This window comes from Pseudomonas sp. USHLN015 (assembly GCF_037153275.1).
Taxonomy (GTDB): domain Bacteria; phylum Pseudomonadota; class Gammaproteobacteria; order Pseudomonadales; family Pseudomonadaceae; genus Metapseudomonas; species Metapseudomonas tohonis.
This window is the reverse complement of sequence record NZ_JBBCKP010000001.1, coordinates 223533-278967: the sequence shown is the minus strand read 5'-3', so window position 1 is coordinate 278967 and position 55435 is coordinate 223533. Positions and strand designations below refer to the sequence as shown.

51 protein-coding genes and 1 other RNA gene (2 of these 52 only partly in view) are annotated in these 55435 nt (G+C 68.1%); 28 read left to right on the top strand and 24 right to left on the bottom strand.

What is annotated here, in order from left to right; genetic code table 11:
* The 4 genes from WFQ67_RS01270 to WFQ67_RS01255 form a co-directional block, all read right to left on the bottom strand.
* On the bottom strand, window positions 1–483 hold the 5' portion of the coding sequence (locus WFQ67_RS01270) for a 5-formyltetrahydrofolate cyclo-ligase (RefSeq protein ID WP_337055997.1). Its footprint begins 123 nt before the window's first position; the window shows 483 of its 606 coding nt (coding positions 1–483); it begins with the start codon at window positions 481–483; its stop codon lies beyond the left edge, outside the window.
* 8 nt (window positions 484–491) lie between these two features.
* Window positions 492–670: non-coding RNA, 6S RNA (ssrS, locus tag WFQ67_RS01265), on the bottom strand.
* Window positions 671–704: 34 nt separating this feature from the next.
* Entirely contained in the window at window positions 705–1019 is a 315-nt protein-coding gene (locus WFQ67_RS01260) for a cell division protein ZapA (RefSeq protein ID WP_111261123.1), read from the bottom strand.
* Entirely contained in the window at window positions 1016–1225 is a 210-nt protein-coding gene (locus WFQ67_RS01255; protein ID WP_111261122.1) for a TIGR02449 family protein, read from the bottom strand. The genes WFQ67_RS01260 and WFQ67_RS01255 overlap by 4 nt, the downstream gene beginning before the upstream one ends.
* Before the next feature lie 157 nt (window positions 1226–1382).
* On the opposite strand from WFQ67_RS01255, the gene WFQ67_RS01250 reads away from it, so the two are divergent.
* From WFQ67_RS01250 to gcvP, 10 genes are all read left to right on the top strand, one after another.
* Window positions 1383–1946 (top strand): YecA/YgfB family protein, encoded by a 564-nt coding sequence (locus WFQ67_RS01250; protein ID WP_111261121.1) that lies wholly within the window; start codon window positions 1383–1385, stop codon window positions 1944–1946.
* Window positions 1947–1989: 43 nt separating this feature from the next.
* On the top strand, window positions 1990–3324 hold the full coding sequence (gene pepP, locus WFQ67_RS01245; protein ID WP_173176648.1) for a Xaa-Pro aminopeptidase: 1335 nt from the start codon (window positions 1990–1992) through the stop codon (window positions 3322–3324).
* Window positions 3324–4508: a 2-octaprenyl-6-methoxyphenyl hydroxylase gene (ubiH, locus tag WFQ67_RS01240; protein WP_213627725.1), complete on the top strand. Its 1185-nt coding sequence runs from the start codon at window positions 3324–3326 to the stop codon at window positions 4506–4508. Before pepP ends, ubiH begins: the two co-directional genes overlap by 1 nt.
* Window positions 4509–4516: 8 nt before the next feature.
* Window positions 4517–4999: a DUF4442 domain-containing protein gene (locus WFQ67_RS01235; RefSeq protein ID WP_213627727.1), complete on the top strand. Its 483-nt coding sequence runs from the start codon at window positions 4517–4519 to the stop codon at window positions 4997–4999.
* A 9-nt stretch (window positions 5000–5008) separates the two neighbouring features.
* Entirely contained in the window at window positions 5009–6226 is a 1218-nt protein-coding gene (locus tag WFQ67_RS01230) for a 2-octaprenyl-3-methyl-6-methoxy-1,4-benzoquinol hydroxylase (RefSeq protein WP_337055996.1), read from the top strand.
* A gap of 117 nt (window positions 6227–6343) precedes the next feature.
* Window positions 6344–7345: an extracellular solute-binding protein gene (locus WFQ67_RS01225; RefSeq protein ID WP_213627731.1), complete on the top strand. Its 1002-nt coding sequence runs from the start codon at window positions 6344–6346 to the stop codon at window positions 7343–7345.
* A gap of 67 nt (window positions 7346–7412) precedes the next feature.
* Entirely contained in the window at window positions 7413–9032 is a 1620-nt protein-coding gene (locus WFQ67_RS01220; protein ID WP_337055995.1) for an ABC transporter permease, read from the top strand.
* Between the two features lie 189 nt (window positions 9033–9221).
* Window positions 9222–10304, top strand: a complete 1083-nt coding sequence (gcvT, locus tag WFQ67_RS01215; RefSeq protein WP_337055994.1) for a glycine cleavage system aminomethyltransferase GcvT — start codon at window positions 9222–9224, stop codon at window positions 10302–10304.
* Between the two features lie 46 nt (window positions 10305–10350).
* Entirely contained in the window at window positions 10351–10740 is a 390-nt protein-coding gene (gcvH, locus tag WFQ67_RS01210; protein ID WP_111261113.1) for a glycine cleavage system protein GcvH, read from the top strand.
* A gap of 130 nt (window positions 10741–10870) precedes the next feature.
* Window positions 10871–13747 carry an aminomethyl-transferring glycine dehydrogenase gene (gcvP, locus tag WFQ67_RS01205; protein ID WP_337055993.1) on the top strand — a complete coding sequence of 959 codons (2877 nt, stop codon included), beginning with the start codon at window positions 10871–10873 and terminating at the stop codon, window positions 13745–13747.
* 159 nt (window positions 13748–13906) lie between these two features.
* Here gcvP and WFQ67_RS01200 read toward each other — a convergent pair whose 3' ends face one another.
* From WFQ67_RS01200 to WFQ67_RS01185, 4 genes are all read right to left on the bottom strand, one after another.
* The gene (locus tag WFQ67_RS01200) at window positions 13907–14131 is read right to left on the bottom strand and encodes a hypothetical protein (protein ID WP_213627736.1); all 225 of its coding nucleotides are present in this window, start codon (window positions 14129–14131) and stop codon (window positions 13907–13909) included.
* Window positions 14132–14359: 228 nt separating this feature from the next.
* Window positions 14360–14662 carry a DUF2388 domain-containing protein gene (locus tag WFQ67_RS01195; protein ID WP_173176634.1) on the bottom strand — a complete coding sequence of 101 codons (303 nt, stop codon included), beginning with the start codon at window positions 14660–14662 and terminating at the stop codon, window positions 14360–14362.
* A gap of 130 nt (window positions 14663–14792) precedes the next feature.
* Window positions 14793–17117 (bottom strand): multiheme c-type cytochrome, encoded by a 2325-nt coding sequence (locus tag WFQ67_RS01190; protein WP_337055992.1) that lies wholly within the window; start codon window positions 17115–17117, stop codon window positions 14793–14795.
* 105 nt (window positions 17118–17222) lie between these two features.
* Window positions 17223–17495, bottom strand: a complete 273-nt coding sequence (locus WFQ67_RS01185; RefSeq protein ID WP_173176630.1) for a hypothetical protein — start codon at window positions 17493–17495, stop codon at window positions 17223–17225.
* 338 nt (window positions 17496–17833) lie between these two features.
* Between WFQ67_RS01185 and WFQ67_RS01180 the strand changes: the two genes are divergently transcribed.
* Window positions 17834–18541, top strand: coding sequence for an XRE family transcriptional regulator (locus WFQ67_RS01180; RefSeq protein ID WP_337055991.1), 708 nt, complete (start codon window positions 17834–17836; stop codon window positions 18539–18541).
* A gap of 141 nt (window positions 18542–18682) precedes the next feature.
* Here WFQ67_RS01180 and WFQ67_RS01175 read toward each other — a convergent pair whose 3' ends face one another.
* Window positions 18683–19612, bottom strand: a complete 930-nt coding sequence (locus tag WFQ67_RS01175; RefSeq protein WP_337056136.1) for a LysR substrate-binding domain-containing protein — start codon at window positions 19610–19612, stop codon at window positions 18683–18685.
* A 179-nt stretch (window positions 19613–19791) separates the two neighbouring features.
* Here WFQ67_RS01175 and WFQ67_RS01170 point away from each other — a divergent pair, with 179 nt between their 5' ends.
* From WFQ67_RS01170 to WFQ67_RS01135, 8 genes are all read left to right on the top strand, one after another.
* On the top strand, window positions 19792–21411 hold the full coding sequence (locus WFQ67_RS01170; protein WP_337055990.1) for a 5-guanidino-2-oxopentanoate decarboxylase: 1620 nt from the start codon (window positions 19792–19794) through the stop codon (window positions 21409–21411).
* Window positions 21408–22208, top strand: a complete 801-nt coding sequence (locus WFQ67_RS01165) for an ABC transporter ATP-binding protein (RefSeq protein ID WP_213627748.1) — start codon at window positions 21408–21410, stop codon at window positions 22206–22208. Before WFQ67_RS01170 ends, WFQ67_RS01165 begins: the two co-directional genes overlap by 4 nt.
* Window positions 22209–22256: 48 nt before the next feature.
* Window positions 22257–23033 (top strand): transporter substrate-binding domain-containing protein, encoded by a 777-nt coding sequence (locus tag WFQ67_RS01160; RefSeq protein WP_337055989.1) that lies wholly within the window; start codon window positions 22257–22259, stop codon window positions 23031–23033.
* 34 nt (window positions 23034–23067) lie between these two features.
* Window positions 23068–23781 carry an ABC transporter permease gene (locus WFQ67_RS01155; RefSeq protein ID WP_213627752.1) on the top strand — a complete coding sequence of 238 codons (714 nt, stop codon included), beginning with the start codon at window positions 23068–23070 and terminating at the stop codon, window positions 23779–23781.
* An 8-nt stretch (window positions 23782–23789) separates the two neighbouring features.
* The gene (locus WFQ67_RS01150) at window positions 23790–24479 is read left to right on the top strand and encodes an ABC transporter permease (RefSeq protein WP_213627754.1); all 690 of its coding nucleotides are present in this window, start codon (window positions 23790–23792) and stop codon (window positions 24477–24479) included.
* 31 nt (window positions 24480–24510) lie between these two features.
* Window positions 24511–25692: a pyridoxal phosphate-dependent aminotransferase gene (locus tag WFQ67_RS01145; RefSeq protein WP_337055988.1), complete on the top strand. Its 1182-nt coding sequence runs from the start codon at window positions 24511–24513 to the stop codon at window positions 25690–25692.
* Between the two features lie 84 nt (window positions 25693–25776).
* The gene (locus WFQ67_RS01140) at window positions 25777–27522 is read left to right on the top strand and encodes an amidohydrolase (RefSeq protein ID WP_337055987.1); all 1746 of its coding nucleotides are present in this window, start codon (window positions 25777–25779) and stop codon (window positions 27520–27522) included.
* Between the two features lie 3 nt (window positions 27523–27525).
* Complete coding sequence (locus WFQ67_RS01135; protein WP_337055986.1) at window positions 27526–28446, top strand: CobW family GTP-binding protein; 921 nt, start codon at window positions 27526–27528, stop codon at window positions 28444–28446.
* A 4-nt stretch (window positions 28447–28450) separates the two neighbouring features.
* Here the strand turns inward: WFQ67_RS01135 and WFQ67_RS01130 are convergent, their stop codons facing one another.
* Window positions 28451–29509: a polyamine ABC transporter substrate-binding protein gene (locus WFQ67_RS01130; protein ID WP_337055985.1), complete on the bottom strand. Its 1059-nt coding sequence runs from the start codon at window positions 29507–29509 to the stop codon at window positions 28451–28453.
* A gap of 198 nt (window positions 29510–29707) precedes the next feature.
* Window positions 29708–31084 (bottom strand): glutamine synthetase family protein, encoded by a 1377-nt coding sequence (locus WFQ67_RS01125; protein WP_111263696.1) that lies wholly within the window; start codon window positions 31082–31084, stop codon window positions 29708–29710.
* A 276-nt stretch (window positions 31085–31360) separates the two neighbouring features.
* Here WFQ67_RS01125 and WFQ67_RS01120 point away from each other — a divergent pair, with 276 nt between their 5' ends.
* From WFQ67_RS01120 to WFQ67_RS01080, 9 genes are all read left to right on the top strand, one after another.
* Entirely contained in the window at window positions 31361–32113 is a 753-nt protein-coding gene (locus WFQ67_RS01120) for a gamma-glutamyl-gamma-aminobutyrate hydrolase family protein (protein WP_337055984.1), read from the top strand.
* Window positions 32114–32155: 42 nt separating this feature from the next.
* Window positions 32156–33514, top strand: a complete 1359-nt coding sequence (locus tag WFQ67_RS01115) for a glutamine synthetase family protein (protein ID WP_111263694.1) — start codon at window positions 32156–32158, stop codon at window positions 33512–33514.
* Between the two features lie 64 nt (window positions 33515–33578).
* Window positions 33579–34949 (top strand): aspartate aminotransferase family protein, encoded by a 1371-nt coding sequence (locus tag WFQ67_RS01110; RefSeq protein WP_337055983.1) that lies wholly within the window; start codon window positions 33579–33581, stop codon window positions 34947–34949.
* Window positions 34950–35097: 148 nt separating this feature from the next.
* Window positions 35098–36198: a polyamine ABC transporter substrate-binding protein gene (locus tag WFQ67_RS01105; RefSeq protein ID WP_213627766.1), complete on the top strand. Its 1101-nt coding sequence runs from the start codon at window positions 35098–35100 to the stop codon at window positions 36196–36198.
* A gap of 60 nt (window positions 36199–36258) precedes the next feature.
* The gene (locus WFQ67_RS01100) at window positions 36259–37353 is read left to right on the top strand and encodes a polyamine ABC transporter substrate-binding protein (protein WP_213627768.1); all 1095 of its coding nucleotides are present in this window, start codon (window positions 36259–36261) and stop codon (window positions 37351–37353) included.
* 74 nt (window positions 37354–37427) lie between these two features.
* Window positions 37428–38519 carry a polyamine ABC transporter substrate-binding protein gene (locus WFQ67_RS01095; RefSeq protein WP_213627770.1) on the top strand — a complete coding sequence of 364 codons (1092 nt, stop codon included), beginning with the start codon at window positions 37428–37430 and terminating at the stop codon, window positions 38517–38519.
* Between the two features lie 145 nt (window positions 38520–38664).
* On the top strand, window positions 38665–39807 hold the full coding sequence (potA, locus tag WFQ67_RS01090) for a polyamine ABC transporter ATP-binding protein (protein ID WP_213627772.1): 1143 nt from the start codon (window positions 38665–38667) through the stop codon (window positions 39805–39807).
* Between the two features lie 23 nt (window positions 39808–39830).
* Entirely contained in the window at window positions 39831–40712 is an 882-nt protein-coding gene (locus WFQ67_RS01085) for an ABC transporter permease subunit (protein ID WP_173176769.1), read from the top strand.
* Entirely contained in the window at window positions 40709–41593 is an 885-nt protein-coding gene (locus tag WFQ67_RS01080; protein ID WP_213627774.1) for an ABC transporter permease subunit, read from the top strand. Before WFQ67_RS01085 ends, WFQ67_RS01080 begins: the two co-directional genes overlap by 4 nt.
* A gap of 111 nt (window positions 41594–41704) precedes the next feature.
* Here WFQ67_RS01080 and WFQ67_RS01075 read toward each other — a convergent pair whose 3' ends face one another.
* The 13 genes from WFQ67_RS01075 to WFQ67_RS01015 form a co-directional block, all read right to left on the bottom strand.
* Window positions 41705–43357 carry a GMC family oxidoreductase gene (locus WFQ67_RS01075; RefSeq protein ID WP_337055982.1) on the bottom strand — a complete coding sequence of 551 codons (1653 nt, stop codon included), beginning with the start codon at window positions 43355–43357 and terminating at the stop codon, window positions 41705–41707.
* Between the two features lie 48 nt (window positions 43358–43405).
* Window positions 43406–44242: an ABC transporter ATP-binding protein gene (locus WFQ67_RS01070; protein WP_173176585.1), complete on the bottom strand. Its 837-nt coding sequence runs from the start codon at window positions 44240–44242 to the stop codon at window positions 43406–43408.
* Window positions 44230–45033, bottom strand: a complete 804-nt coding sequence (locus WFQ67_RS01065) for an ABC transporter permease (RefSeq protein WP_173176583.1) — start codon at window positions 45031–45033, stop codon at window positions 44230–44232. The genes WFQ67_RS01070 and WFQ67_RS01065 overlap by 13 nt, the downstream gene beginning before the upstream one ends.
* Before the next feature lie 10 nt (window positions 45034–45043).
* Window positions 45044–46027: an ABC transporter substrate-binding protein gene (locus WFQ67_RS01060; protein ID WP_213627782.1), complete on the bottom strand. Its 984-nt coding sequence runs from the start codon at window positions 46025–46027 to the stop codon at window positions 45044–45046.
* A 355-nt stretch (window positions 46028–46382) separates the two neighbouring features.
* Window positions 46383–47765 carry an aspartate aminotransferase family protein gene (locus tag WFQ67_RS01055; RefSeq protein ID WP_213627784.1) on the bottom strand — a complete coding sequence of 461 codons (1383 nt, stop codon included), beginning with the start codon at window positions 47763–47765 and terminating at the stop codon, window positions 46383–46385.
* 16 nt (window positions 47766–47781) lie between these two features.
* Entirely contained in the window at window positions 47782–49215 is a 1434-nt protein-coding gene (locus tag WFQ67_RS01050) for an APC family permease (protein ID WP_337055981.1), read from the bottom strand.
* A gap of 122 nt (window positions 49216–49337) precedes the next feature.
* Window positions 49338–50390 (bottom strand): ABC transporter substrate-binding protein, encoded by a 1053-nt coding sequence (locus tag WFQ67_RS01045; RefSeq protein ID WP_337055980.1) that lies wholly within the window; start codon window positions 50388–50390, stop codon window positions 49338–49340.
* A 146-nt stretch (window positions 50391–50536) separates the two neighbouring features.
* Window positions 50537–52027 (bottom strand): aldehyde dehydrogenase, encoded by a 1491-nt coding sequence (locus WFQ67_RS01040; RefSeq protein ID WP_337055979.1) that lies wholly within the window; start codon window positions 52025–52027, stop codon window positions 50537–50539.
* A 425-nt stretch (window positions 52028–52452) separates the two neighbouring features.
* Window positions 52453–52899 (bottom strand): GNAT family N-acetyltransferase, encoded by a 447-nt coding sequence (locus WFQ67_RS01035; protein WP_213627791.1) that lies wholly within the window; start codon window positions 52897–52899, stop codon window positions 52453–52455.
* An 84-nt stretch (window positions 52900–52983) separates the two neighbouring features.
* Window positions 52984–54147: an acetylornithine deacetylase gene (argE, locus tag WFQ67_RS01030; protein WP_337055978.1), complete on the bottom strand. Its 1164-nt coding sequence runs from the start codon at window positions 54145–54147 to the stop codon at window positions 52984–52986.
* The gene (locus WFQ67_RS01025) at window positions 54140–54817 is read right to left on the bottom strand and encodes a DUF1028 domain-containing protein (protein WP_213627793.1); all 678 of its coding nucleotides are present in this window, start codon (window positions 54815–54817) and stop codon (window positions 54140–54142) included. The genes argE and WFQ67_RS01025 overlap by 8 nt, the downstream gene beginning before the upstream one ends.
* 10 nt (window positions 54818–54827) lie before the next feature.
* A complete protein-coding gene (locus tag WFQ67_RS01020; protein WP_173176567.1) occupies window positions 54828–55256 on the bottom strand; it encodes a RidA family protein in 429 nt (142 codons plus the stop codon).
* On the bottom strand, window positions 55256–55435 hold the 3' end of the coding sequence (locus tag WFQ67_RS01015) for a flavin-containing monooxygenase (protein ID WP_337055977.1). 1167 nt of this gene lie beyond the right edge of the window; the window shows 180 of its 1347 coding nt (coding positions 1168–1347); the start codon falls outside the window, past its right edge — the gene reads right to left on this strand; its stop codon occupies window positions 55256–55258. Before WFQ67_RS01015 ends, WFQ67_RS01020 begins: the two co-directional genes overlap by 1 nt.

Genomic DNA, 55435 nt, shown 5'->3' with positions numbered 1-55435 from the left:
CCAATTTTTGCGCCGTGCGCGATAGGCCAGGCTGCGGTCGTAGAAACCGCCGCCCATCCCCAGGCGCCCGCCGTCCTCGTCGAATCCCACCAGCGGCAGCAGGACCAGGTCCAGCGTCCACACCGGGCGCTGCTGCGACCCATTGGCGCGGGGTTCGAGTATGCGGAAACGGTTGCGCACCAGTTTCTCGCCCGGACGCAGGCGCTGGAACACCATGCGCGTCGGTGGCCAGGCCTTGAGCACGGGCAGGTAGGTGGCCTTGCCGCGCTTCTGTGCCTCGCGCAGCAAGGGGCGCGGGTCGATCTCGCCGTCTTCCGGCAGGTACAGCGCCACATGGCGGGCACGGCGGAACAGCGGATGGTGGGCGAGCTGGCGGTAGAGGTCGCGGGCGGCGCGTTTCTGTTCGAGAGGGGAAAGCGTGCGGCGTGTCTGCCTGAGCAGGCGCCGCAGGGCCGGGCGGGAGAGAGTGCCGGCGCTGATCATGAAGGGTACGACTCCCCGGTTATGCCGCTGTCGGTTTAGCCCTTGAACCCGAAAGTTCAAGGTGGAGGTTGCAGGAGGCGTTAAGGCTTTCCGTCAGGCGGACATGCACACCGGCCCCACTTACAACCCCCGTGGTTGTGCGTATCGGCTCAGGGACATCACCGACTGGCAAACACACCAGGGAGCTGCCGGCGAGTATACCCCAAGAGAAGGCTCTGGCGTCAGGCTTCGTGACCATCCGGATCAGCGGCCAGGGCATGGTCGACACGCTCGAGCAGGTCGCGCACGCGCTCGCGGGTCGAGGTGGCTTCCTGGTCCAGGCGCTCCTGCTTGTGCAGCAGTTCGTGGGTGATGTTGAGGGCGGCCATCACGGCGACGCGGTCGGCGCCTATGACTTTGCCGCTGGTGCGGATCTCGCGCATCTTGCCGTCGAGGTAGCGGGCGGCGCTTTCCAGGTTGGCGCGCTCGTCCGAGGGGCAGGCGATGCAGTATTCCTTGTCGAGGATGTGGACGGTGACGGTGTTCGGCTGGGTCATGAATCCTGCTCCAGGGCTTTCAGGCGCGAAATCATCGCTTCGACCTTCAGCCGGGCCATTTCGTTCTTTTCGATCAGATGAGCGCGTTCTTCTTTCCAGGCCTTTTCAGCCGCCTGCAGTTGCCGGTTTTGCGACTTGAGCTGCTCAACGCGCTGGATCAGGAGCTCCAGCTTGGCGGTGAGGGCTTGCAGTTCCGCGTCTTCCATGGGCTCTCTACTTGGGCGATGAATGGTTGGACTATATAGGATCGGCCCGATCCAGGGTCAAACCCGTCGGCGGCGGTCGATGGTCTTGGCGCGCGTGCCGATGCTAGGATACGAGGCCGTCATTCTAGTGATTGCGCCCTCTGGCGCCTAGCCACCCATGCCCAGTTCCAATTCCCCGTATTCCGCCTTCGCCACCCTGCTCGCCACCAGCGGTCAGCCCGTCTCTCCCGCCGAGCTTCACGGCCTCCTGCTGGGGCGCAGCTGCGCCGGCGCGGGCTTCGACGCCGAGCCCTGGCTGGAGGATGCCGCCGAGCTGCTCGGCAGCGCCCCGCAGGACAACCTGCGCCAGGCCCTGATCGGCCTGCAGGAGATGGTCAAGGACGAACTCACCGGCAGCGAGATGGCCGTCGTGCTGCTGCTGCCCGACGACGAAACGCCGCTGGCCGACCGCGCCGCCGCCCTCGGCCAGTGGTGCCAGGGCTTCCTCGGCGGCTTCGGCCTGACCGCACGCGAAGGCGCGCTGTCCGGCGAGGCGGTCGAAGTGCTCCAGGATCTTGCCTCCATCGCCCAGGTGCAGAGCGCCCTGGAAGACTCCGAGGACGGCGAGACCGACTATATGGAAGTGATGGAGTACCTGCGCGTGGCGCCCCTGCTGCTGTTCAGCGAGTGCGCCAGGAAGCCCGCGCCGGTGGCTCCGGCGCCGAAAACCTCTCTGCATTGAACCCGCGTCACGGGCGCATGGGCGCCCCTTGTAAGGAGCGCGCATGACCCGTATCCCGAAGTCCGAATTCGCCCGTCGTCGCAAGGCCCTCATGGCGCAGATGGTGCCCAACAGCATCGCCATCCTGCCTGCGGCGCCGGTGCACATCCGCAATCGCGACGTCGAGCACGTGTACCGCCAGGACAGCGACTTCCAGTACCTCAGCGGCTTCCCCGAGCCCGAAGCGGTGCTGGTGCTGATCCCCGGGCGCGAGCACGGCGAATACGTGCTCTTCTGCCGCGAGCGTGACCCCGAGCGCGAGCTGTGGGACGGCCTGCGTGCCGGCCAGGATGGCGCCATCAGCGAATACGGCGCCGACGACGCGTTCCCCATCGGCGACATCGACGACATCCTCCCCGGCCTCATCGAGGGGCGCGAGCGCGTCTACTACTCCATCGGCACCAATCCCGAGTTCGACCAGCACCTGATGGAGTGGGTCAACGTGATCCGTTCCAAGGCCCGCCAGGGCGCCCAGCCGCCGAACGAGTTCGTCGCCCTCGACCACCTGCTGCACGACATGCGCCTGTACAAGTCGGCGGCCGAGATCAAGGTCATGCGCGAGGCCGGCGAGGTCTCCGCCCGCGCCCACGTGCGCGCCATGCAGGCCGCCCGCGCCGGCCTCTACGAATACAGCCTGGAAGCCGAGCTGGAATACGAGTTCCGCAAGGGCGGCGCGAAGATGCCGGCCTACGGCTCCATCGTCGCTGCCGGCAAGAACGCCTGCATCCTCCACTACCGCGAGAACGACGCGCTGCTCAAGGACGGTGACCTGGTGCTGATCGACGCCGCCTGCGAGCTCGACTGCTACGCCAGCGACATCACCCGCACCTTCCCCGTCAGCGGCCGCTTCAGCCCCGAGCAGAAGGCCATCTACGAGCTGGTGCTGGCCTCCCAGGAAGCCGCCTTTCTCGAGATCGCCCCCGGCAAGCACTGGAACGAAGCCCATGAGGCCACCGTGCGCGTGATCACCGCGGGCCTGGTCGAGCTCGGCCTGCTGCAGGGCGATGTCGACGAGCTGATCGCCAGCGAAGCCTACAAGCCCTTCTACATGCACCGCGCCGGCCACTGGCTGGGCATGGACGTGCACGACGTCGGCGAATACAAGGTCGGTGGCGAATGGCGCGTGCTGGAACCCGGCATGGCCATGACCGTCGAGCCGGGCATCTACATCGCCGTCGACAACCAGGACGTGCCGAAGAAGTGGCGCGGCATCGGCGTGCGCATCGAGGACGACGTGGTGGTGACCAAGAAGGGCTGCGAGATCCTCACCGGTGGCGTACCCAAGACGGTCGCCGAAATCGAGGCCCTGATGGCCGCCGCACGAACCGAGGCCGCGTGATGCAACGTACCCAACTGGCGATCATCGGCGGCGGCCTCGTGGGCGCCAGCCTGGCCCTGGCCCTGCAGGAAGGCGCCAAGGCGCGCGGCTGGAAGATCACCCTGATCGAACCCTTCGCCCCCGGTGACAGTTACCAGCCCAGCTACGACGCGCGCTCCTCGGCGCTGTCGTTCGGCACCCGGCAGATCTACGAGCGCCTCGGCCTGTGGCAGGCCATCGCCCGCCGCGCCGAGCCCATCCTGCAGATCCACGTGTCCGACCGTGGCCGCTTCGGCGCCGCGCGCCTGGCCGCCATCGAGGAGGGCGTCCCGGCGCTTGGCTACGTGGTGGAGAACGCCTGGCTCGGCCAGTGCCTCTGGCAGGCGCTGGACGCCGAGGTGGTGAGCTGGCGCTGCCCCGCCGAAGTGGTGCGCATGGAGCCCCTGGCGGACGGCTATCGCCTCAGCCTCAACGATGAAACCCAGCTCGACTGCGACCTGGCGGTACTGGCCGACGGCGGCCGCTCCGGGCTGCGCGAGCAACTGGGCATCGGCGTCAAGCGCAACCCCTATGGGCAGACCGCGCTGATCGCCAACGTCAGCCCGATGGAAGCCCATCGCGGGCAGGCCTTCGAGCGCTTCACCGACGAAGGCCCGATGGCCCTGCTGCCGCTCGCGGAAAACCGCTGCGCGCTGGTCTGGACCCGTCCGGGCAAGGACGCCGAGCGTCTTTCCCGTCTCGACGACCGCGCCTTCCTCGCCGAACTGCAGGCAGCCTTCGGTTATCGCCTGGGCGCCTTCGGCCAGGTGGGCGCGCGGCACCTCTACCCGCTGACCCTGGTGGAAGCCGAGGAGCAGGTGCGCGCCAACCTCGTGGTGCTCGGCAACGCCGCCCACAGCCTGCACCCCATCGCCGGCCAGGGCTACAACCTGTCCCTGCGCGACACCGTGGCCCTGGCCGAGACGCTGCTGGCCAGCACGGCGCCCCTGGGCGATTTCGCCACCCTGCAGGGCTACCTCGACAGCCAGCGCCTGGACCAGGACCTCACCGTCGGCTTCTCCGACCAGGTGACGCGCCTGTTTTCCAACAAGGAGCCGCTGCTGGCCACCGGGCGCAACCTGGGCCTGCTGGGGCTCGACCTGCTGCCCCCGGCCAAGCGCTGGTTCGCCCGCCAGGCCATGGGCCTGGGCACCCGCCCCCTCTGAGCCGCGCGATGCAGGACCGTCGAATGGCGCGCAAGGCGCGCTTCCTGCGCTGGGCGCTGAACATCTACCCGCCCTACCTCGGTGCGGGTGTGCGCGTGCGGCAGATCAGCGCAGACTTCCGTCTGGTACGAGTCAAACTGGCGCTGGGCTGGTACAACCGCAACTACGTCGGCACCCAGTTCGGCGGTTCGCTCTACAGCATGACCGATCCCTTCTTCATGCTGATGCTGATGAACCTGCTCGGACGCGACTACATCGTCTGGGACAAGGCCGCCAGCATCGACTTCGTCTCCCCCGGCAAGGGCCCGGTCTACGCCGAGTTCCGCATCGACGACGCGCTGCTGGCGCGCATCCGCCAGCACACCGCCGATGGTGAAAAATACCTGCCCGAGCTGCACGTCGACGTGCGCGACGGTGAAGGCACCCTGGTCGCCAGGGTGCACAAGACCCTCTATGTGCGGCTCAAGCCGCGCGCGCGGCAAGCCGCCTAAGGAATGCACATGCAAGCGGATCTGATCATCGTCGGTGCCGGCATGGTGGGCAGTGCCCTCGGCCTGGCGCTCAAGGACAGCGGCCTGGAGATCATCCTGATCGACGGCAGCCCCCTGAGCATCAAGCCCTTCGACGCCGAGGCCGCCTTCGAGCCACGGGTCAGCGCCCTGTCCGCCGCCAGCCAGCGCATCCTCCAGCGCCTCGGTGCCTGGGACGGCGTCGCCGCGCGCCGCGCCAGCCCCTATGGCGAGATGCAGGTCTGGGACGGCTCCGGCACCGGCAACATCCAGTTCTCCGCCGCCAGCGTGCATGCCGAGGTGCTTGGCCACATCGTCGAGAACCGGGTGATCCAGGAAGCCTTGCTGGAGCCGCTGCACGACAGCGGCGTCGGCCTGCTGCCCAACGCCCGCCTGGAGCGCCTGCGGCGTTCCGGCGACGACTGGCTGCTGACCCTGGTGGATGGCCGCGAGCTGCGCGCCCCGCTGGTGATCGCCGCCGACGGTGCCAATTCCGCCGTGCGCCGCCTGGCCGGCTGCGCCACCCGCGAGTGGGATTACCTGCACCACGCCATCGTCACCAGCGTGCGCTGCGAACAGCCGCACCGCCGCACCGCCTGGCAGCGCTTCACCGACGACGGGCCGCTGGCCTTCCTGCCGCTGGATCGCCAGGGCGACGAACACTGGTGCTCCATCGTCTGGTCCACCACGCCCGAGCAGGCCACGCGCCTGATGGCCCTGGACGACGAGGCTTTCCGCGTCGAGCTGGGCAAGGCCTTCGAGCATCGCCTGGGCCGCATCGAGGCCGCCGATCCGCGCCTGTGCATCCCGCTGCGCCAGCGCCACGCCAAGCGCTACGTGGAGCCGGGCCTGGCCCTGGTCGGCGATGCCGCCCACACCATCCACCCGCTGGCCGGGCAGGGCGTCAACCTCGGCTTCCTCGACGCCGCGGTGCTGGCCGAGGTGCTGCTGCACGCCCATGGCCGTGGCGAGCGCCTGGCCGATGAGCGCGTGCTCAGCCGCTTCGAGCGCCGGCGCATGCCGCAGAACCTGGGGATGATGGCGGCGATGGAAGGCTTCCAGCGCCTGTTCCAGGCCGACCCGCTGCCGCTGCGCTGGCTGCGCAACGCGGGGCTCGACCTGGTCGACGGCTTGCCCGAGGCCAAGGCCCTGTTCGTGCGCCAGGCCCTGGGCCTTTCCGGCGACCTGCCGGAGCTCGCCCGCGTCTGACCTCCCCGGGTCGCGCGCGCGGCCCGGGCGAAACACCTCGTCATACAAAGCGCCGTCGGATGCCAACTGAGGTTGATTATCATCTGACTCCTTTTGTCCATCGCGAGGCATTCGCAAATGAAGGCGCGCAATTCCCTGCTCACGCTCCTGGCCGTCGGCCTGGGCGCTACCTCCGTCCAGGCAGCCGATGAAGTGGTGGTCTATTCGTCGCGAATCGACGAGTTGATCAAGCCGGTGTTCGATGCCTATACCGCGAAGACCGGCGTCCCCATCAGGTTCATTACCGACAAGGAAGCCCCGCTGATGCAGCGCATCAAGGCCGAGGGCGAGAACGGCGTGGCCGACCTGCTGCTCACCGTCGACGGCGGCAATCTCTGGCAGGCCGAGCAGATGGGCATCCTGCAGCCCTTCAGCTCCCCCACCATCAAGGCCAACATCCCCGCGCAGTACCGCTCCGGCACCGACAGCTGGACCGGCCTCTCGCTGCGCGCGCGCACCATCGTCTACTCCACCGAGCGGGTGAAGCAGGAGGAGCTCTCCACCTACGAGGCCCTGGCCGATTCCAAATGGGAAGGCCGCCTGTGCCTGCGCTCTTCGAAGAAGGTCTACAACCAGTCGCTGACCGCCACCCTGATCGAGGCGCGCGGCGCCACCGAGGCCGAGAAGGTGCTCAAGGGCTGGGTCGCCAACCTGGCCACCGACCCCTTCGCCGACGACAACGCGGTGATCCAGGCGGTGGACGCCGGCCAGTGTGACGTGGGCATCGTCAACACCTATTACTACGGGCGCCTGCATCAGCAGAATCCGCAGCTGCGCGCCAAGCTGTTCTGGCCCAACCAGGCCGACCGTGGCGTGCACGTCAATCTCTCCGGCATCGGCCTGACCCGCCACGCGCCTCATCCCGAGGCGGCCAAGGCACTGGTGGAGTGGATGACCACCCCCGAGGCGCAGAGCCTGTTCGCCGGGGTCAACCAGGAATTCCCGGCCAACCCGTCGGTGCAGCCGTCGGCCGAAGTGGCCGCCTGGGGCGCCTTCAAGGCCGACGACGTACCGGTGGAAATCACCGGCAAGCGCCAGGCCGAAGCCATCCGCATGATGGACCGGGTGTCCTGGAACTGACCCACGCCGGGGCGCTCCCCGGTGGGCGCCCCTCGCCACCCTACTCCCGCCCGGTCGAGAACCCCGCTTGAAGCGTCCCGCCCTGCGCCGCTGGTATCCCATCACCTTCGCCATCGCCGCCCTGGTGCTGCTGCCGCTCTGCGTGCTGCTGCTGTCCTGGCACGAGGTGGACCGGGAGATCTGGGCGCACCTGTGGGACACCCAGTTGCCACGCCTCCTGGGCAACAGCCTGGTGCTGGTGCTCGGCGTCGGCTGCGGGGTGACGCTGCTGGGCGTCAGCCTGGCCTGGCTCACCAGCCTGTGCGAGTTCCCCGGCCGGCGCTGGCTGGACTGGGCGCTGATGCTGCCCTTCGCCATCCCCGCCTACGTGCTGGCCTTCGTCTTCATCGGCCTGTTCGACTTCGCCGGCCCGGTGCAGAGCCTGCTGCGCGAAGGGTTCGGCAGCGGCGTGCGCCTGCCCCGGGTGCGTTCCACCGGCGGGGTGATCACCGTGCTGGTGCTGGTCTTCTACCCCTACGTCTACCTGCTGGCGCGCAGCGCCTTCCTGGCTCAGGGGCGGGGGCTGATGGAGGCCGCGCGCACCCTGGGGCTGACGCCCTGGCAGGCGTTCTGGCGCGTCGCCCTGCCCATGGCGCGACCGGCCATCGGCGCCGGGCTGGCCTTGGCGATCATGGAGACCCTGGCCGACTTCGGTGCGGTCTCGGTGTTCAACTTCGACACCTTCACCACCGCCATCTACAAGACCTGGTACGGCTTCTTCAGCCTCGGCAGCGCGGCCCAGCTGGCCAGCCTGCTGTTGCTCGGCGTGTGCTTGGTGCTCTATGGCGAGCGCCGCGCGCGTGGCGTCACCCGCCCGGCCAGCGAACGGCCCCGTGGCGCCGCCCTCTATCACCTGCGTGGCGCCCGGGCCTGGGCGGCCAGCGCCTGGTGCGGCCTGGTGTTCGCCTGCGCCTTCGTGATCCCCCTGCTGCAACTGCTCGTCTGGTGCTGGCAGCGCGGTCGCTTCGACCTCGACGAGCGCTACCTGGGGCTGATCCTGCACAGCCTCTACCTGGGCGCGATGGCGGCGCTGATCACCGTTGCGGTCGCCTTGCTGCTGGCCTTCGCCCGGCGCCAGGAGCCGAACCGGCCGATCCGCTTGGCGGTGGGCCTTGCCAACCTCGGCTACGCCCTGCCGGGCTCGGTGCTGGCGGTGGCCATCATGCTCGCCTTCAGCTGGCTCGACCGCGAACTGGTGGTGCCCGTGTCCGTGCTGCTCGGCGGGGCCGGCAAGCCGCTGCTGCTGGGCAGCCTGACCGCGCTGCTGCTGGCCTACCTGGTGCGTTTCATGGCGGTGGCCCATGGGCCGCTGGAGAGTGCCCTGTCACGCATCCGCCCGTCACTGCCGGAGGCCGCGCGCAGTCTCGGCGTCGGTGGCCCTCGCCTGTTCCTGCGGGTCTACCTGCCGCTGCTGGTACCCGGTGCCCTGAGCGCGGCGCTGCTGGTGTTCGTCGATGTGCTCAAGGAGATGCCCGCCACCCTGCTGATGCGTCCGTTCGGCTGGGACACGCTCGCGGTGCGCATCTTCGAGATGACCAGCGAGGGCGAATGGGCCCGCGCTTCGCTGCCCGCCTTGAGCCTCGTGCTGGTGGGGCTGCTGCCGGTGGTCGGCCTGATCCGCCGTTCCGCCCGGGGTTTCGGGCGCTGAAACATGGCGTGACCGGTGGGTCGCCGGTCGGGTGTCCAGTCTTCCACCTTGCGGCTACAATGCGCGCCATTCGTTGCGGCGCGTCTGCATGAAAGGGTGCCGGGAGCCCCCGCCTGGGCCGCCCAAAGCCAGGCCCGGCAAGGGCTCCGCACCCGTCCGCATCTTCGCCAAGCCCGGAAGGAGAAACCCATGGGACAGCGTACCCCCCTCTACGATCTGCACCTGGCGTTGGGGGCCAAGATGGTCGATTTCGGCGGCTGGGACATGCCGCTGCACTACGGCTCGCAAGTCGATGAGCACCACCAGGTGCGCACCGATTGTGGCGTCTTCGATGTCTCCCACATGACCGTGGTCGACGTGTCCGGCAGCCAGGCCGCGGCCTACCTCCAGCGCCTGCTGGCCAATGACGTCGACCGCCTCGGGACCCCCGGCAAGGCGCTCTACAGCGCCATGCTCAACGAGCGTGGCGGCGTCATCGACGACCTCATCGTCTACCTCACCCACGACGGCTACCGCCTGGTGGTCAACGCCGCCACCCGCGACAAGGACCTGGCCTGGATGCACAAGCAGGCCGAAGGTTTCGCGGTACGCCTCGAGGAGCGCAGCGACCTGGCCTTGCTCGCCATCCAGGGCCCCGCCTCGCGCCACCGCACCGCCGAGCTGGTGAGCAGTGCCCGCGCCTCGCTGATCCATGAACTCAGGCCCTTCCAGGGCCTGCCCGAAGGCGACTGGTTCATCGCCCGCACCGGCTACACCGGTGAGGACGGCCTGGAGATCATGCTCCCGCGCGACCAGGCGGCCGGCTTTCTCAACGAACTGGTGGGCGCCGGTATCGCGCCCATCGGCCTCGGTGCCCGCGACACCCTGCGCCTGGAGGCGGGCCTGAACCTCTATGGCCAGGACATGGATGAGGACAACTCGCCCCTGGCCTCGAACCTGGCCTGGACCATCGCCTGGGAACCTGCTGGCCGCGACTTCATCGGCCGTGCCGCGCTGGAAGCCCAGCGCACCGCCGGCGAGCAGCCGAAGCTGGTGGGCCTGGTGCTGGAGGAGCGCGGCGTGCTGCGTGCCCACCAGGTGGTGCGGGTGGAGGGCGTGGGCGAGGGTGAGATCACCAGCGGCAGCTTCTCGCCCACCCTCGGCAAGTCCATCGCCCTGGCCCGCCTGCCGGCGGGGACATGTGATCGCGCCGAGGTGGAAATCCGTGGCAAGTGGTACCCGGTTCGTGTCGTCCAGCCGAACTTTGTTCGCAATGGCAAAGCCTTGATCTAAATTTTCCTGGCGGGCCGACCGCCGCCGTCCTTTAGGAGCCTGAACAATGAGCAACATCCCCGCCGATCTGCGTTACGCCCCCAGCCACGAGTGGGCCCGCCTGGAAGCCGATGGCAGCGTTACCGTGGGCATTTCCGACCATGCCCAGGAAGCCCTGGGCGACGTGGTCTTCGTCGAGTTGCCGGAAGTCGGCAAGACCCTGGCCGCCGGCCAGGAAGCCGGCGTGGTCGAGTCGGTGAAGGCCGCCTCGGACATCTACTCGCCGGTTTCCGGCGAGGTGATCGCCATCAACGAGCAACTGACCGAGTCCCCCGAAGACGTCAACAGCGACCCCTACGGCGCCTGGTTCTTCAAGCTCAAGCCGGCCAACACCGCCGAGCTGGACAAGCTGCTGGACGCCGCCGCCTACAAGGCCTCCGCCGACTCCGACGCCTGACCCCACCCGGCGCGCCGCTCCCCCTGGGGCGGCCGCCGGCGCCCCGCCCGGCGGGTCTCCCCGACCAGCCGGCCGGCCATCCTGGAAATGCTTGCCTAAGCTTATCGGGCCATTTCCAGAGGCCGATCCCATGTCGCACATCCCTCCGCTGTCCCAACTGCAACAGCCCGATGCGTTCCTCCGCCGCCACCTGGGCCCGGACCCGGCCGAGCAGCAGGCCATGCTCGAGACCCTGGGCCTCGCCGACCGCGACGAACTGGTGGTGCAGACGGTGCCGCCGGCGATCCGCCTCAACCGCCCGCTGGACCTGCCTCCCGCCCTCGACGAGGAAGGCGCCCTGGCGAAGCTGCGCGCCCATGCGCAGCGCAACGAGGTGTGGACCAGCCTGATCGGCATGGGCTACCACGGCACCCTGACCCCGGCGGTGATCCTGCGCAACGTGCTGGAGAACCCCGGCTGGTACACGGCCTACACCCCCTACCAGCCGGAGATCGCCCAGGGCCGCCTGGAAGCACTGCTGAATTTCCAGCAGATGACCATCGACCTCACCGGCCTGGAGCTGGCCAGCGCCTCGCTGCTGGACGAAGCCACCGCCGCCGCCGAGGCCATGGCCCTGGCCAGGCGCGTGGCCAAGGCCAGGAGCAACCTGTTCTTCGCCGACCAGAACTGCCACCCTCAGACCCTCTCCGTGGTGCGCACCCGCGCCGAGGCCTTCGGCTTCGAGCTGGTGGTGGATGCGGTGGAGAACCTGCCTTCCTACCCGGTGTTCGGCGCGCTGCTGCAGTACCCCGACACCCATGGCGAGATCCGCGACCTGCGCCCCTTGATCGACCACCTGCACGGCCAGCAGGCGCTGGCCTGCGTCGCCGCCGACCTGCTCGGCCTGCTGCTGCTGACCCCGCCCGGCGAGCTGGGCGCCGACGTGGTGTTCGGCTCGGCCCAGCGCTTCGGCGTGCCCATGGGCTACGGCGGCCCCCATGCCGCCTTCTTCGCCACCCGCGACGAATTCAAGCGCGCCATGCCCGGGCGCATCATCGGCGTCTCCAAGGACGCACGGGGCAACCTCGCCCTGCGCATGGCCCTGCAGACCCGCGAACAGCACATCCGCCGCGAGAAGGCCAACTCCAACATCTGCACCGCCCAGGTGCTGCTGGCCAACATCGCCGGCTTCTACGCCGTCTACCACGGCCCCCAGGGCCTCAAGCGCATCGCCCAGCGCGTGCACCGGCTCACCGCCATCCTCGCCGAGGGGCTGGCACGCAAGGGCATGCAGCGGGTCAACCAGCACTACTTCGACACCCTCACCCTGGAGGTGGGCGGCAGCCAGACGGCGATCATCGAATCGGCGAAGGCCGCCCGCATCAACCTGCGCATCCTCGGGCGCGGCCGGCTCGGATTGAGCCTGGACGAGACCAGCAGCGTGGCCACCGTCGAGCAGTTGTGGAGCATCTTCCTCGGCGCCGACCACGGCCTCTCGGTGGACGAGCTGGACGCCGGGGTGCTGGTGCCGGGCATTCCCGCCGCCCTGGCGCGCGAGTCCGCCTACCTCGAACACCCGGTGTTCAACACCCACCACAGCGAGACCGAGATGCTGCGCTACCTCAAGCAGCTGGAGAACAAGGACCTGGCGCTCAACCAGTCGATGATCCCCCTCGGCTCCTGCACCATGAAGCTCAATGCCACCAGCGAGATGATCCCCATCACCTGGCCGGAGTTCGCCGCCATCCACCCCTTCGCCCCGCTGGAACAGGCACAGGGCTACCAGGCGATGATCGCCGAGCTGGAGGAATGGCTGCGGGCGATCACCGGCTTCGACGCCATCTGCATGCAGCCCAACTCCGGGGCCCAGGGCGAGTACGCGGGGCTGCTGGCGATCCGCAAGTACCACGAGAGCCGGGGCGAGGCGCACCGCAACATCTGCCTGATCCCCGCCTCGGCCCACGGCACCAACCCGGCCTCGGCGCAGATGGCGAGCATGCGCGTGGTGATAGTCGAGTGCGACAAGGCCGGCAACGTCGACCTCGACGACCTCAAGGCCAAGGCGGCCGAGGCGGGCGCGCAGCTGTCCTGCCTGATGGCCACCTACCCCTCGACCCACGGCGTGTACGAGGAAGGCATCCGCGAGATCTGCGAAGTCGTCCACGCCCAGGGCGGGCAGGTCTACATGGATGGCGCCAACCTCAACGCCCAGGTCGGCCTGGCGCGCCCGGCCGACATCGGTGCCGACGTGTCGCACATGAACCTGCACAAGACCTTCTGCATCCCCCACGGCGGCGGTGGCCCGGGCATGGGGCCGATCGGTGTGCGCGCGCACCTGGCGCCCTTCGTCGCCAACCACCCGGTGATCGAACTCAAGGGACCGGACCCGGAGAACGGGGCGGTCAGCGCGGCGCCCTGGGGCAGCGCCAGCATCCTGCCGATCAGCTGGATGTACATCGCCATGATGGGCCCGCAGCTGGCGGATGCGACTGAGCTGGCCATCCTCAACGCCAACTACCTGGCCAAGCGTCTCGGCGAGGCCTACCCGGTGCTCTACACCGGGCGCAACGGACGGGTCGCCCACGAATGCATCCTCGACCTGCGCCCGCTCAAGGCCGAGACCGGGATCAGCGAGGAGGACGTGGCCAAGCGCCTGATGGACTACGGCTTCCACGCGCCGACCATGTCATTCCCGGTGCCCGGCACCCTGATGGTCGAGCCCACCGAGAGCGAGTCCAAGCACGAGCTGGACCGCTTCATCGAGGCCATGCTCGGCATCCGCGCGGAGATCGCCAAGGTGCAGGCCGGCGAATGGCCGGCCGAGGACAACCCGCTCAAGCGTGCGCCGCACACCCTGGCCGACGTGGTGGGCATCTGGGAGCGCCCCTACAGCATCGAGCAGGCCGTCACGCCCACCTCGCACACCCGGGCGCACAAGTACTGGCCGACGGTGAACCGCGTCGACAACGTCTATGGCGACCGCAACCTGTTCTGCGCCTGCGTGCCCCTGGAGGACTACCGCGAATAGGGCCTCTCGAAAACTGCCGGCGTTGCCATCGCTGCGCTGAAAACAGGCTCAAAGTGCTCATTCACACGGCGTGAACTGCGCTTCTAGCCTGCTTTTGCCTTGCACCGACGGCCTCGCCGACGTTCTTGCAGGTGCCCGGTAGCCGCTCCGGGGTCGGAATCACTCGGCCTTCAGCTGCAGGCGTCCGAGCAGGCCGATCAGCAGCACGTTGAAGACGATCAGAAGCAGGCTGCTGGCCAGGCCGACGAGGTTGATCAGCGTGCTCGGCATGAAATCGAAGAGGCTGAAGTCGAGCATCGAGAGCACGCGCTCGCCGAACCAGAACAGGTCGATCACGATCATCAGGACCAGCACGATCTTCAGCGTGGGAACGGGGTTGCCCATGGGGGTACGTCCTTGTGGGAAGGGAATGGAGGAGCCGTTGCGCCATGACGCCGGCCCGTTGCTTTTTGCCTGAGCCAAGCGCCGCCCGCAACCACCGGATGCGCAGGGTGCGCGCCGGGTAACGCTTCGGCGCGCGGCGCCGGGGCAATGAAAAGGGCCCTCAGCCGTGCTGAGGGCCCTCGGTGCATTCCATGCCGCGCTGCAAGCGCCCGCGCCTGCGGGTTTCCCTTATTCGCTGGCGAGGATGGCGGTGGCCAGTTCCTCGTCGCTGGCCTGGATGCCGGGGTTGTCGGCACGGACCTGCTTCAGGGCGGCTTCCAGGAAGGGGCCGCGGATGGCGCCGTCGCTGGCGACGAAGCTGCTGGCGTCCTCGCGGGCCGCCACGATCAGCTTGTGATCCTTGAAGGTCACGTAGGTGGAAGCGGTCGTGGCGCCGGAAGAGATCACGTTGCGCCAGAAGGTATCCGCCATGGCCGAGCCAGCAGGAATGGCGGCCAGGGCGATGACAGCGGCAGCTACTGTGGTACGCATGGGATGACTCCAGGTTGTTGTGTGGGGACCTGGAACTGAGATTCCGGGCGGCCCCGGGGAGTTCCGTTGCGCCACCTGGCAGCCGCCGATCGGTCATGGCAGCTGGCCAGCGGGCATGACTGCGGCTCCGCTATTCGCGCTTCAATGCCGGGTCGTCCGGATTGAGCTGCTCCAACTCGGCGAGCAGCGCCTGCACCTTCTGGATCTGCCCCGCCTCGCGCCAGTAGCCGATCAGCGTCAGGCGAGCCTCGCGGTTGGCCGGGGCGTTCTCCAGCACCTCTTCCAGGCGCTGGCAGGCTTCCTCCAGCTTGCCGTCGTCGTGCAGCGCGGTCGCCAGCGCGTGGCCGTACTGGGCATTGCCGGGCTCCAGGCGCACCGCCTCGCGGAAGGCGACGATGGCGTCCTGGCGTTCCCCCTTGCGCAACAGCGCCAGGCCGCGAGCATGGTGCAGCAGCGCCGACTGCGGATGGTCGCGCAGGGCCTCGGCCAGCAGCCGCTGGCCTTCCTCCCAGCGGTAGTTGGCGTCGAGCCATTGCACCAGCGCCACGCGGGCGGGGAGGAAATCGGGGTCGCGCTCGACGGCGGTGCGCAGGCGGCCCTCAACCTGGTCGGCGCGGCCGTTGCCCTGGTAGAGCGACGCGAGGTTGAGGTTGGCCTCGGCGCGCTCGGCCAGGTTCAGCTGGATGGCCTCGTACTCGCCGATGGCCTTGTTCCAGGCCTTCTCGTAATTGCCCAGGCCGGTGGTGCCCATGCCCAGCAGGCCGCGCGCGGCGATGGCGCGCACGGCCAGCACCGGGTCGTTGAGCAGCGGGCCCAGCAGGTCGCGGCGTTGCTCCGGCGGCAGCAGGGCATTGACCGCGCGCACCGCCGCCTCGCGCACCTGGGGCGCGGCGTGGTTGAGGTCGTTGGCGGCCAGGTTCAGGGCCCGCTCGCTGGGGTAGCCGGGCAGCTCGGCGAGCAGGGTGGCGCGACGGATTGCCGGCAGGTCGCCGCGTTCCAGTTGCTGGAACAGCGCGCGCGAGGCGCCGGGGCGGCCGTTGCGCACCAGGGCCAGGCTTTCGTCGTAGCGCGGCGCGGTGTCCCGGGCCTTGCCGTACCAGTGCTCGAACTGCTCGGCGACCGCCTGGCCGGCGACATCCTGGTGGCAGCCGAGGCAGGCGTCGGGCGTGCCGAGCTTCAGCGCGCGGCCCGGGTTGGGCAGGCTGAAGCCGTGGTCGTGGCGGTAGTCGACCCCCAAGAGCGTCTTGCCCGGCATGTGGCAGTCGATGCACTGCGAGCCGGGCTGCCCGGCGGTGTGGCGCAGGTGCTCGGAGGCTTCGTAGTCGCGCGCCTTCAGGCCCCTGTCGTCGATGCCGGCCACGGCGCTCTTGCCGGCGGGGTTGTGGCATTGGGTGCAGAGGGCATTGCCCTGGACCTTGAGGCCGCCGCCGTGTGGGTCGTGGCAGGTGCTGCAGCTCAGGCCCCGGGCGTACATGCGGCTCTGGGTGAAGGAGCCGTTCTCGTAGACCTGCTCCTTGAAGGTGCCGTCCAGCTCATAGAGTTCACGGGTCAGCGCGCTGGGCAGGTAGTTGTCCATCAGCCGCTTGCCGAAGGCGTAGTCATCGTTCAGCGGCACGCGCCGGGCGTGGCAGCGGGCGCAGGTCTCCACCTGCAGGCGGTTGCTGGCGCGGGTGAGGTCGAGGGCGAAGCCGGCCTGGGAATGCAGGCCCTTGAAGCGTGCCCATTCCAGGTGGCGCGAGGCCGGGCCGTGGCAGGCCTGGCAGCCGACGCCCAGGGCGTGCCACTGGCTGGCGTAGGTGCCGGTGCCGTCGTCGAAGCCACGGACGTAGCCGGTGGTATGGCAATCGATGCACTGGAAGTTGGCGTTCTGCGACGGCTTGCTCCAGTGCTGCGGGTTGCGCAAATCGACGCCCTGGCCGGGGGCGAGGTGGAACCAGGCCTTCTTGCGCGTATCCCAGGCCACGTCCAGGGCCTGCAGGCGGCCGCCGGGGAACTCCAGCAGGTATTGCTGCAGCGGCGCGACGCCGAAGGCATAGGCCACCTTGAAATCCGCCGGCTGGCCGTCGGGGCCCGTGGTGTTCACCCAGTAGCCACCGTCCTTGCGGAAGAAGCGGGTGCTCCCGCCTTCGCCGTCGAAGCGGGCGTCGTCGAAGTCGCCCTGCACCGAGCGTGGCGTGGCCTCCTGCATCGCCAACTGGTGGTGGGAGCCTTTCCAGGCCCTGGCCTGGGGGGCATGGCAGGTGCCGCACTGCTGCTCGTCGACCATCTGCGCCGGCCCCTGCTCCGCAAGCGTCGGCACCGTGGCCCGGGCCGGCACGTACGGCTTGCCGCCCTGCACCCACAGCCAGCCACCCAGGCCCACCAGCAGCAACAGGGCGGCGAGCACGGGAAGGACGTAACTGGGGCGGCTGGGCGTACTCGCGGGGGAATCGGGTGCGTTCGGGCGTTTCGGCATGCAGACGTCCGCTGTGGTGCATGGATTCACGGAAGCGCGCAGCTTCCGTGAATGCGCCCGAGGCTGTCAAACCAGCCCGAGACGGGCGGCACGCCACGGCGGTGCTCAGTGGCAGAGGCTGAGCAGATGCGGTCGATAATGGCCCCCCGGCTCCGCGCTGATGGTGCAGAGAAAGCTCAGCTCGGCAGGGGTATCCAGCCAGGCCATCTGCTCGAACAGGCGGGGCTCGGCGGTCACCTGCTGCACCAGGTAGCCACGGTGCTGGTCGCGCTCCTCGTCGGTCGCCGGCTGCCGGGCGATGACCGCGTAGCACTGGTCGTGGCCTTCGAGGCTGTGGCGGTGGATGCCGAGGCACAGGACGGTGAGTTGAAATTGCATGTCGCATCTCCTTTCGCGATTGGGTGCCTTGCGGCACATGCCCATCCGGGCGCTGTAACTGAAAGCCTCCCTCCGCCCTGCGCGCCCATGCCTGGGGGCCACGGGCCCGGGCCGGCGACCGGCGTTCTTCCCGACGCCTGGTCCTGCCGGCTGGCGGGCCGCGAGTGGAACACGGGCACGCATCGGCGGGCGGAGGGAGGTTGAAAACCCGTGGCGTCCGGTCGCCGGATGCCAGAGGAACAACCCGCTTAGGGATAATACACATGGTAATTCGTGCTTCGAGGGTGTATTACACTGGGTCACTGGTCGCCGGCAATACGGCGCGTAATGTCGCGCCCATGAAGAAATGGAACCTGCTGGCCAAGGCCAGGATGAAAGATCTCGGCGTCACCCAGGAGCAATTGGCCGAACGCCTGCACGTGACCCAGGGCGCCGTCGCGCACTGGCTCGGCGGGCGTCGCGAGCCCGGGCTGACACGTATCAACCAGATACTCGGCGCGCTGCACATGCCTCCGCTGAGCATCGGCGGGCAGGCCGTGCAATCGTCCATGGCGCCCGACGACGGCAAGCAGGCCGCAGACGCCCCGGATGGCGTGGCCCCTATGACCATCGGAGAACCTGAGTCGTCCCGCTATGAATACGAAATCGAGCTTCCGCTGCTGCGCGAGGCCGAGGGCGATTCAGAGCGTCCCGCCGCGCTGGAGGAACTGGACTACTCCGGTATTCGCTTCAGCCGACATGCCTTGCAGCAGCGTCAGATAGAACCGGAAAACGTTGCCTGCGTCATCGTCAGCGGCGACAGCATGGAGCCGCTCTTTCCCGATGGCGCGGTCCTCGGAATCGATCGTGGGCGCTGCGAGCTGGTGGATGGCAAGGTCTACGCCCTGGTCGACGAAGGCATGCTGAGGATCAAGGTCCTGCACCGCCTTCCGGCCGGCCAGATTCGCCTGCGCAGCTACAAGCGCGATGAGTACCCCGACGAGGAGCGTCCCCAGGCCGGCATCCAGATCATCGGGCAGGTGTTCTGGTCCTCGGTGCTCTGGTGAACCGCCTGCCTGCTCGGGCGGCGTAGCCCCTTCCCCGGCCGTTCCGGCCGGGCAGCCCTGAACCGCCTCCGCGTCATCCCCGGCCTGCCCAGGCCATCCCGCCCCGCTGCATCCCTGCCAGCCGCCCCGCCCGGGCGGGCCTTAGCGGGGGTGGTCCACCAGCGGTTCGTTGCGTTTGTTGAGCCCCGGGAGGCTGGCCTGCAGCTGGTGCTTCACCCAGTTGCTGAAGGCACGCACGGCCGGGCGCTCGGCTCGCAGCGGGTCGGCCACCAGGTAATAGCCGCGATGTGAGTCGATGCTGATCTCGAAGGGACGTACCAGCAGGCCGCGCGCCAGGGCGTCGCCGCTGAGCAGGTTGTCGCCGATGGCCATGCCCTGGGCGGCGATGCACGCCGACTGCGCGCAGTGGGCGTCGGAGAAGACGATGCCGGTGGCCGCGTCGATGTTGGAGGCGCCCGCGGTCGCCAGCCAGACGCGCCAGTCGGTGTGGTCGGTCATGTGCAGCAGGGGGAAGCCGCCCAGCTCCTGGGGGCTCTTGAGCCCGCCGTGGGCGTTGATCAGGCGCGGGCTGCAGACCGGGAAGAAGCGCAAGGGGACGATCTGCTCCACCCACTGGTCCGGCCAGTCGCCGATGCCGTAGGCGATGAACAGGTCGGCGTTGCCGTTGCTGGTGTCGTCCGGGGCGCGGGGCGAGATCACCTGCAATTGCACCTGGGGGAACTGGCGGAGGAAGGCGCCGATGTGGTGGCACAGCCAGTAGGTGGCGAAGCCGGGGTTGCAGCTCACGCAGAGCCGCCCCGAGACCTGCTGCTCGTCGAGGCCCAGGGCGGCCTCCTGCAGCGTGGAGAGGACCTTGTGCACTTCCCGCGCATAGCGCTCGCCCTGGTAGGTGAGGCCGATGCCGCGCCCGATGCGCTCGGTGAGGGCGAAGCCGAGGCTCTGCTCCAGGCTGCTGACCTGGTGGCTGATGGCGCTGCGGGTGAGGCTCAGTTCTCGGGCCGCAGCCGACACGCTGCCCAGGCGGGCGATGGCGTCCAGGGCGCGGATGGCGGTCATCGAGGGGTAGCGCATGGGGGCTCCGAGGGCGGTCATGGGGCGTCGAATGGTGAATCGGATTGAACAATACGGCAAAAACAATTCGATTGTTGTAGCGCACGACTCACCAATAATGGGGCCATTCCGCCGGGCCCTTCCCGGACTGCCCTCCGGCCCCGCGCCGGGAGCCCATACCAATAACAAAAGGTGCTCGCATGACCAGTTGCGCCCAGGCGCTCGTCCAGCTGCTCGAAGGCTATGGCGTCGAAACCGTCTTCGGCATCCCCGGCGTGCACACCGTCGAGCTCTATCGCGGCCTCGCCGGCAGCCGCCTGCGTCATGTCAGCCCCCGCCACGAGCAGGGGGCCGGCTTCATGGCCGACGGCTACGCCCGCGCCAGCGGCAAGCCGGGCGTGTGCTTCATCATTACCGGCCCGGGCATGACCAACATCCTCACCGCCATGGGCCAGGCCTACGCCGATTCGGTGCCCATGCTGGTGATCTCCACCACCAGCCGCCGCGAGCACCAGCGCCTGGGTCACGGCTTTCTCCATGAGCTGCCGGACCAGCGCGCCATGGTCGCCGGCGTCTGCGCCTTCAGCCATACGCTGCAACGGCCCCAGGAGCTGCCGGAGGTGCTGGCCCGCGCCTTCGCCCTGTTCCGCTGCGCGCGGCCCCGCCCGGTGCATATCGAAATCCCCTTGGATGTGCTGGAGCTGCCCGCCGACGGCCTCGACCTGCGCCCCCGTGCGCTGCCCCAGGCCGCCGCCCCGGCGCCGGCCGCGGTGGCCGAGGCTGCGGCCCTGCTGGCCGGGGCGCGCCAGCCGCTGATCCTCGCCGGTGGCGGTGCCCGGGGTGGCGCCGCCGCCCTGCGCGAGCTGGCCGAGCGCCTGCAGGCACCGGTGGCGCTGACCACCAACGCCCGTGGCCTGCTGCAACCGGACCACCCGCTGCTGCTCGACGGCGTGCAGTCATCGGCCCATGGCCGTGCGCTGTTCGCCGAGGCCGACGTGGTGCTGGCGGTGGGCACCGAACTGGGCGAGACCGACTACGACTTCTTCGGTCTCGGCCCCCTGTCGCTCGAGGTGCCGATGATCCGCCTGGATATCGACCCGCTGCAGATACTCGGCGTGCAGCGCGCCGAAGTCGGCCTGCTGGGCGACGCCGGGCTCGGCTTGCGGGCCCTGCTCGCGACCCTGCCCCGTGCCATGCGTGACGGCGGCTGGGCGCAGGCCGCCGTGCGCCGGGTGAACGCCGCCGAACGCGAGCTCTGGAGCCCCCGGCAACGGACGATGCAGGCGCTGCTCGACACCCTGCGTGACGCCCTGCCGGCGCCGGTGCTGGTGGGTGATTCGACCCAGCCGGTGTACCAGGGCGCCCTCGGCTATCGCGCCCCGCTTCCCGGCAGCTGGTTCAACGCCGGCACCGGCTACGGCACCCTCGGCTATGCCCTGCCGGCCGCCATCGGCGCCAAGCTGGCGCTCCCCGCGCGGCCGGTGCTGGCGCTGGCCGGCGACGGTGGCGTGCAGTTCTCCAGCGCCGAACTGATCGCCGCCCGCGAGGCGGGGATCGGGGTGATCCTGGTGCTGTGGAACAACCACTGCTACGGCGAGATCAGCGACTACATGGTGGCCCGCGAGGTGCCGCCCCTGGGCGTGGATATCCTCGCCCCTGACTTCGCGGCCCTGGCCCGTGCCTGCCACGTCAGCCACCACGCGGTGCGCAGCCTGGAAGCCCTGCGCGAGTTGCTCGGCAGCCTGGTCGAGACCCGCGAGCCGCACCTGATCGAACTCGACGCCGCCGACTTCCTGCCGGCCAGGGGAGAAACCCGATGAACACGACACCCCCCGCCGCGGCGTCGACCACGCCCGTGGTCGCCCTCGACGCGCTGCACAAGAGCTACGCCGAGCACCACGTGCTCAAGGGGATTTCCCTGGAGGCCCGCGAGGGCGATGTGGTTTCGCTGATCGGTGCCAGCGGCTCGGGCAAGAGCACGCTGTTGCGCTGCATCAACCTGCTGGAGATCCCGGATGCCGGCAGCCTGCACATCAATGGCGAGAAGGTCGCGCTCAAGCGTGACCGCGCCGGCCACGGCCGCATCGGCGACCCGCGCCAGGTGGAGCGCCTGCGCACCCGCCTGAGCATGGTGTTCCAGAACTTCAACCTGTGGCCGCACCGCACGGTGCTGGAGAACGTCATCGAGGCGCCGGTGCATGTGCTCGGCGAGAAGCGCCAGGACGCCATCGGCCACGCCGAGCAGTTGCTGGAGCGGGTCGGCCTGGCGGACAAGCGCCATGCCTACCCGGCCTTCCTCTCCGGTGGCCAGCAGCAGCGCGTGGCCATCGCCCGGGCGCTGGCCGTACGGCCGCAGGTGCTGCTCTTCGACGAACCGACCTCGGCGCTCGACCCCGAGCTGGTCGGCGATGTGCTGCGGGTGATCCGGGGCATCGCCGATGAGGGCCGCACCATGATCCTGGTGACCCACGAGATGGCCTTCGCCCGCGATGTGTCCAGCCGGGTGGTGTTCCTCCACCAGGGCCGCATCGAGGAGCAGGGCCCGCCTTCCCAGGTGCTGCTGGACCCGCGCAGCGAGCGCTGCCGGCAGTTCGTGATGGCCCAGGACAACCGCTGATTCCCCCGGCAGCTTGCCGACAACAACGACCACAACGAGGGACACACCATGAAAAGAAGCCTCATCGCCCTGCTCCAGGCCGCCCTGCTGGCCGGCGTCGCCAGTGTCGCCGTGGCCCAGGAGAAGATCGTCTTCGGCATCGCCCAGGAAGCCTACCCACCCTTCTCCTTCAAGAGCGGCAAGGGCCAGTGGAGCGGCTTCGAGCCGGAGCTGATCGCCGCCCTGTGCACGCGCATGCAGGTGCAATGCCCGCTCAACGAGATGGCCTGGGACGGGTTGATCCCCGCGCTCAAGGCGCAGCAGGTGGACGTGGTGCTGAACTCGCTGTCGATCACCCCCGAGCGCCGCGAGGTGGTGGATTTCAGCGAGCCCTACTTCTTCACGCCCGCCCTCTGGGTCGCCGACCGCAGCCTGGACGTGCAGCCCACGCCCGAAGGCCTGAAGGGGCTGATCATCGGCGTGCAGGGCTCGACCACCCACTCCGCCTATGCCAAGAAGTACTTCGGCAAGGACTCCACCGTGCGCTACTACAACGCCCAGGACGACATCCTCGCCGACCTGCGCAGCGGCCGCATCGACATCATGCTCGCCGACCAGCTGGCGGTGGAGCCGGTGCTCGAGCTGCCGGACAACGCGATGCTCGCCGGCAAGGGCGTGGCGCCGCAGGACCCGCTGTTCGGCGAAGGCGTGGGCGCGGCGGTGCGCAAGGGCAACGACGCCCTGCGCGAGCGCCTGAACCTGGCCTTGCAGGCGCTGCGCGACGACGGCACCTACGACACCCTCCGCGGGCACTATTTCAAGGCCGACATCTCGGCCCGGCAGTGATGTGCAATCGGCCATTTCCCTCGCAGGTGCATTCATGAGCGCTACCGATTTCCACCGGCTGATGTTCGCCGACGGCTGGCTGCAGGCCCTGGCCCAGGGGGCGATCAAGACCCTGGGCATCTCCATCGGGGCCTTCGTACTCGGCCTTTCCGTGGGCCTGCTGGTCGCCCTGGTCAAGCTCTGGGGGCCGCGCTGGCTGGTGATCTGGGCCAACTGCTACACCACGCTGTACCGCGCGGTGCCCGAGCTGCTGCTGATCCTGTTGCTGTACTACGCGGGCTCCGACCTGCTCAACCTGCTGATGGCCGCCGCCGGCCAGCCGCCGGTGGAGGTCAACGGCTTCCTCGCCGGCATCGTGGTGCTGGGCATCGTCCAGGGCGCCTATTCGGCGGAGATCATCCGCGGCGCCATCGAGGCCATCCCCGTGGGCCAGATCGAGGCCGCGCGTGCCTACGGCATGAAGCCCGCCCTGGTGCTGCGCCGGGTGCTGGTGCCGAGCATGCTGCCCCATGTCGTCGCCGGCCTGTCCAACCTCTGGCTGGTGCTGGTCAAGGACAGCGCGCTGATCAGTGTGGTGGGCTACAGCGAGCTGCTGGGCGCCGGTCGCCAGGCGGCCGCCTCGACCCGGCACTACCTGATGTTCTACCTGGCCGTGGCGGCCTTCTACTACCTGATCACGCTGGTCTCCAGCCTGGTCTTCCGGCGTTTCGAGGCACGCTTCGAACGCTGGATGCCGAGGCTCGCCTAGGAGGGCTCATGGATTTCACCTGGCTGGATGGCTTCACCGGCGAACTGACGCGCGGCGCGCTGCTGACCCTGCAGCTGCTGCTGATCTCGGCCAGCTTCGGCTTCCTGCTGGCCGTCTCGGTGGCCTTGGCGCGCCTGTCGCGCAACCCGCTGCTGTCGGGCACTGCGCGCTTCTACACCAGCGTGCTGCGGGGCACGCCGCTGCTGGTGCAGATCTACATCCTCTACTACGGCGTGGGCAGCGTCTTCGCCAGCTTCCCGCTGATCCGCCACAGCCTGCTCTGGCCCTACCTGCGCGAGGGCTTCTGGTACGTCGCCTTCGCCCTGACCCTGAGCGTTGGCGCCTATGTCGGCGAGGTGCTGCGCGGCGGCCTGCGTGCGGTACCCCGTGGCGAGCTGGAGGCGGCGCGGGCCTACGGCATGCGCCCCGCTCAGGTGCTGCGGCGGGTGTGGATGCCCCGGGCGCTGCAGATGCTGCGCCCGACCCTGGCCGGCGAGAGCGTGATGCTGCTCAAGTCCACCGCCCTGGCGTCCACCGTGGCGGTCACCGACCTGCTCGGCGCGGCGAACCTGGTGCGTGCGCAGACGCTGAAGGTGTACGAGCCGCTGCTGGTGGTGGCGGTGGTCTACATCGTCCTGGCCTTCCTCATCGAACAGGGCTTCGCGCGCATCGGCCGTACGCCGCAGCGCCAGGCCTGAACCCATGGAACCGGATCCCAAGGAGCCGTGCATGAAGTATTCATCCCTGGTCGGGCGCATCAGCGGCGAGACCGTCAGCGCCTGGGACATCCACTACGCGGCCTGCGCGGCCCAGGAGCGTGGCGAGGACGCCATCGTCCTGAGCATTGGCGACCCGGACTTCGCCACCGCCGAGCCGATTCGCGCCGCTGCCATCGAGGCCCTGGACCAGGGCGACACCCACTACACCGCAGTGATCGGCCGCACGCCGCTGCGCGAGGCGATCGCGGCCAAGCAGCGCACGCTGCTGGGCATCCCGGTCGAGGTGGACAACGTCGCCGTGGTCGCCGGGGCGCAGAACGGCCTCTACGCCACCGCCATGTGCCTGTTCGAGAGCGGCGACGAGGTGCTGGTGCCGGAGCCGATGTACCTGACCTATGCCGCCAGCATCCAGGCGTCCGGCGCACGCCTGGTGAGCATCGCGCAGCCGGCGGAAGGGGATTTCCGCCTCACCGTCGAGGCGCTGGAGGCGGTGCTCACCGAGCGCACCCGGGGCATCGCCCTGGCCACGCCCAACAACCCCACCGGCAACGTCTACACCGACGAGGAGCTGCAGGCGGTCGCCGAGGTTGCGCGCCGTCACGACCTCTGGGTGCTGTCCGACGAGGTCTATGGCCAGCTCACCTACGACCGACCGCACCGCAGCATCGCCACCCTGGAAGGCATGGTCGGGCGCACCGTGGTGCTCAACAGCCTGTCGAAGAGCCACGCCATGACCGGCTGGCGCGTGGGCTGGGTGGTGGCGCCACCGGCGCTGATCGGCCACCTCGACAACCTGATGCTGTGCATGGTCTACGGCCTGCCGGGCTTCATCCAGGCGGCCGCGCTCAAGGCGCTGGAGCTGGACGAGGCGATCGTCGGCGCGGCGCGTGAGCTCTATCGCCGCCGCCGCGACCTGGTGGTGCGGGGGCTCGCCGATGTGCCGCTGCTGCGCTGCAAGGTGCCGGAGGCCGGCATGTTCATGCTGGTGGACGTACGCGGCACCGGCCTCTCGGGGATGGACTTCGCCTGGCAGCTGTTCCGCGAGACCGGGGTCTCGGTGCTCGATGCCGAAGCCTTCGGTGCCAGCTGCCGGGGCTTCGTGCGGCTTTCGTTCACCGTCTCCGATGCCGAGCTGGAGGAAGCCTGCCGGCGCATCGCCGGTTTCATCGAGCGCCTGCAGACCCAGCGCTGACCCGCCGCAACCCCTGACCGAACCAGGCTCATGGCGCATTCCTGCGCCGGGCCTGGCCACGCCCCAAAATAATCAGGTGCCGCCATGACTGACGCCGACAACTTCACCTCGACCCATTCGGCCACTGGCCATTTCGCCGACCTGATCCTCGATAACGGTCGAATCTGCACCATGGACCCGGCGCAGCCCTGGGCCGAGGCGGTGGCGATCCGCGGAGGCTGCCTGCTGGCCGTGGGCGACCGCGCCGCCGTGCAGGCCTTCAAGGGCCCGGCCACCCGCGTGCATGACCTGGGCGGGGCCTTCTGCATGCCCGGCCTGCACGACATGCACACCCACCCGGACCTGGCCCTGGCGCCGCGCTACAGCGACGACCTCGATGTCGGTATCGAGGACCCGACGCCGGCGCAGCTGGAGGCGGCGATCCGCGCCTATGCCGATGCCCACCCCGGGGAGGGCTGGATCCACGGCCAGTACTGGGTGCGCTACACCTTCCGCGAGGCGGGCCTGGTGCCCGGCCGCGCCTGGCTCGATGCGGTGATGCCGGACCGCCCGGTGGCCCTGCTCGATCGCATGTGGGGCACCATGATGGTCAACTCGAAGGCGCTGGAGCTGGCCGGCATCGACCGCCACACCCCCGACCCGCGCAACGGCTACCTGGAGCGCGACGAGCTGACCGGCGAGCCCACCGGGCTGATGATCGACGGCGCCTACGCGATGATCCACGCCGCCATGCCGCCGACCCCGGTGGCGGTGCTGCGCCGCGCCTACCGCGACGGCGTGCACTTCCAGAGTTCGCGCGGGGTCACGGCGAGCAAGTACGTGCACGTCTGCGAGCACCGCCTGCAGGCGCTGAAGGCGCTGGACGACGCGGGCGAGCTGACGGTGCGCATCGAGGCGGCGATCAGCTGGCAGGACGACATCTTCCCGGTGCGCCGGCGCTGGCAGCTGCTGGCCGGCGAGCGGCACTACTACCGCAGTGCCCGGCTGAGTGCCAACGCGGTGAAATTCCACTTCGACGGCACGGTGGAGCCGCGTTCGTCCTTCCTGCTCACGCCCTGGCCGAACGAGTCGGACTGGCGGGGCAAGCTCAACCTCACCCCGGAACACATCACCGACATGCTGGTGGACATGGACCGCCGGGGCCTCCGCGTCATCGCCCACTGCACCGGCGACGGCGCCTCCGACGTGTTCCTCGATGCGGTGGCCGAGGCACGGCGGCGCAACGGTTTCAGTGGCGTGCGCCACCAGTGCGCCCACAGCACCCTGCTGCACCCGGGCAACCTCAAGCGCTTCCAGGAGCTGCAGGTGATCGCCGAGTTCTCGCCCGCCGCCTGGTACCCGACTCCTTTCGCCAGCGGCGCGCGTTCGGGCTACGGCCAGGAGCGGCTCAAGCGCATCTACGACTTCAAGGGCGTGCTGGAGGCCGGCGGCACGGCGGTGTTCGGCACCGACTGGCCGGTGGCGTCGATCGACCCCTGGCTGGCGCTGGAGACCATGGTCACCCGGCAGAACCCCTGGAACGGCGACCCGGCCTGCTTCGGCGAGCCGATCACCCTGGAGCAGGCGCTGCGCGTGGCCACGCGCAATGGCGCCATCGCCATGGGCCTGGAGGCCGTTACCGGCAGCCTGGAGGTGGGCAAGGCGGCGGACCTGATCGTGCTCGACCGCGACCTGTTCGCTCTGCCGGCGCGCAACTACATCCACCGCACCCAGGTGTTGCTGACCTTCGTCGAGGGCCAACTGGTCTACGACCGCCAGGGCGCGCTGGCCGGGCTCGGCCTGGAGGCGGTCTGGAAGGGCGAACCTCCGGTGATCGAGGCGCAGGGGTAGGCCATGGACGAGCGCATCGCGGTCACGGTGGTGGCAGGCTTCCTCGGGGCCGGCAAGACCACCTTGCTCAATCGCATGGTCCGGCGCGCGGGGGACAGCCGGCTGGCGGTGATCGTCAACGATTTCGGCGCGCTGAACATCGATGCGGCGCTGGTGGCCGAGGTCACCGATGCGGTGTACAGCCTGCAGAACGGCTGCATCTGCTGCACGGTGCAGGAGGACCTGCTGGCGCAGCTGGCCAGCCTGGCGCAGCTCTCGCCGCGCCTGGAGCGCATCGTCATCGAGTGCAGCGGCGTCTCCGACCCGCAGCGCATCGTGCAGACCCTGGGTTATCCACAGTTGCGTGGCCTGCTGCGGCTGGACCTGGTGATCACCCTGGTGGACGCCACCCGCCACCTGTCGCTGGAGGGCGAGTACGCACGGCTGGCCCGCGCCCAGGTTTCGGCGGCCGACGTGCTGCTGCTGAACAAGAGCGACCTGGTGGACGCGGACGAGCTGGCGCGCCTGCGCGAGGCGTTGCCGGGGCGTGCGCTGCTGCATGTCGGGGTGCAGGCCGACCTGCCGGATTCGCTGTGGCTGGATGCGGAGCCGCCATCCCGGGTGCCCGGAGTGCTGACGCCGGTGGCGACGGAGGACCACGGACAGCTGTTCGAGTCCTGGGTCTGGGAAGGCGAGGGGGTCTTCGATGCCGGGCGCCTGCGGGCCTGGCTGGCGGGCCTGCCGGATGCCCTGTTCCGCCTCAAGGGCTGGGTGCGCCTGGAGGCGGCCGGCGGGGCGCTCTGGTTGCAGCAGGTGGGGCGGCGCAGCCAGTTCGGCCCGGTGAGCGGGCCGGTGGGCGATGGCATGCGCCTGGTGTTCATCGCCCGGCGTGGGTTCGCCGGGCGGCAGGCGCTGGAGGGCGGGTTGCGCGCTTGCCTGCGCTGACGGCTCAGTGCCCGTCGCGGAACTCGGCCCAGACCTGGTCGCGGGTGGCGCCGAGCTTGTCCGGCAGGGATTCCAGGGCGAACAGGCGGCGCTTGGTTTCCTTGTCGGGGTAGAGGCCCGGCTGGTCGCGCAGGTCGGCGGCGAGGAATTCGCGGGCGTCGGCGTTGCCGTTGGGGTAGAGGGTTTCGCTGGTGACCTGCGCGGCGACCTTGGGCTGCATCATGAAGTCGATGAAGCGGTGGGCGAGGTCGGCGCGGTTGGCGCTGCTGGGGATGGCGAGGTTGTCGATGAACAGCACCGAGCCCTCGTCGGGCACCACGAAACGCACCGGCTGGCCGGCGGCCGCGGCGTTGAGGGCGTCGCCGACCCAGGCCATGGCGACGCACAGCCGCCCCTTGTTGAGGTCTTCGATGTAGCGCTCGCTGTCGATGTAGCGCAGGTTCGGGCGCAGGCCGCCGAGCAGCTCGGCGGAGCGCTTGAGCCGGCTGGGCGCGGTGCGGGCGAGGGTGCGGCCCTGGTAGGTCATGAGGATCGACAGGGCTTCGTCCGGGGCGTCGAGCACGCTCATGCCGCAGCTGGCCAGGCGCTTGCTCTGCTCGGGTTCGAAGAGGACGCTCCAGCTCGACGGCAGCGGGCCGCCGTAGGCCTTCTCGGCCTGGGGCGTGTTCACCGCGAGGCCGACGGCGCCCCAGAGGTAGGGCACGGCGTGCTGGTTGTTGGGGTCGACGGCGGCGAGCTTGCTGAGCAGCTGCTTGTCCAGGTGCTTGCGGTTTGGCAGGCGGCTGAAGTCCAGGGGCTGCAGGCGGCCGGCCTTGATCAGTTCGGGAAGGTTGTTGTGGGAGGGCACCACGATGTCGATGGCCTCGCCGCTCTCCATGGCCTTCTGCAGTTCCTCGGCGCTGGCGAAGGTGTGGTAGTCCACGCGGATGCCGGTCTGCTGCTCGAAGTCCTTGAGCACCTGGGGAGCGATGTAGTCGTTCCAGTTGTAGACGCGGATGGTGTCTTCGGCGCTGGCCAGTGTCGGCAACAGCGCGAGCAGCAGCGGTGCGAGGAAGCGGGGCATGGAGTCCTCCCTGATGGTTGGCGGAGCATTATTGCTACGCGTATGTTTCAGCAGGTTGATGCATGTCAGCGACTGGGCCTCTCTGGATCGGGCCTTTGCGCGGTTCCACGGCGCCCTTCCAGCGTCGCGGATGAGGGGACGGGTGGACATGGCGGGCAAAAAAAACGCCGGCCCTGGGGCCGGCGTCTTTCGACTCGCTTACACGGTATGCAGGTACCAGTTGTACTCGAGGTCGGAGATGGAGTGTTCGAACTCCTCCAGCTCGCTTTCCTTGCACGCGACGAAGATGTCGATGTAGTCCGGGCTGATGTACTTGGCCAGGATCTCGCTGTCGTCCAGCTCGCGCAGCGCATCACGCAGGTTGTTCGGCAGGCTCTGCTCCAGTTGCTCGTACGAGTTGCCTTCGATGGGGGCGCCAGGTTCGATCTGGTTGGTCAGGCCGTGGTGCACGCCTGCCAGGATCGACGCCATCATCAGGTACGGGTTGGCATCGGCACCGGCGACGCGGTGTTCGATGCGCACCGCATCCGCGCTGCCGGTGGGCACGCGCAGGGCCACGGTACGGTTGTCCAGGCCCCAGCTCGGTGCGTTCGGCACGTAGAACTGCGCACCGAAGCGACGGTAGGAGTTCACGTTCGGGCAGAGGAAGGCCATGGAGGCGGGCAGGGTCTCGAGCACACCGCCGAGCGCATGGCGCAATGCGGCGTTCTGCTCGGGATCCTCGCTGGCGAAGATGTTCTTGCCATGCTTGTCCAGCAGCGAGATATGGACGTGCAGGCCGTTGCCGGCCTGGCCCGGGTAGGGCTTGGCCATGAAGGTGGTGTCCATCTCGTGGTCGTACGCGATGTTCTTCACCAGGCGCTTGAGCAGCACGGCGTAGTCGCAGGCCTTGATCGGGTCCGCCACGTGGTGGAGGTTGACCTCGAACTGGGCCGGAGCGCTTTCCTTGACGATGGCGTCGGCCGGGATGCCCTGGACCTTGGCGCCTTCGAGGATGTCCTGCAGGCAGTCGGCATACTCGTCGAGATCGTCGATCAGGTAGACCTGGGTGGACTGCGGACGCTTGCCGGAGATCGGGGAGCGCGGCGGCTGCGGACGGCCGTTCACGTTCTCCTGGTCGATCAGGTAGAACTCGAGCTCGAACGCGGCGCAGATGGTCAGGCCGAGATCGTCGAACTTCGCGACGACCTGGCGCAGCACTTCACGCGGGTCGGCGAAGAAGGGCTCGCCTTCCATCTCGTGCATGGTCATCAGCAGTTGCGCGGTGGGGCGCTTCTGCCAGGGCTCGTCGCACAGGGTGCCGGGGATCGGGTAGCAGATGCGATCGGCGTCGCCGATGTCCAGGCCGAGGCCGGTGCTTTCAACGGTGGAGCCGTTGATATCGAGGGCGAATAAGGAAGCGGGGAGGTTGATGCCTTTTTCGTAAACTTTGTGGAGGCTGGCGCGTTCGATTCGCTTGCCTCGGACTACTCCATTCATATCTGCGATCAGGAGGTCGACGAACTGGACCTCAGGATGTTCCTTAAGGAACTCGTTCGCTTCTTGAAGCTGAACGGCACGCGGGGGTACCGACATGATGCAACACCTTTCTTGTTAAAAATATCAATCACACGTTCGCTAGGGTGAGAGTCAATCGGAATCCCCTAACGATGTCAATAGCGCCCCATTTTGCCCTAAAACAGGGCCATATGGCCAATTTTGGGGCGTTTGAGGGGCATCTGACCCCTCTCGGGGCCATGGCGCACGCGGCGCTCAGCGAGGTGTGTTCGATTTTTTACAGCCCTATTGTGTAAAAAAATGAACAACGCTAAGCTCGGTCGCAACCCATAACAGCAATAAAACGGGTGTCTCATGTCTCGCCTGCCGTTAATCGGCGTAACCGCTTGCACCAAGCAGATCGGTCTGCATCCTTACCATATAGCGGGTGACAAGTATCTTCGTGCGGTGGCCCTTGGCGCCGGCGGTGTTCCTCTGATTGTTCCCGCTCTCGGCGAGCTCATCGAGACGACTTCCCTTCTGGCCAGTCTAGACGGCCTGCTGTTCACCGGTTCGCCTTCCAACGTCGAACCCCATCATTATTCCGGCCCGGCCAGCGAGCCCGGCACCCTCCACGATCCGCAGCGCGATGGCACCACGCTTTCGCTGATGCGTGCCGCCGTGGCCGCGGGCGTGCCCGTGCTCGGCATCTGCCGCGGCTTCCAGGAGATGAACGTGGCCTTCGGCGGCACGCTGCACCAGAAGGTGCACGAGGTCGAAGGCTTCATGGACCATCGCGAGCCGGCCGACGAGCCGCTCGAGGTGCAGTACGCACCCCGCCACCCCGTGCATGTGCAGCCGGGTGGCATCCTCGCCGGTATCGGCTTGCCGGCGGAGATCCTCGTCAATTCCATTCATGGCCAGGGCGTTGAACGTCTGGCGCCGGGCCTTCACGTAGAAGCGCTGGCGCCTGACGGGTTGGTCGAATCCTGCTCGGTCGTCGGCGCTGCGAGTTTCGCGCTCGGAGTACAGTGGCACCCCGAATGGCAGGTTCGTTCGAACCCCGATTATCTCGCCATCTTCCAGGCCTTTGGTGAGGCTTGCAGGAAGAGGGCGGGGCAACGCTGAGCTCAGCTATACCAGTTGCAGCTCTCACACCCTGAGGTCTTTATGACTACCAAGTTGGACCAGCTCACAAGCTGGTTGAAAGAACGCAAAATCACCGAAGTTGAATGCTTGATCAGCGACCTTACCGGCATTGCCCGGGGCAAGATCTCGCCGACCAACAAGTTCCTCGACGAGAAGGGCATGCGCCTCCCCGAGAGTGTGCTGCTGCAGACCGTTACCGGCGACTATGTCGAGGACGACGTTTATTACGAGCTGCTCGACCCTGCCGACATCGACATGGTCTGCCGCCCGGACGAGAACGCCGTGTTCCTCGTGCCCTGGGCGCTGGAACCCACCGCGATGGTGATCCACGACACCTTCGACAAGATGGGCAACCCCATCGAGCTGTCGCCGCGCAACATCCTCAAGAAAGTGCTCAAGCTCTACGCCGACAAGGGCTGGCGCCCGATCGTCGCGCCGGAGATGGAGTTCTACCTGACCAAGCGCAGCGACGACCCGGACTACCCGCTGCAGGCCCCGATCGGCCGCTCCGGTCGCCCTGAGACCGGCCGCCAGTCCTTCTCCATCGACGCGGCGAACGAATTCGACCCGCTGTTCGAGGACATGTACGACTGGTGCGAGGCGCAGGACCTGGACCTGGACACCCTCATCCACGAGGAAGGCCCGGCGCAGATGGAGATCAACTTCCGTCACGGCGAAGCCCTGTCCCTGGCCGACCAGATCACCGTGTTCAAGCGCACCATGCGCGAGGCCGCGCTGAAACATAATGTCGCCGCCACCTTCATGGCCAAGCCGATCACCGACCAGCCGGGCAGTGCCATGCACCTGCACCAGAGCGTGGTGGACATCAAGACCGGCAAGAACATCTTCTCCAACGAAGACGGCTCCATGAGCGAGCTGTTCCTCCACCACATCGGCGGCCTGCAGAAGTTCATCCCCGAGCTGCTGCCGCTGTTCGCGCCGAACGTGAACTCCTTCCGCCGTTTCCTGCCCGATACCTCGGCGCCGGTGAACGTGGAGTGGGGCGAGGAGAACCGCACCGTGGGCCTGCGCGTCCCGGATGCCACCCCGCAGAACCGCCGCGTGGAGAACCGCCTGGCCGGTGCCGACGCCAACCCCTACCTGGCCATCGCCGCCAGCCTGCTGTGCGGCTACATCGGCATGGTCGAGCAGATCAAGCCGAGCGCGCAGGTCAAGGGGCGTGGCTACGAGCGCCGCAACCTGCGCCTGCCGCTGACCCTCGAGGACGCCCTCGAGCGCCTGGAGAACTGCAAGCCCCTGGAGAAGTACCTGAGCACCAAGTTCATCAGTGCCTACGTCGCGGTGAAACGCGCCGAGCACGAGAACTTCAAGCGCGTCATCAGCTCCTGGGAGCGTGAGTTCCTGCTGCTTTCCGTCTGATCCAAACGGCGTGCCGCGTTCGTGGCGCGGCACGCCAACCCAGATTTGCATAGAGGTGTAGATAATGAAGAGCCAAGTGACCAACCCCCAGACCCTTGAATGGCAGGCACTCAGTCGCGACCACCACCTGCCGCCGTTCACCGACTACCAGGCGTTGAATGCCAAGGGCGCGCGGATCATCACCAAAGCCGACGGCGTCTACATCTGGGACAGCGAGGGCAACAAGATCCTCGACGCCATGGCCGGCCTGTGGTGCGTCAACGTCGGCTACGGCCGCGAGGAACTGGTGCAGGCGGCCACCCGCCAGATGCGCGAGCTGCCCTTCTACAACCTGTTCTTCCAGACCGCCCACCCGCCCGTCATCGAACTGGCCAAGGCCATCTCCGAGCTTGCGCCCGAGGGCATGAACCACGTGTTCTTCACCGGCTCCGGCTCCGAAGCCAACGACACCGTGCTGCGCATGGTCCGCCACTACTGGGCGACCAAGGGCCAGCCGAAGAAGAAAGTGGTCATCGGCCGCTGGAACGGCTACCACGGCTCCACCGTCGCCGGCGTCAGCCTCGGCGGCATGAAGGCGCTGCACGAGCAGGGCGACCTGCCGATCCCGGGCATCGTCCACATCGCCCAGCCCTACTGGTACGGCGAGGGTGGCGACATGGCCCCCGAGGAGTTCGGCGTCTGGGCTGCCGAGCAGCTGGAGAAGAAGATCCTCGAAGTCGGCGAGGAGAACGTCGCCGCCTTCATCGCCGAGCCCATCCAGGGCGCGGGCGGCGTGATCGTCCCGCCGGAAACCTACTGGCCGAAGATCCGCGAGATCCTCGCCCGCTACGACATTCTGTTCATCGCCGACGAAGTCATCTGCGGCTTCGGCCGCACCGGCGAGTGGTTCGGCAGCCAGTACTACGGCAACGCCCCGGACCTGATGCCCATCGCCAAGGGCCTGACCTCCGGCTACATCCCCATGGGCGGCGTGATCGTCCGTGACGAGGTGGTCGAGGTGCTCAACCAGGGCGGCGAGTTCTACCACGGCTTCACCTACTCCGGTCACCCGGTCGCCGCTGCGGTGGCGCTGGAGAACATCCGCATCCTGCGCGAAGAGAAGATCGTCGAGAAAGTGAAGGCGGAAACGGCACCGTATTTGCAACAACGCTGGCAGGAGCTGGCTGACCATCCCCTGGTCGGCGAAGCGCGCGGGGTCGGCATGGTCGGCGCCCTGGAACTGGTCAAGAACAAGAAGACCCGTGAGCGTTTCACCGATCTGGGCGTGGGCATGCAGTGCCGCGAGCACTGCTTCCGCAATGGCCTGATCATGCGTGCGGTAGGCGACACTATGATTGTTTCGCCGCCGCTGGTGATCAGCGAGGACGAGATCGACGAACTGGTGACCAAGGCCCGCAAGTGCCTCGATCTCACCGCGAGTGCGGTTCTGGGTTGAGCAAATGGGCGAGTTTGCAAACAATCGCATCCCGCGAGCTGTTGTAAGCGCGCCCCTGACCTTGCCAGACTGCGCCAGTGCGTTGGCCAGGCTCACCGGGCGGTGGCGACGCCGCTCGGACACTTAAACAACAAATGGAGCTACCCGCATGTTCAAAACCTTCGGCAAGACCCTGCTCGCCATGACGCTCGCCGGCGCTGTGGCCGGCGTGGCGCAGGCAGAAGACAAGGTGCTGCACGTCTACAACTGGTCTGACTACATCGCCCCGGACACCGTCGAGAAGTTCACCAAGGAAACCGGCATCAAGGTCGTCTACGACGTCTTCGACTCCAACGAGACCCTGGAAGCCAAGCTCCTGGCCGGCAAGTCCGGTTACGACATCGTGGTGCCGTCCAACAACTTCTTGGCCAAGCAGATCAAGGCCAAGGTCTATCAGCCGCTGGACAAGTCCAAGCTGCCGAACTGGAAGAACCTGGACCCGAACCTCCTGAAGACCGTCGAGGTCTCCGACCCGGGCAACCAGTACGCCTTCCCCTACATGTGGGGCTCCATCGGCATCGGCTACAACGTCGACAAGGTCAAGGCCGTGCTCGGCGACAAGGCCCCGGTGGATTCCTGGGACCTGCTGTTCAAGCCCGAGAACATCGAGAAGCTGAAGTCCTGTGGCGTCTCCTTCCTCGACTCGCCCACCGAGATCCTGCCGATCGCCCTGCACTACCTGGGCTACAGCCCGACCAGCCAGGACCCCAAGCAGCTCAAGGAAGCCGAGGCGCTGTTCCTCAAGATCCGTCCGCACGTGACCTACTTCCACTCCTCCAAGTACATCTCCGACCTGGCCAACGGCAACCTGTGCGTGGCCGTGGGCTACTCGGGTGACGTGTACCAGGCCAAGTCCCGTGCCGACGAGGCCAAGGCTGGCGTGAAGGTCGCCTACAACATTCCGAAGGAAGGTGCCGGCACCTTCTTCGACATGGTCGCGATCCCCGCCGACGCCGCCAACCCGGACGCCGCCTACGCCTTCATGAACTTCCTGATGAAGCCGGACGTGATGGCCGAGATCACCAACTTCGTGCAGTTCCCGAACGGTAACGCCGCCGCCACCCCGCTGGTGGACGAGGCGATCCGCACCGACCCGGGCATCTACCCGAGCAAGGAGACCATGGCCAAGCTCTACGCCTTCCCGGATCTGCCGGCCAAGGTGCAGCGCGCGATGACCCGTACCTGGACCACCATCAAGTCGGGCAAGTAACACCCAGACCCACCCTCCGGCGCCCCGCCGGAGGGTGAACCACCCCGAGAGGACCTCCTCATGCGCAATCGCCCCTGGCTGTACGGGTTGCTGGCCAGCTTCCTCGCCGTGTCCATGACACAGGCCGAGGAGCGTGTCGTGCATGTGTACAACTGGTCCGATTACATCGCCCCGGACACCCTGGAGAACTTCCAGAAGGAAACCGGGATCAAGGTGGTCTACGACGTCTTCGACTCCAACGAAACCCTCGACGGCAAGCTCGCCACCGGGCAATCCGGCTACGACGTGGTGGTCCCCACCAACCACTTCCTGGCCAAGCAGATCAAGGCCGGCACCTACCAGAAGCTGGACAAGTCCAAGCTGCCGAACCTCTCCCACCTGGACCCTGCCGTGCTGAAGAACCTCGCCGGCGGCGATCCGGGCAACGAATACTCCGTGCCCTACATGTGGGGCACCAACGGCATCGGCCTCAACGCCACCAAGGTGCGCGCCATCCTCGGCGCCGATGCCAAACTCGATTCCTGGTCGTTGCTGTTCGATCCCGACGTGGTCAGGCAACTCACCCAGTGCGGCGTGGCCCTGATCGATTCCGGCGACGAAGTCATGCCGCAGATGATCAACTACCTCGGCGGCTCGCCCCACACCCACGAGCGTGCCGACTACGACAAGGCCACCGCACAGCTGCTCAAGGTGCGCCCGTACATCACCTACTTCCACTCCTCCAAGTCCATCGCCGACCTCGCCAACGGCGACATCTGCATCGCCTTCGGCTACTCCGGCGACATGCTCCAGGCCGCCAGCCGCGCGCGGGAAGCCGGGCGCACGGACGACATCGTCTATGTGATCCCCAAGGAAGGCACCGCCATGTGGGCGGACATGCTGGCCATCCCCCGCGACGCCAGGCACGTGGAAGAGGCGCATATCTTCATCAACTACCTGATGCGCCCTGATGTGATCGCCAAGATCAGCGACTACGTTTCCTATGCCAACGCCAACAAGGATGCGACCGCGCTGGTGGATGCCAGCGTGCGCGAGAACCCCGGCGTCTATCCCTCGCCGGAAGTGATGGCCAAGCTCTACGTGGCCCGGGAGCGCCCGCGCGATGTCCAGCGCTGGCTGACCCGTGACTGGACCCGGATAAAAAGCGGTCGTTGAGACGACAACCCGACAAGAAACTCCGCGGCGCGCCCCGGTGCGCCAGCGGCCCGGCCTATCAAGAGGATTAAAGTGTGCGAGTTTCCTTCTGCAAAACCCTGATCACCGCCGCCGTGCTGACCCTGGCTTCACAGGCCCAGGCCGAGCAGACGGTGCACATCTACAACTGGTCCGACTACATCGGCGAGACCACCCTGGCCGATTTCCAGAAGGAAACCGGCATCAAGCCCGTCTACGACGTCTTCGACTCCAACGAAACCCTCGAGGGCAAGCTCCTGGCCGGCCGCACCGGCTATGACGTGGTCGTCCCCTCCAACCACTTTCTCGGCAAGCAGATCAAGGCCGGCGCCTTCCAGAAGCTGGACCGCAGCCAGCTGAAGAACTGGGGCAACCTCGACCCCGCGCTGCTCGAGCGCCTGGAAGCCAACGACCCCGGCAACCAGTACGCCGTTCCCTACCTCTGGGGCACCAATGGCATCGGCTACAACGCCGAGAAGGTCAAGGCCGTGCTCGGCGTCGACAAGATCGACTCCTGGTCGGTGATCTTCGAGCCCGAGAACATCAAGAAGCTCAGCCAGTGCGGCGTGGCCTTCCTCGACTCGGCCGACGAGATGATCCCGGCCATGCTCAACTATCTGGGCCTGGACCCCAACAGCAAGAACCCGGACGACTACAAGAAGGCCGAGGCCAAGCTGATGGAGGTCCGCCCCTACGTGACCTATTTCCACTCCTCCAAGTACATCGGCGACCTGGCCAACGGCGACATCTGCGTCGCGGCGGGCTTCTCCGGCGACATCTTCCAGGCCGCCGCGCGCGCCGAGGAAGCCGGCAAGGGTGTCGAGATCGCCTACGCGATCCCCAAGGAGGGCGGCAACCTGTGGTTCGACATGGTCGCCGTGCCGGCCGACGCCGCCAACGTCAAGGAGGCCCATGCCTTCATCGACTACCTGCTGCGCCCCGACGTCATCGCCAAGGTCAGCGACTACGTGGGCTACGCCAACCCGAACACCAAGTCGGGCGAATTCATGAATCAGGACGTGCGTGACGACGAGTCCGTGTACCCGCCACAAGCGGTGCTGGACAAGCTGTATGTCTCGGAGGAACTGCCTCCGAAGGTGCAGCGGCTGATGACCCGGAGCTGGACCAAGGTCAAGTCGGGCAAGTGATCGGGGGCGAGCCGCGCGGGCAGGGCCCGCGCAGCTTGCGCCAGAGCGGGCGACGAGCGGACCAGGACGCGTGTCTCGCGCCTAACGAGCGATACTCAACGCAACCGGCCATAATGGCCGGCTAGCAAGAATTGGGAGTGTGGTAATGGCAATAGCCTCCGGTGCCTACAAGAAAGCCCTCGAGGGCAACCAGCAACCCAAAGAGGTGCTGGTCAAGATCGACCGGGTGACCAAGCAGTTCGACGAGACCCTTGCGGTGGACGACGTCTCGCTGACCATCAACAAGGGCGAGATCTTCGCCCTGCTGGGTGGCTCGGGCTCGGGCAAGTCGACCCTGCTGCGCATGCTGGCGGGTTTCGAGCGTCCGACCGAGGGTCGCATCTTCCTCGACGGCGTCGACATCACCGACATGCCGCCCTACGAGCGGCCGATCAACATGATGTTCCAGTCCTATGCGCTCTTCCCGCATATGACTGTTGCGCAGAACATCGCCTTCGGACTCAAACAAGACCGTCTGCCCGCTGCCGAGATCGACGAGCGCGTCACCGAGATGCTCAAGCTCGTGCAGATGACCCAGTACGCCAAGCGCAAGCCGCACCAGCTCTCCGGTGGTCAGCGCCAGCGCGTGGCCCTGGCCCGCTCGCTGGCCAAGCGTCCCAAGCTGCTGCTGCTCGACGAGCCCATGGGCGCGCTGGACAAGAAGCTGCGTTCGCAGATGCAGCTGGAGCTGGTGGAGATCATCGAGCGCGTCGGCGTGACCTGCGTCATGGTGACCCACGACCAGGAAGAGGCCATGACCATGGCCCAGCGCATCGCCATCATGCACCTGGGCTGCATCGAGCAGATCGGCAGCCCGGTGGACATCTACGAGACCCCCATCAGCCGCCTGGTGTGCGAGTTCATCGGCAACGTCAACCTGTTCGACGGCGAAGTGGTGGAAGACCTCGAGGCCCACGCCCTGATCGCCTGCCCCGAACTGGAGCGGCCGATCTACGTCGGCCACGGCGTGACCACCTCGGTGCAGGACAAGCGCATCACCTACGCCCTGCGTCCCGAGAAGCTGCTGGTCACCACCGAGCAGCCCACCTGCGAGTACAACTGGTCGCGCGGCAAGATCCACGACATCGCCTACCTGGGTGGCCACTCGGTGTTCTACGTCAAGCTGCCAAGCGGCTCCATCGTCCAGTCCTTCGTCGCCAACGCCGAGCGTCGTGGCGCACGTCCGACCTGGGACGATGAAGTCTACGTGTGGTGGGAGGACGACAGCGGGGTGGTGCTGCGCTCATGAAAATCTCCAGACTGAAGAAACGCCTGCCCACGGGCCGGCACGCGGTGATCGGGATCCCGTTCCTCTGGCTGTTCCTGTTCTTCCTGCTGCCCTTCGCCATCGTGCTGAAGATCAGCTTCGCGGAAGCGGACGTCGCGATCCCGCCCTACACCGAGATCTACACCTGGGCCGACAACCAGCTGCAGATCGTCCTCAACCTCGGCAACTACTTCATGCTGAGCGAGGACGAACTCTACCTGGCCGCCTACCTCGGCTCGCTGAAGATGGCCTTCTTCAGCACCCTGCTGTGCCTGCTGATCGGCTACCCGATGGCCTACGCCATCGCCCGTGCCGGCAAGGAAGCGCAGACCGTGCTGCTGCTGCTGATCATGATGCCGACCTGGACCGCCATCCTCATCCGCGTCTACGCCTGGATGGGCATCCTCAGCAACAACGGCCTGCTCAACGGCTTCCTCATGGGCATCGGCCTGATCAGCGAACCGCTGCAGATCCTCAACACCAACACCGCGGTCTACATCGGCGTGGTCTATTCCTACCTGCCGTTCATGATCCTGCCGCTGTACGCCAACCTGGTGAAGCACGACCAGAGCCTGCTGGAAGCCGCCTCGGACCTCGGTTCGAGCAACTTCAACAGCTTCTGGAAGATCACCGTGCCGCTGTCGAAGAACGGCATCATCGCCGGCTCCATGCTGGTGTTCATCCCGGTGGTGGGCGAGTTCGTGATCCCCGAACTGCTCGGCGGCCCGGAGACCCTGATGATCGGCAAGGTGCTGTGGCAGGAGTTCTTCAACAACCGCGACTGGCCGGTAGCGTCCGCGCTGGCAGTGGTGATGCTGGCGATCCTCATCGTTCCGATCATCCTGTTCAACCGTAACCAAGCCAAGGAACTGGAGGGCAAGGTATGAAGCGCTTCAGTTTCTCCAACGTGATGCTGTGGGTCGGCCTGCTGTTCATCTACCTGCCGATGCTGATCCTTGTGATCTACTCGTTCAACGCCTCCAAGCTGGTGACGGTCTGGGGCGGCTGGTCGGTGAAGTGGTACGTCGGCCTGCTCGACAACACCCAGCTGATGAACTCGGTGATGCGCTCCCTGGAGATCGCTTGCTACACCGCCATCGCGGCGGTGGCGCTGGGCACCCTGGCGGCCTTCGTCCTGACCCGCATCCCGCGCTTCCGTGGCCGTACGATGTTCGGCGGCCTGGTCACCGCGCCGCTGGTCATGCCCGAGGTCATCACCGGCCTGTCGCTCCTGCTGCTGTTCGTGGCCATGGCGCAACTGATCGGCTGGCCCCAGGAGCGTGGCATCGTCACCATCTGGATCGCCCACACCACCTTCTGCTCGGCCTACGTGGCCATCGTGGTGTCGGCGCGCCTGCGCGAGCTGGACCTGTCCATCGAGGAGGCCGCCATGGACCTCGGTGCGCGTCCATGGAAGGTGTTCCTGCTGATCACCATTCCGATGATCGCGCCGTCCCTGGCGGCAGGCGGCATGATGTCGTTCGCCCTGTCCCTGGACGACCTGGTGCTGGCGAGCTTCGTCTCCGGCCCCGGCTCCACCACCCTGCCGATGGAGGTCTTCTCCGCCGTGCGCCTGGGCGTGAAGCCGGAGATCAACGCCGTGGCCAGCCTGATCCTGCTGACCGTGTCGCTGTTCACCTTCTTCGCCTGGTACTTCAGTCGCCAGGCCGAGGAGCGCCGCAAGCGCGCCATCCAGGAAGCCATGGAATCCATGGCCGCCGAAGCCGCGTCCAGCAACAAGCGCCGCGCCGCCAGCCAACCGGCCTGACCGCGTGCCGCCAACGAGAAAGGCCACCTTCGGGTGGCCTTTTTCATTTCCGACAGGGTGGCGCGCCTCGCGTGGTGTGCGCACCGTCATCCCCGCGAACGCGGGGACCCACTAGACCGCTGCCACCGCCACCTCCTCCCGTGCATCGGCCTCGGCCGCCCCACCTTCCAGGATCAACTGCGCCGCCTTCTCGCCGATCATGATGCACGGCGCATTGGTGTTGCCGCTGACCAGGGTCGGCATGATCGACGCATCGGCCACGCGCAGGCCCTTCACCCCGCGCACCCGCAGTTGCGGGTCCACCACGCTCATGGCGTCCACGCCCATCTTGCAGGTGCCCACCGGGTGGAACACCGTGGCCGCGTGCTCGCGGATGTAGGCCATGAGCTGCTCGTCGCTCTGCACCTCGGCGCCGGGCAGCATCTCCCTGCCGCGCAGGCCATCGAAGGCGGCGTCGGCGAGGATGCGCCGCGCCAGGCGGATGCCCTCGATCAGCACCCGGGCGTCCTGCGGGTCGGCGAGGAAGTTGTAGTCGATCTCGATCGCCCCGCGCGCCTTCACCCGCAGCTCGCCGATGCTGCCGGGGCGCAGCACGCAGGTGTGCACCGCGTAGCCGTGGCCCCATTCGAACAGGCGGCCGCGATGGCTGCGGTAGCCCGGCACGAAGTGGAACTGCACGTCCGGCAGCGCGCCGGCCAGGGGCGTGCGGGCGAAGCCGCCGGCTTCCACGTAGTTGGTGGTCAGCCAGCCCTTGCGTTGCGCCAGGTACTTGAAGGGCGAGAGCAGCACGCTGGGCAGCGAGCCCCAGGAGAAGCCCAGGGTCAGCGGGCTCGGCGAGCGCACCGTGACCAGGCCGTCGAGGTGGTCCTGCAGGTTCTTGCCGACGCCGGGCAGGTCGACCTGCACCGCGATGCCCGCCGCCTCCAGCTCCGCCCGGGGGCCGATGCCGGAGGCCAGGAGCACCTGCGGCGAGCCGATGGCGCCGGCGGCGAGTATCACCTCGCGCCCGCACTCCAGGCGCAGTTCCGCGCCGTCGCGCTCGACCCGCACGCCCTGGGCGGCACCGTCCTCCAGCAGCAGCGACAGCACCTTGCAGCCGGTCAGCACCTCCAGGTTCGGCCGCTCGCGCACCGGCGCGACGAAGGCGCGGTAGCTGGACAGCCGCCGCGCGTCCTTCTGCGTCAGGTCGTAGATGCCGACGCCTTCGAGCTGGCCGCCGTTGAAGTCGTCGTTGCGCTTCAGGCCGATGGCCTCGGCGGCCTTGATGAACAGGTGCGACAGCGGATTGGGGTCGCGGGCGCGGTCCACCGCGAGCTCGCCGCGGGTGCCGTGGTAGGCCGGGTCCTGGCCCAGGCGGTTGCCCTCGGATTTCCTGAACAGCGGCAGCACCTCGCGCCAGCTCCAGCCGTCGCAGCCGAGTGCGGCCCAGCGGTCGTAGTCGGAGGCGTCGCCACGGATGTAGATCATCGAGTTCATCGAGCTGGAGCCGCCCAGCGCCTTGCCGCGCGGGCAGTGCAGCTGGCGGCCGTTGAGGCGCGTCTGGGGCGCGGAGAAGAAGTTCCAGCTGAAGCGCCGGCTCTTGTACAGGGTGATGGTGCCGGCCGGCGTCTGCACGCGGGGGCTGGCGTCACTGCCGCCGGCCTCGATCAGGCAGACGCGCACGGTGGGGTCGGCGCTGAGGCGGTTGGCCAGGACGCAGCCGGCCGATCCGGCGCCGACCACCAGGTAGTCGAAGCGCCGGGGCGATGGAGTCGAAGCGGGCATGGGGCCCTCCTTGCGGTGGTGCCGAGGCGGGCGCGCCGCCCCGGGCTGTCAGTGCATCTCTTCGAGGTCGTCGTGGAGCAGGCCGAGGATCTCGCGCTTCATCTCGATGAAGGCGCGGTCCATGACCATGTCCAGGTCGCGCGGGCGGGGGATGGGCACGTCGAGTTCGCGCTTGATGTGGCCGGGGCGGGCGCCCATGACGTAGATGCGGTCGCCCAGCAGGATGGCTTCGTCGATGTCGTGGGTGACGAACACCACGGTCTTCTTGCTGTGCTCCCACACCCGCAGCAACAGCTTCTGCATCTGCATGCGGGTCTGGCTGTCGAGGGCGCCGAAGGGCTCGTCCATCAGCAGGATCTGCGGGTCGTTGGCCAGCGCACGGGCGATCGCCACGCGTTGCATCATGCCGCCGGAGAGCTGCTTGGGGTAATGCCCGGCGAAGCTCGCCAGGCCCACCTCGGCCAGGTAGAAGTCGACGATCTCCTGGCGTTCGCCCTTGGGCATGCCCTTGCGCTTGAGGCCGAACTCGATGTTCTCGCGCACGCTGAGCCAGGGGAACAGGGTGTAGCCCTGGAACACCATGCCGCGGTCGGCACCCGGCCCCTCGACGCGCTTGCCGCCCACGTGGATCTCGCCGGAGGTGGGCTCGGCGAGGCCGGCGGTGAGGTACAGCAGGCTCGACTTGCCGCAGCCGGAGGGCCCCACCAGCACGGCGAACTGCTGGTCCGGCACGCTCAGGGAGACGTTCTCCAGCGCGGCGAAGGTCTGTCCGCCCGGGCTCTGGTAGCGCAGGCAGACGTTGTCCACGCGCAGGCGCTCGGCGGGGTTCGCGGGCAGCGCAGGCGCGGCCACGGATTGGTTGTGCATGGCTGCTACTGCGCCCATGAGGCCACCTTCAGTCGGAGGAGTCGGAACAGTTGGTCGGTCACCAGCCCGAGCAGGCCGATGATGGCGATGGCGAGGAAGATCACGTCCACCTGGAAGCCGCGCATGGCCTTCAGGCTGATGTAGCCCAGGCCGCTGCTGGCGGCGACCAGCTCGGCCACCACCAGGTAGGTCCAGGCCCAGCCCATGGTCACCCGCAGGGTGTCCAGCACGCCGGGCAGGGAGGCCGGGCCGAGCACGTGGAGCACCACGTCGCGGCGGCTCGAACCCAGGGTGTAGGAGGCGTTGATCAGGTCCCGCGAGACGCCCTTGGAAACGTCCGCGATCATCACCAGCTGCTGGAAGAACACGCCGAAGATGATCACCGTCACCCGCTGCTCCAGGCCGATGCCGATCCACAGGATGAACAGCGGCACGAAGGAGGTCACCGGCAGGTAGCGGACGAAGTTCACCAGCGGCTCGAGGAAGGCCTGGACGATGCGGAAGCTGCCCATCAGCAGCCCCAGCGGCACCGCCACCAGGGACGACACCGCGAAGCCGATGAGCACCACCTCGACACTCGCCAGCACGTGCTTGCCGAGGGTGCCGTCGCCGGCCAGGCGCGCGGCCGCCTCCAGCACCGCGCCCGGGGTGGGCAGGAACATCGCCGGCACCACGCCGCCGTAGGACAGCCCGGCCCAGAGGCCGAGCACCAGCAGCCAGCCGAGGCTGCCCGCGCCGAGTATCAGCTTCGCCGGCAGCTCGACCTTGGGGGTCAGGCAGCGGTTCAGCCAGGAGTGTCGAGAGGCCATGGTCTTCCCCTTACTGGCTGACGAAGCGGGTGTCGACGAGATCGTCGTAGCTGACCTCGTAGCGCTTGCCCTGCAGGGCGCTCCAGGTCTCGTTGGCCAGGCGGATCACGCCCTTGATGTCACCGGGCTTGCCGGGCACGCCGAGCAGCCCCTCGCTCATGGCCTGGTCGTAGAAGCGTACGCCCTTGGCCGCGTTGGCCAGCTCCACCGGGTCGGCCAGGTAGCCGCCGACGCCCTTGGCCATGATCTCGTGGGCCTTCTCGGGGTTGTCCTTGGTGAACTGCACGGCCTTGTACAGGCCCTTGACCAGCGCCTTCACGTCCTCGGGCTGCTTGTCGATCACGTCGCAGGAGAGCGCCACCACGTCGACGATCACGCCGGGGGTCTTGCTGCTGTCGATGAGCACCTTGCCTTCCCCCTTCTGGCGCACCAGCGACAGGTGCGGCTCCCAGGTCACGGCGGCGGGCACGCGGCCGGCGATGAAGGCGGTGGCGGCGTCGTCGGCCGTCATGTTCTGGATATCCAGGTCGGCCATGGTCATGCCGTTGTGCTTGAGCAGGTAGGACAGCCAGAACTGCGAGACCGAGCCCTCGTTGACCGCCACCGACTGGCCCTTGAGCTCCTTCAGGCTGGTGACCCCGTTGCCCACCAGCACGCCGTCGCCGCCGTAGCTCTCGTCCAGCGCGGCGACCGCCTTGAAGCAGAAGTCCTTGGAGCGGTACTTGAGGATCTCGTCGATGGTCGAGGCCGAGCCGGAGAGCTTCCCGGAGGCCTGGGCGGCCATGTACATCGAGGCTTCCTCGATGGTGGTCAGCTCGACATCCAGGCCCTGCTCCTTGAAGTAGCCGAGATCGCGAGCCAGGTACAGCGTGCCGTAGCCGACCCAGGTGGTGTGGCCGATGGACAGGGTGCCCGCCTGCGCGCCGGCGGCGGAGAACGCCAGCGCGGTGCAGGCGAGGGGAAGGGTGAAGCGACGAAGCAAGGACTGGATCATTGGAACACTCCCGCAGCCTATGGGCTTAGTTGTTGGATTGCTGGGCAGTACCGGCCAGGGGCCAAATTCGTTCCGCGCCCCGGCCTGCGTGGGCCTGGGGTCCTGTTCTGCTGCGGCTCCCTCCATGGGCCGTGGGGCGGTCGGTGCGTCGTGCGGTGCCGCGCCGTGGAGCGGGACCGGGTCATCGCGGCGCCGGCCTAGAGGGCCGCCACCTGCACGCTGTTCTCCGCTTCGTAGGGTGGGCTTCAGCCCACCGTTTCCTCCTGCACCGGGGCCTGGAGGCGGCCCCGGTTCATCTGTTGTATCGCTGGTGGGCTGAAGCGGAGCGCCGCCCGGCCCACCCTACGGTTCTTGCTCAGCCGCGGCCGATCTCCTGCGCCGTGCGCTCCACCGCGCGGCGGGTCTTGTCCACCAGCTCGTCCAGCTCGGCGCGGGTGGCCACCAGGGCCGGCGCCATGATCATCCGGCCCAGGGTGGAGCGGATGATCACGCCCTCCTCGAAACCGAGGGTGCGGCAGCGCCAGGCGATGTCGTTCTCGTTGTCGAAGCGCTTGCGCGTGGCCTTGTCCTGGACGAACTGCAACGCCGCCACCAGGCCGGTGCCCTGCACCTCGCCGATCAGCGGGTGGTCGGCGAAGACCTCGCGCAGGCACTGCTGCAGGTAGGGGCCGGTGTCGTTCTTCACCTGGGCGACCACGCCCTCGTCGCGCAGCGCCTTGAGGTTGGCGATGGCCACGGCGGCGGCCACCGGGTGCCCGGAGTAGGTCAGGCCGTGGGCGAACACGCCGCCCTGTTCCACCAGCACCTCGGCGATGCGCTTGCCCAGCACCAGGCCGCCCATGGGCACGTAGCCGGAGGTCAGGCCCTTGGCGATGGACAGGGTGTCGGGCTGGAAGCCGAAGTGCTGGTGGGCGAACCATTCGCCGGTGCGGCCGAAGCCGCCGATCACCTCGTCCGCGCACAGCAGCACGTCGTACTGGCGGCAGATGCGCTGGATCTCCGGCCAGTAGGACTCCGGCGGGAAGATCATCCCGCCCGCGCCCTGGAAGGGCTCGGCGATGAAGCCGGCGACGTTCTCGGCACCCAGTTCGAGGATCTTCTCCTCCAGCTGGCGGGCGCAGCGCAGGCCGAACTCGGCCGGCGTCAGGTCGCCGCCCTGGGCGAACCAGTAGGGCTCGTCGATGTGGGCGACGTCGGGGATCAGCCCGCCCATCTCGTGCATGAACTTCATCCCGCCCAGGGCGGTGGCCGCCAGGGTGGAGCCGTGGTAGCCGTTCCAGCGGCCGATCATCACCTTCTTCTGCGGCTGGCCGAGGATCTGCCAGTAACGACGCACGGTGCGGATCAGCACCTCGTTCGCCTCGGAACCGGAGTTGGTGTAGATGGCGTGGCTGTAGTGGCCGGGCAGCAGGCTGAAGAGCAGTTCGGAGAGCTCCACCACCGCCGGGTGGGTGGTGTGGAAGAACATGTTGTAGTACGGCAGCTGCTCCAGCTGGCGGGCGGCGGCGGCGGCCAGGTCCTTGCGGCCGTAGCCCAGGTTGGTGCACCACAGGCCCGACATGCCGTCGAGGTAGCGCTTGCCGTCGTTGTCCCACAGGTACAGGCCCTCGCCCCGGGTGATCACGCGCGGGCCTTCGGCATTCAGTGCCTTCTGGTCGAGAAAGGCATGGATGTGGTGCGCGGCATCGGCCGCCTGGTAGTCCTCGGTACTGCGCTGCGGGGTGATGGGAGCGTTCATGGTCTTCTCCTGCTCGTCAAAGTGGTTCGGGGGAAAGGGCGGCGCGGGTCAGCGGCGCCGGCTCGGAAGGGGTCAGCGGCTCGGGCACGAACAGCGGCTTGTCCATCACCAGCCTGATCCAGGCCACGGCGATCACCGAGATCAGGCCGAGCACCACGCCGGCGGTGGCGAAGATCTTCGCGGTCATCTCCGGGGTCGGCGAGACGTGGTAGATGGCAAAGAGCATGCCGGCGATGCCGAGCACCTGGGGCCAGGGATAGAAGGGCGAGCGGAACGGCCGCGCGATGTGCGGGTAGCGGCGGCGCAGGGCGATCACATCGATGTGCACGATGATGTAGGCCAGCAGCCAGGCCAGCGCGGCGGCCAGCAGCAACAGGCTGATGGCGTCCGGGTCCTGGCCGAGCAGCAGGATCGGCAGGCCGGTGATGGCGGCGATGAACAGCACCGCCACCCAGGGCGTGCGGGCGCGGCGGCTGAGGCGCTTGAACTGCGGGAAGGCCTGGCCGTTCTGCGCCATGCCGTAGAGCATGCGCGGCAGCGCGGCCAGGGAGGAGTTGACCGTGCTGCAGGTGGCGGTCACCGCGGCGGCCACCAGGAACAGCTTGCCGGCCTCGCCGAACACGGTGGTGGCGAAGAGGAAATGCGGCAGCGGGTCGGCCGCCAGTTGCTCGCGGGGGATGCACAGCAGCGCGCCGAGGCAGTAGAGGACGATGATGCCGAAGATCAGCGTGAGGCCGATGATCATCGAGCGCGGGATGTTGCGCTCCGGGCGGCGCGTCTCCTCCACCAGGGGGCAGACGAACTCGGCGCCGACGAAGCCCCAGATGGCCATGGCCGCCAGGGTCAGCGCGCCGGCTTGCAACGGGTTCCAGCCCTGGTCCAGTGGCGTCGTGGTGGCGGCCAGGTCGCTGCCGACGGCGCCCAGCCCGAGGGCCAGCAGGCTCACCACCATCACCAGCGCCAGGGCGCTCTGCAGGCGGGCGAAGACGTCGATGCCCAGCAGGTTGAAGCCGGTGAACAGGGCGAGCACGCCATAGGCGACCAGCATGGGCGGCAACGCGCCGGGGTAGACCTTGCCGATGATCAGGTCGAGCAGCAGCAACTCGGCGGAGAGGGCGAACATCGCCACCACCATGTAGCCCGAGAAGGTGGCGAGGATGGCCGGGAAGTGGCCGATGGCGACTTCGGTGTAGCTGCTCAGGCTGCCGGCGCGGGGGATCATCAGCGAGAGTTCGGAGAACGACAGGGCATAGGTCAGCGCCAGCAGGTAGGCGATGCCCAGGGGAATGATGAAGCCCAGCCCTGCCAGGCCGGCGCCTTGCAGCATCAGCACCATCACACCCTGGGACACCACCAGGCCGACGGCGACCGCCACCAGCGGGCCCAGTCCGAGGACGCGGCGCAGGCCGCCCGATTGCCCCTTGGCAGGGATGGAAACACTCGCACTCATGACGCTCTCCCGATCTTCTTGTTATCCGCCTGCGGCTCAGGGGCCGCCGGCTGGTGTGACGGGTGCACCCGTCGTTCAGCCCCGCCCGCGCGGGGCTGAACCCGCGTGGGCTAAGCCATGGCTCAGCGTGCCGCCCAGGCGTTGAAACGTTCCTCCAGCTCCTCGCCGTGGTTGACCCAGAACTCCGCATCCACCAGCTGCGCCTCGGCGAGGTTCGCCGGCGCGGTGGGCAGTTGTGCCTGGGTGGCCGCGGGCAGCTGCGCCAGGGCGTCCTGGCGCACCGGCCCGTAGGGGATCTGGCTGGAGAACTGCTTCTGGGGCCCGGCCTGGCTGGCGAAGGCGATGAAGCGCTCGGCCAGTGCCTTGTTAGGGCTGCCGCGGACGATGGCCCAGTGGTCCGGGTCGTAGAGGTTGCCGTTCCACACGATGGCGAGCGCGGAGCCCTCCTTCTGCGCGGCGGCGATGCGACCGTTGTAGGCGGCGGACATCACCACGTCGCCGGCCGCCAGCCACTGCGGCGGTTGCGCACCGGCCTCCCACCACTGGATGTGCGGCTTGATCTGGTCGAGCTTGGCGAAGGCGCGGGTGACGCCTTCCGGGGTCGCCAGCACGCTGTACAGGTCCTCGCGCTTCACCCCGTCGGCCAGCAGCGCGGCCTCCAGGGTGTACTTGGCGCCCTTGCGCAGGCCGCGCTTGCCGGGGAAGCGCTCGAGGTCCCAGAAGTCGGCCCAGGAGGTGGGCGCCGCCGCCAGCTTGCCGGCGTCGTAGGCCAGCACCATGGACCACACGTAGCTCGCCACGCCGCACTCGCTCAGGGTGCCGGGCATGAAGCTCGCGGCATCGCCGAGCAGGGCCGGGTCGATGGGCTCGAACAGGCCTTCCTCGCAACCGCGCAGCAGCTCGGGGCTCTCCACCTCCACCACGTCCCAGCTGACCTGGCCGATATCGACCATGGCCTTCACCTTCGACAGCTCGCCGTTGTATTCGCCGGCCACCACCCTGGCCGCGCCGCTCTGCTCGAACGGCCTGAAGTAGGCGGCGTCCTGGGCGGCCTTGGTGGCGCCACCGAAGGAGATCACGGTGAGCTTCGCAGGCTGGGCCTGGGCGATGCCGAGGGTGGTGAGCAGGGCCAGCCCGAAGGCCGTGGACAGGGTGGGACGCAAGGATCTGGACATGAGAACTCCCTCACTACTTTTCAGTCGTGTTCAGTTGTCGAGGCAGTTGTGGCCCTGGGGCCGGGGCTCCGCGCGTGCACGGGCGCGGATGGTTTTCTTGTCATGGCGGCCGCGCGGCGAGGCGCGGCCGGGTCGTCGTCGCGACCTCAGCGCAGCTGGAACCAGGTGGTCTTCAGCTGGCTGTACTTGTCGAAGGAATGCAGCGAGAGGTCGCGCCCGAAACCCGATTGCCGGCCGCCGCCGAAGGGCACGGTGACGTCCAGCGCGTCCACGGTGTTCACCGACACGGTGCCCGCCTTGAGCGCGCGGGCGACGCGGTGGGCACGGTGCAGGTCGTCGCTCCACACCGAGGCGGCCAGGCCGTAGACGCTGTCGTTGGCGAGGCGGATGGCTTCCTCCTCGCTGTCGAAGGCGCTGATGGCCAGCACCGGGCCGAAGACCTCCTCGCGCGCCAGGGTCATGTCGCTGCGCACATCGGCGAAGACGGTGGGCTCGACGAAGTTGCTCGAGCCGTTGAAGCTCAGGCGCCGGCCACCGGCCAGCAGCCGCGCGCCCTGGCCCTGGGCGCCCTCGATGAAGCCCATGACGCGGCCGGTCTGCGCGGCATCGACGATGGCGCCGGCACGGCTGGCCGGGTCCAGTGGGTCGCCGGGCATCCAGTCGCGGGCCTTGGCCAGCAGGCGCTCGATGAATTCGTCCTGGATGGAGCGCTGCACGTAGAGGCGCGAGTTGGCCGAGCACACCTCGCCCTGGTTGAAGAAGATGCCGAAGGCGGCCTTCTCGGCGGCCAGGTCGAGGTCGCGGCAGTCCTCGAACACCAGGTTCGGGCTCTTGCCACCGCACTCCAGCCAGACCTGCTTGAGGTTGGACTGGGCCGAATAGCCCATGAAGTACTTGCCCACCTGGGTGGAACCGGTGAACACCAGGCAGTCCACGTCCGGGTGCAGGCCGAGGGCGCGGCCGGCGCTCTCGCCCAGGCCCGGCACCACGTTGAGCACGCCCTCGGGGATGCCGGCCTCCAGGGCCAGTTCGCCCAGGCGCAGGGCGGAGAAGGGCGACTGCTCGGCGGGCTTGAGCACCACGCTGTTGCCGGCGGCGAGCGCCGGGGCCAGCTTCCAGGCGGCCATGTCGAGGGGGAAGTTCCAGGGCACCACGGCGGCGACCACGCCCAGCGCTTCGCGGGTGATGGTGGCCAGGGTTCCGGGGGCGGTGGGCGCCACCTGGTCGTAGAGCTTGTCCAGCGCCTCGCCGTACCAGGCGAAGACGTTGGCGGCACCGGGCACGTCGATGCTGTAGGCGTCCATCACCGGCTTGCCCATGTCGAGGGAGTCCAGCAGGGCCAGCTCCTCGCGGTGGGCCAGCATCAGCTCGGCCAGGCGCAGCAGCACCTTCTTGCGCTCCACCGGCGCCATGCGTGCCCAGGGACCCTGCTCGAAGGCGCGGCGGGCGCTGCGCACGGCGAGGTCCACCTCGGCCTCGCCGCAGGCGGCGACGCGGGCCAGGAGCTGGTTGGTCGCGGGGTTGATGGAATCGAAGGTGGCGCCGGATGCGGCGGATACCAGGCGGCCGTCGATGAGCGCCTGGTCAATGAATGCTTGCCGGGCAGCTCGCTGCTGCCAATAGCCGAGATCGAACACGCTGCACTCCCACTCGACCGTCTTCGCGGTCTGGTTGTTATTCGTGACTGGGCCTGATGGTGCGACAGAGTTCGGCTGAGGAAAATTATTAAAAATATGCTCGGTGGATAAGAAAAAGCTCGGTAGCGCAAGCACGCGCGCAGCGCCCTCCCGCCCTTGGCTCCAGCCTGGGGCGGCGGGCCTGCAGGGTGCGCCATAGGGGTGCGAAAACACCGGAAAAAAGGGACGCCTGTACGGGCGAATTCATTCGCCCACCGTTCCACCCAGCGTGCAGGCCGCTTCTTGTTCGTGGGAGCGGATTCATCCGCGATGAGCTCACCGACGCATCGTCGGTGGGCTGAAGCCCACCCTACGGCCGTTGGCGAACAGCCGGTGGGCTGAAGCGGAGCGCCGCACGGCCCACCCTATGGCCGTGCCTGGCCCGGCTAGGTGACCCGCAACTCCATCGGCTGGTAGGTGAGCCCGGCGAATTCGCCTGTCTCACCGCTGCACTGGAAGCCGTAGCGCAGGTACGCGCCCACCGAGGTCAGCGAGGCCCGGACCGTGATCGCATCCACCCGGGCGTGTGCGGTCATCGCCTTCACCAGTGCCTGGCCGATGCCCTGGCGCTGGTGCTGGGGGTCGATGAACAACATGGCCAGGTGGCGACCTTCCTTGAGTTCGAGAATGCCGCGGAGCGAGCCGGCCACTTCGTAGACCAGCATCAGGTTGTCGCCCTGCAAGCGCTGCAGGAAGGCCTCGGCGGCGGCCACCTTGGCGAAGGTCTCGACACCTTGCGCGGGCAGCGTGGGCGCGACCGAAGCATTGAAGGCCGCCATGCACAGCGCGCTGACTGCATCGATGTCCGCCGGCGCCATCTTCCTGATCACCATTCTTCGCTCCTTCGTCCTTGTGGCATGGCCGGCCACGTTAGCACCGGGCGCCATCCGGGCTGAAGCGTTGTGTCGGGCGGTGGATCAGCCCGGGTTCTCCAGGTAGTCGGCCAGGCGCAGGAGCATGGCGTCGCAGGCGTGGAGCTGTTCGAGGCTGATGAACTCGTCGGGCTTGTGCCCCTGGTCCATGCTGCCGGGGCCGCAGACCACGGTGGGGATGCCGGCCTGGTCGAACAGCCCGCCCTCGGTGCCGAAAGCGACCGTGCCGAATTCGCTGGAGCCGGCGATCCGCGCCAGCAGCCGCGCGGCGTCGCTGTCGGGAGGAGTGGCGAGGCCGGGGTAGGCGCTCAGGCTCTGCAGCCGGATGGCCGTGTCGGGCTGCACCGCCTGCATCTTCGGCAGCAGCTCGGACTCGGCGTAGCGCTGCAGTTCATCCGCCACCTGCTGGGCATCGAAGCCGGGCAGGGCGCGGACCTCGAAGTCGAACTCGCATTCCGCCGGGACTATGTTCAGCGCCCGGCCGCCCTTGATCAGGCCGGTCTGCACCGTGGAGAAGGGCGGGTCGAAGCGCGGGTCGTGGTGCTCGATGCGGGCCAGCCGCGTGCCGATATCGCCCAGCTTGCCGATCAGCTGCGCGGCGTATTCGATGGCGTTGACGCCATGGGGGGCATAGGCGGAATGGCAGGCGGCGCCCTGCACCTGGCAGCGCATGGCCAGCTTGCCCTTGTGGCCAAGCACCGGCTTGAGTTCGGTGGGCTCGCCGATCAGGCACAACAGCGGCTTGTGCGGGCGCTTCTCCAGCTCGGCGAGCATGCTGCGCACGCCGAGGCAGCCGACTTCCTCGTCATAGGAGAAGGCCAGGTGCACCGGCACCTGGAGCGGGCGTTCGAGGAAGCGCGGCACCGCCGCCAGCACGGACGCGATGAAGCCCTTCATGTCGGCGGTGCCGCGCCCGTAGAGGCGGCCGTCGCGCTCGCTCAGGCGGAAGGGCGGAAGGGTCCAGGCCTGCCCGTCCACCGGCACCACGTCGGTGTGCCCGGACAGCACGACGCCACCCCGCTCGCGCGGGCCGAGGGTGGCGAAGAGGTTGGCCTTGGTGCCTTCCGGGTTGTGGAACAGCTCGCTGTCCACGCCGAAGCCGGCGAGGTAGTCGCGGATGAAGGCGATCAGCTCCAGGTTGGAGTCCCGGCTGACGGTGGCGAAGCCGATCAGCCGCTCCAGCAGGTCGCGGCTGCTCGCCTCACTCATCGCCGGGTACCCCGTAGCTGGGCGCTGCCGTCGGGTCCAGGGCGCGGGTGATGTAGTCCTGCATCTGCGGGCGGTAGGCTTGCCAGAGGCCGTCGAGGCGGCCGATGGGGTCCTCGTCCGCCCAGTCCACGCGCAGGTCGACGATGGGCCAGGTGAGGTCGTCCACCACCTTGAGCGCCGCCGAATGCACCGGGCCGGCCTCGCCCCCGGCGGCCATCGCCGCGTGCATGGCCGCCAGCAGCCGGTCGGCCAGGAGGCCCGGTGCGTTTTCGAAGGCCTGCACCATGGCGTCGATCACCCCGGTGCCCGAGAGCAGGTTGCCGGCCGCCACGCATTGCTCGCCGGCAACCGCGTTGTGCAGGCCCAGGGCTTCCTTGCCGCTGAACAGGGCGGTGCGGCCCTGGCCGTCGATCACCGTCACCTGGCGGTACTGGCTCCAGCCGTTGGCGTGCAGCGCCCGGTCCAGGGCGGCGGCGGGGTCGAGGTGCTGGTGCTCCAGCAGGTCGAGGATCTGCGGGCCGAGGGCCGGCAGGGTGACGTTCTGGGTGGCCACCGCGCCGACACCGGCGCGCAGCCAGGGGCAGCGGGCGCCGACGGCGATGCTGGAGGAGCTGATGGCGATGCCCAACTGCCCGGTTTCCGCGCAGCGGCCGATGATCGAGAAAGTCATGGGTCGCTCCTCAGCGCTGCGGCTGCCAGTCGTCCGGGATCACCGCGATCACGTCGATCTCCATCAGCCACTGGGGCTGCCCCAGGGCCGAGACCACCAGGCCGGTGGATATGGGGAACACGCCCTTCAGCCACTTGCCCACTTCCTGGTAGACCGGTTCGCGGTAGCGCGGGTCGACCAGGTAGGTGGTGGTCTTGACGATGTGCGAGAGGTCGCTGCCGGCTTCCTCCAGCAGTTGCTTGAGGTTCTTCATGGCCTGCTCGGTCTGCGCGCGCGGGTCGCCCAGGCCCACCAGGTTGCCGTCGAAGTCGGTGCCGACCTGGCCGCGCACGTACACGGTATTGCCGGCGCGCACGGCCTGGCAGAGGTCGTTGTCCAGGGACTGGTTGGGGTAGGTGTCCTTGGTGTTGAACATGCGGATGCGGGTATGGGTGGGCATCAACTTACTCCCATGATGCTGGCTTTCTGGGCGGGCGAACCGGCCTGCGGGGCCCTGGGGCTGCCGTTCAGGCCGCCTTCCTGCTGGCGCTGCGAGGCGTCGCGGTAGGCGAGGTACTTGCGTTGGGTGGCGATGTGGTCGGCGATGTGCTTGGCGTCGTGCCATACGCCCCAGATGAA

What these genes read in the sequence shown, in the direction of transcription:
- WFQ67_RS01260 (WP_111261123.1), bottom strand. Translation starts at nt 1,019, where the DNA reads ATGACCCAGCCGAACACCGTCACCGTCCACATCCTCGACAAGGAATAC.
- WFQ67_RS01255 (WP_111261122.1), bottom strand. Translation starts at nt 1,225, where the DNA reads ATGGAAGACGCGGAACTGCAAGCCCTCACCGCCAAGCTGGAGCTCCTG.
- WFQ67_RS01250 (WP_111261121.1), top strand. Translation starts at nt 1,383, where the DNA reads ATGCCCAGTTCCAATTCCCCGTATTCCGCCTTCGCCACCCTGCTCGCC.
- pepP (WP_173176648.1), top strand. Translation starts at nt 1,990, where the DNA reads ATGACCCGTATCCCGAAGTCCGAATTCGCCCGTCGTCGCAAGGCCCTC.
- ubiH (WP_213627725.1), top strand. Translation starts at nt 3,324, where the DNA reads ATGCAACGTACCCAACTGGCGATCATCGGCGGCGGCCTCGTGGGCGCC.
- WFQ67_RS01235 (WP_213627727.1), top strand. Translation starts at nt 4,517, where the DNA reads ATGCAGGACCGTCGAATGGCGCGCAAGGCGCGCTTCCTGCGCTGGGCG.
- WFQ67_RS01230 (WP_337055996.1), top strand. Translation starts at nt 5,009, where the DNA reads ATGCAAGCGGATCTGATCATCGTCGGTGCCGGCATGGTGGGCAGTGCC.
- WFQ67_RS01225 (WP_213627731.1), top strand. Translation starts at nt 6,344, where the DNA reads ATGAAGGCGCGCAATTCCCTGCTCACGCTCCTGGCCGTCGGCCTGGGC.
- gcvT (WP_337055994.1), top strand. Translation starts at nt 9,222, where the DNA reads ATGGGACAGCGTACCCCCCTCTACGATCTGCACCTGGCGTTGGGGGCC.
- gcvH (WP_111261113.1), top strand. Translation starts at nt 10,351, where the DNA reads ATGAGCAACATCCCCGCCGATCTGCGTTACGCCCCCAGCCACGAGTGG.
- gcvP (WP_337055993.1), top strand. Translation starts at nt 10,871, where the DNA reads ATGTCGCACATCCCTCCGCTGTCCCAACTGCAACAGCCCGATGCGTTC.
- WFQ67_RS01200 (WP_213627736.1), bottom strand. Translation starts at nt 14,131, where the DNA reads ATGGGCAACCCCGTTCCCACGCTGAAGATCGTGCTGGTCCTGATGATC.
- WFQ67_RS01195 (WP_173176634.1), bottom strand. Translation starts at nt 14,662, where the DNA reads ATGCGTACCACAGTAGCTGCCGCTGTCATCGCCCTGGCCGCCATTCCT.
- WFQ67_RS01190 (WP_337055992.1), bottom strand. Translation starts at nt 17,117, where the DNA reads ATGCCGAAACGCCCGAACGCACCCGATTCCCCCGCGAGTACGCCCAGC.
- WFQ67_RS01185 (WP_173176630.1), bottom strand. Translation starts at nt 17,495, where the DNA reads ATGCAATTTCAACTCACCGTCCTGTGCCTCGGCATCCACCGCCACAGC.
- WFQ67_RS01180 (WP_337055991.1), top strand. Translation starts at nt 17,834, where the DNA reads ATGAAGAAATGGAACCTGCTGGCCAAGGCCAGGATGAAAGATCTCGGC.
- WFQ67_RS01175 (WP_337056136.1), bottom strand. Translation starts at nt 19,612, where the DNA reads ATGCGCTACCCCTCGATGACCGCCATCCGCGCCCTGGACGCCATCGCC.
- WFQ67_RS01170 (WP_337055990.1), top strand. Translation starts at nt 19,792, where the DNA reads ATGACCAGTTGCGCCCAGGCGCTCGTCCAGCTGCTCGAAGGCTATGGC.
- WFQ67_RS01165 (WP_213627748.1), top strand. Translation starts at nt 21,408, where the DNA reads ATGAACACGACACCCCCCGCCGCGGCGTCGACCACGCCCGTGGTCGCC.
- WFQ67_RS01160 (WP_337055989.1), top strand. Translation starts at nt 22,257, where the DNA reads ATGAAAAGAAGCCTCATCGCCCTGCTCCAGGCCGCCCTGCTGGCCGGC.
- WFQ67_RS01155 (WP_213627752.1), top strand. Translation starts at nt 23,068, where the DNA reads ATGAGCGCTACCGATTTCCACCGGCTGATGTTCGCCGACGGCTGGCTG.
- WFQ67_RS01150 (WP_213627754.1), top strand. Translation starts at nt 23,790, where the DNA reads ATGGATTTCACCTGGCTGGATGGCTTCACCGGCGAACTGACGCGCGGC.
- WFQ67_RS01145 (WP_337055988.1), top strand. Translation starts at nt 24,511, where the DNA reads ATGAAGTATTCATCCCTGGTCGGGCGCATCAGCGGCGAGACCGTCAGC.
- WFQ67_RS01140 (WP_337055987.1), top strand. Translation starts at nt 25,777, where the DNA reads ATGACTGACGCCGACAACTTCACCTCGACCCATTCGGCCACTGGCCAT.
- WFQ67_RS01135 (WP_337055986.1), top strand. Translation starts at nt 27,526, where the DNA reads ATGGACGAGCGCATCGCGGTCACGGTGGTGGCAGGCTTCCTCGGGGCC.
- WFQ67_RS01130 (WP_337055985.1), bottom strand. Translation starts at nt 29,509, where the DNA reads ATGCCCCGCTTCCTCGCACCGCTGCTGCTCGCGCTGTTGCCGACACTG.
- WFQ67_RS01125 (WP_111263696.1), bottom strand. Translation starts at nt 31,084, where the DNA reads ATGTCGGTACCCCCGCGTGCCGTTCAGCTTCAAGAAGCGAACGAGTTC.
- WFQ67_RS01120 (WP_337055984.1), top strand. Translation starts at nt 31,361, where the DNA reads ATGTCTCGCCTGCCGTTAATCGGCGTAACCGCTTGCACCAAGCAGATC.
- WFQ67_RS01115 (WP_111263694.1), top strand. Translation starts at nt 32,156, where the DNA reads ATGACTACCAAGTTGGACCAGCTCACAAGCTGGTTGAAAGAACGCAAA.
- WFQ67_RS01110 (WP_337055983.1), top strand. Translation starts at nt 33,579, where the DNA reads ATGAAGAGCCAAGTGACCAACCCCCAGACCCTTGAATGGCAGGCACTC.
- WFQ67_RS01105 (WP_213627766.1), top strand. Translation starts at nt 35,098, where the DNA reads ATGTTCAAAACCTTCGGCAAGACCCTGCTCGCCATGACGCTCGCCGGC.
- WFQ67_RS01100 (WP_213627768.1), top strand. Translation starts at nt 36,259, where the DNA reads ATGCGCAATCGCCCCTGGCTGTACGGGTTGCTGGCCAGCTTCCTCGCC.
- potA (WP_213627772.1), top strand. Translation starts at nt 38,665, where the DNA reads ATGGCAATAGCCTCCGGTGCCTACAAGAAAGCCCTCGAGGGCAACCAG.
- WFQ67_RS01080 (WP_213627774.1), top strand. Translation starts at nt 40,709, where the DNA reads ATGAAGCGCTTCAGTTTCTCCAACGTGATGCTGTGGGTCGGCCTGCTG.
- WFQ67_RS01075 (WP_337055982.1), bottom strand. Translation starts at nt 43,357, where the DNA reads ATGCCCGCTTCGACTCCATCGCCCCGGCGCTTCGACTACCTGGTGGTC.
- WFQ67_RS01070 (WP_173176585.1), bottom strand. Translation starts at nt 44,242, where the DNA reads ATGGGCGCAGTAGCAGCCATGCACAACCAATCCGTGGCCGCGCCTGCG.
- WFQ67_RS01065 (WP_173176583.1), bottom strand. Translation starts at nt 45,033, where the DNA reads ATGGCCTCTCGACACTCCTGGCTGAACCGCTGCCTGACCCCCAAGGTC.
- WFQ67_RS01060 (WP_213627782.1), bottom strand. Translation starts at nt 46,027, where the DNA reads ATGATCCAGTCCTTGCTTCGTCGCTTCACCCTTCCCCTCGCCTGCACC.
- WFQ67_RS01055 (WP_213627784.1), bottom strand. Translation starts at nt 47,765, where the DNA reads ATGAACGCTCCCATCACCCCGCAGCGCAGTACCGAGGACTACCAGGCG.
- WFQ67_RS01050 (WP_337055981.1), bottom strand. Translation starts at nt 49,215, where the DNA reads ATGAGTGCGAGTGTTTCCATCCCTGCCAAGGGGCAATCGGGCGGCCTG.
- WFQ67_RS01045 (WP_337055980.1), bottom strand. Translation starts at nt 50,390, where the DNA reads ATGTCCAGATCCTTGCGTCCCACCCTGTCCACGGCCTTCGGGCTGGCC.
- WFQ67_RS01035 (WP_213627791.1), bottom strand. Translation starts at nt 52,899, where the DNA reads ATGGTGATCAGGAAGATGGCGCCGGCGGACATCGATGCAGTCAGCGCG.
- argE (WP_337055978.1), bottom strand. Translation starts at nt 54,147, where the DNA reads ATGAGTGAGGCGAGCAGCCGCGACCTGCTGGAGCGGCTGATCGGCTTC.
- WFQ67_RS01025 (WP_213627793.1), bottom strand. Translation starts at nt 54,817, where the DNA reads ATGACTTTCTCGATCATCGGCCGCTGCGCGGAAACCGGGCAGTTGGGC.
- WFQ67_RS01020 (WP_173176567.1), bottom strand. Translation starts at nt 55,256, where the DNA reads ATGCCCACCCATACCCGCATCCGCATGTTCAACACCAAGGACACCTAC.